This is a genomic window from Streptomyces sp. NPDC005266 (assembly GCF_040607655.1).
GTDB lineage: Bacteria > Actinomycetota > Actinomycetes > Streptomycetales > Streptomycetaceae > Streptomyces.
In genome coordinates, this window is sequence record NZ_JBEXHC010000014.1 from 57,672 (window position 1) to 101,173 (window position 43,502).

Annotated in this window: 41 protein-coding genes (1 of these 41 only partly in view); 18 read left to right on the forward strand and 23 right to left on the reverse strand. The window is 72.4% G+C overall.

Annotated features, from left to right (window positions below; genetic code table 11):
* Both ABZU99_RS23320 and ABZU99_RS23325 read left to right on the forward strand, forming a co-directional pair.
* Positions 1 to 819 carry the 3' end of a restriction endonuclease gene (locus ABZU99_RS23320; protein ID WP_356045918.1) on the forward strand. Its footprint begins 1,326 nt before the window's first position, so 819 of the gene's 2,145 nt are visible here — the last part of the coding sequence; the start codon falls outside the window, past its left edge; its stop codon occupies positions 817 to 819.
* A 113-nt stretch (positions 820 to 932) separates the two neighbouring features.
* Positions 933 to 1,535, forward strand: a complete 603-nt coding sequence (locus tag ABZU99_RS23325; protein ID WP_356045920.1) for a hypothetical protein — start codon at positions 933 to 935, stop codon at positions 1,533 to 1,535.
* An 18-nt stretch (positions 1,536 to 1,553) separates the two neighbouring features.
* Here the strand turns inward: ABZU99_RS23325 and ABZU99_RS23330 are convergent, their stop codons facing one another.
* Positions 1,554 to 2,519, reverse strand: a complete 966-nt coding sequence (locus tag ABZU99_RS23330; protein ID WP_356045922.1) for a pentapeptide repeat-containing protein — start codon at positions 2,517 to 2,519, stop codon at positions 1,554 to 1,556.
* A gap of 33 nt (positions 2,520 to 2,552) precedes the next feature.
* Complete coding sequence (locus tag ABZU99_RS23335; protein ID WP_356045924.1) at positions 2,553 to 3,989, reverse strand: PepSY domain-containing protein; 1,437 nt, start codon at positions 3,987 to 3,989, stop codon at positions 2,553 to 2,555.
* Between the two features lie 235 nt (positions 3,990 to 4,224).
* On the opposite strand from ABZU99_RS23335, the gene ABZU99_RS23340 reads away from it, so the two are divergent.
* The 5 genes from ABZU99_RS23340 (at position 4,225) to ABZU99_RS23360 (ending at position 7,860) form a co-directional block, all read left to right on the forward strand.
* Entirely contained in the window at positions 4,225 to 4,881 is a 657-nt protein-coding gene (locus ABZU99_RS23340) for a hypothetical protein (protein ID WP_356045926.1), read from the forward strand.
* A 190-nt stretch (positions 4,882 to 5,071) separates the two neighbouring features.
* The gene (locus tag ABZU99_RS23345; RefSeq protein WP_356045928.1) at positions 5,072 to 5,758 is read left to right on the forward strand and encodes a sigma-70 family RNA polymerase sigma factor; all 687 of its coding nucleotides are present in this window, start codon (positions 5,072 to 5,074) and stop codon (positions 5,756 to 5,758) included.
* A gap of 97 nt (positions 5,759 to 5,855) precedes the next feature.
* Positions 5,856 to 6,107: a hypothetical protein gene (locus ABZU99_RS23350; RefSeq protein WP_355942477.1), complete on the forward strand. Its 252-nt coding sequence runs from the start codon at positions 5,856 to 5,858 to the stop codon at positions 6,105 to 6,107.
* An 11-nt stretch (positions 6,108 to 6,118) separates the two neighbouring features.
* The gene (locus tag ABZU99_RS23355; RefSeq protein ID WP_355942480.1) at positions 6,119 to 7,264 is read left to right on the forward strand and encodes an SPFH domain-containing protein; all 1,146 of its coding nucleotides are present in this window, start codon (positions 6,119 to 6,121) and stop codon (positions 7,262 to 7,264) included.
* A gap of 164 nt (positions 7,265 to 7,428) precedes the next feature.
* Complete coding sequence (locus ABZU99_RS23360) at positions 7,429 to 7,860, forward strand: NUDIX hydrolase (RefSeq protein ID WP_355942483.1); 432 nt, start codon at positions 7,429 to 7,431, stop codon at positions 7,858 to 7,860.
* Positions 7,861 to 7,906: 46 nt separating this feature from the next.
* Here ABZU99_RS23360 and ABZU99_RS23365 read toward each other — a convergent pair whose 3' ends face one another.
* Positions 7,907 to 8,812, reverse strand: coding sequence for a LysR family transcriptional regulator (locus tag ABZU99_RS23365; protein WP_356045931.1), 906 nt, complete (start codon positions 8,810 to 8,812; stop codon positions 7,907 to 7,909).
* Between the two features lie 93 nt (positions 8,813 to 8,905).
* Here ABZU99_RS23365 and ABZU99_RS23370 point away from each other — a divergent pair, with 93 nt between their 5' ends.
* Together ABZU99_RS23370 and ABZU99_RS23375 are read left to right on the forward strand one after the other, a co-directional pair.
* Entirely contained in the window at positions 8,906 to 9,799 is an 894-nt protein-coding gene (locus tag ABZU99_RS23370) for a PhzF family phenazine biosynthesis isomerase (protein ID WP_356045933.1), read from the forward strand.
* Positions 9,796 to 10,062: a zinc-binding dehydrogenase gene (locus tag ABZU99_RS23375; protein WP_356045935.1), complete on the forward strand. Its 267-nt coding sequence runs from the start codon at positions 9,796 to 9,798 to the stop codon at positions 10,060 to 10,062. The genes ABZU99_RS23370 and ABZU99_RS23375 overlap by 4 nt, the downstream gene beginning before the upstream one ends.
* 4 nt (positions 10,063 to 10,066) lie before the next feature.
* Here the strand turns inward: ABZU99_RS23375 and ABZU99_RS23380 are convergent, their stop codons facing one another.
* From ABZU99_RS23380 to ABZU99_RS23415, 8 genes are all read right to left on the reverse strand, one after another.
* Positions 10,067 to 10,636, reverse strand: coding sequence for a hypothetical protein (locus ABZU99_RS23380; RefSeq protein WP_356045936.1), 570 nt, complete (start codon positions 10,634 to 10,636; stop codon positions 10,067 to 10,069).
* A 179-nt stretch (positions 10,637 to 10,815) separates the two neighbouring features.
* Entirely contained in the window at positions 10,816 to 11,559 is a 744-nt protein-coding gene (locus tag ABZU99_RS23385) for a hypothetical protein (protein WP_356045938.1), read from the reverse strand.
* A gap of 30 nt (positions 11,560 to 11,589) precedes the next feature.
* On the reverse strand, positions 11,590 to 12,672 hold the full coding sequence (locus ABZU99_RS23390; RefSeq protein ID WP_355942498.1) for an ABC transporter ATP-binding protein: 1,083 nt from the start codon (positions 12,670 to 12,672) through the stop codon (positions 11,590 to 11,592).
* Positions 12,673 to 12,716: 44 nt separating this feature from the next.
* Positions 12,717 to 13,556, reverse strand: a complete 840-nt coding sequence (gene modB / locus ABZU99_RS23395; RefSeq protein ID WP_355943161.1) for a molybdate ABC transporter permease subunit — start codon at positions 13,554 to 13,556, stop codon at positions 12,717 to 12,719.
* A 161-nt stretch (positions 13,557 to 13,717) separates the two neighbouring features.
* Positions 13,718 to 14,545 carry a molybdate ABC transporter substrate-binding protein gene (gene modA / locus ABZU99_RS23400; protein ID WP_356045940.1) on the reverse strand — a complete coding sequence of 276 codons (828 nt, stop codon included), beginning with the start codon at positions 14,543 to 14,545 and terminating at the stop codon, positions 13,718 to 13,720.
* Between the two features lie 14 nt (positions 14,546 to 14,559).
* Positions 14,560 to 14,949, reverse strand: a complete 390-nt coding sequence (locus ABZU99_RS23405; RefSeq protein ID WP_355942503.1) for a helix-turn-helix transcriptional regulator — start codon at positions 14,947 to 14,949, stop codon at positions 14,560 to 14,562.
* 94 nt (positions 14,950 to 15,043) lie between these two features.
* Positions 15,044 to 19,393, reverse strand: coding sequence for a bifunctional nitrate reductase/sulfite reductase flavoprotein subunit alpha (locus ABZU99_RS23410; RefSeq protein ID WP_356045942.1), 4,350 nt, complete (start codon positions 19,391 to 19,393; stop codon positions 15,044 to 15,046).
* Between the two features lie 198 nt (positions 19,394 to 19,591).
* Entirely contained in the window at positions 19,592 to 21,625 is a 2,034-nt protein-coding gene (locus tag ABZU99_RS23415) for a TerD family protein (protein WP_356046035.1), read from the reverse strand.
* Between the two features lie 607 nt (positions 21,626 to 22,232).
* Here ABZU99_RS23415 and ABZU99_RS23420 point away from each other — a divergent pair.
* From ABZU99_RS23420 to ABZU99_RS23430, 3 genes are all read left to right on the forward strand, one after another.
* On the forward strand, positions 22,233 to 22,358 hold the full coding sequence (locus tag ABZU99_RS23420; protein WP_356045944.1) for a hypothetical protein: 126 nt from the start codon (positions 22,233 to 22,235) through the stop codon (positions 22,356 to 22,358).
* A gap of 399 nt (positions 22,359 to 22,757) precedes the next feature.
* Positions 22,758 to 24,461 (forward strand): cellulose-binding domain-containing protein, encoded by a 1,704-nt coding sequence (locus tag ABZU99_RS23425; RefSeq protein WP_356045946.1) that lies wholly within the window; start codon positions 22,758 to 22,760, stop codon positions 24,459 to 24,461.
* A gap of 110 nt (positions 24,462 to 24,571) precedes the next feature.
* Complete coding sequence (locus ABZU99_RS23430) at positions 24,572 to 24,916, forward strand: hypothetical protein (protein WP_355942514.1); 345 nt, start codon at positions 24,572 to 24,574, stop codon at positions 24,914 to 24,916.
* Positions 24,917 to 25,015: 99 nt separating this feature from the next.
* Here ABZU99_RS23430 and ABZU99_RS23435 read toward each other — a convergent pair whose 3' ends face one another.
* From ABZU99_RS23435 to ABZU99_RS23450, 4 genes are all read right to left on the reverse strand, one after another.
* Positions 25,016 to 25,234, reverse strand: a complete 219-nt coding sequence (locus ABZU99_RS23435) for a hypothetical protein (RefSeq protein WP_356045948.1) — start codon at positions 25,232 to 25,234, stop codon at positions 25,016 to 25,018.
* The gene (locus tag ABZU99_RS23440; protein ID WP_355942520.1) at positions 25,231 to 25,662 is read right to left on the reverse strand and encodes a hypothetical protein; all 432 of its coding nucleotides are present in this window, start codon (positions 25,660 to 25,662) and stop codon (positions 25,231 to 25,233) included. The genes ABZU99_RS23435 and ABZU99_RS23440 overlap by 4 nt, the downstream gene beginning before the upstream one ends.
* 67 nt (positions 25,663 to 25,729) lie before the next feature.
* Complete coding sequence (locus ABZU99_RS23445) at positions 25,730 to 27,304, reverse strand: HAMP domain-containing sensor histidine kinase (RefSeq protein WP_356045951.1); 1,575 nt, start codon at positions 27,302 to 27,304, stop codon at positions 25,730 to 25,732.
* Positions 27,301 to 28,050, reverse strand: a complete 750-nt coding sequence (locus ABZU99_RS23450) for a response regulator transcription factor (RefSeq protein ID WP_355942526.1) — start codon at positions 28,048 to 28,050, stop codon at positions 27,301 to 27,303. The genes ABZU99_RS23445 and ABZU99_RS23450 overlap by 4 nt, the downstream gene beginning before the upstream one ends.
* A gap of 146 nt (positions 28,051 to 28,196) precedes the next feature.
* On the opposite strand from ABZU99_RS23450, the gene ABZU99_RS23455 reads away from it, so the two are divergent.
* The 3 genes from ABZU99_RS23455 (at position 28,197) to ABZU99_RS23465 (ending at position 30,286) form a co-directional block, all read left to right on the forward strand.
* Complete coding sequence (locus ABZU99_RS23455) at positions 28,197 to 28,736, forward strand: hypothetical protein (RefSeq protein WP_356227970.1); 540 nt, start codon at positions 28,197 to 28,199, stop codon at positions 28,734 to 28,736.
* Between the two features lie 177 nt (positions 28,737 to 28,913).
* Positions 28,914 to 29,582: a DUF3105 domain-containing protein gene (locus tag ABZU99_RS23460; RefSeq protein WP_356045955.1), complete on the forward strand. Its 669-nt coding sequence runs from the start codon at positions 28,914 to 28,916 to the stop codon at positions 29,580 to 29,582.
* A complete protein-coding gene (locus ABZU99_RS23465; protein ID WP_355942534.1) occupies positions 29,579 to 30,286 on the forward strand; it encodes a DUF305 domain-containing protein in 708 nt (235 codons plus the stop codon). Before ABZU99_RS23460 ends, ABZU99_RS23465 begins: the two co-directional genes overlap by 4 nt.
* Before the next feature lie 53 nt (positions 30,287 to 30,339).
* Here ABZU99_RS23465 and ABZU99_RS23470 read toward each other — a convergent pair whose 3' ends face one another.
* The 6 genes from ABZU99_RS23470 to ABZU99_RS23495 form a co-directional block, all read right to left on the reverse strand.
* Positions 30,340 to 30,975, reverse strand: a complete 636-nt coding sequence (locus tag ABZU99_RS23470; protein ID WP_355942537.1) for a TetR-like C-terminal domain-containing protein — start codon at positions 30,973 to 30,975, stop codon at positions 30,340 to 30,342.
* 305 nt (positions 30,976 to 31,280) lie between these two features.
* Positions 31,281 to 32,762 (reverse strand): cytochrome P450, encoded by a 1,482-nt coding sequence (locus ABZU99_RS23475; protein WP_356045957.1) that lies wholly within the window; start codon positions 32,760 to 32,762, stop codon positions 31,281 to 31,283.
* Positions 32,759 to 33,376: an ATP/GTP-binding protein gene (locus ABZU99_RS23480; protein ID WP_355942543.1), complete on the reverse strand. Its 618-nt coding sequence runs from the start codon at positions 33,374 to 33,376 to the stop codon at positions 32,759 to 32,761. The genes ABZU99_RS23475 and ABZU99_RS23480 overlap by 4 nt, the downstream gene beginning before the upstream one ends.
* Positions 33,357 to 33,716: a DUF742 domain-containing protein gene (locus ABZU99_RS23485; protein ID WP_355942546.1), complete on the reverse strand. Its 360-nt coding sequence runs from the start codon at positions 33,714 to 33,716 to the stop codon at positions 33,357 to 33,359. Before ABZU99_RS23485 ends, ABZU99_RS23480 begins: the two co-directional genes overlap by 20 nt.
* Positions 33,713 to 34,141 (reverse strand): roadblock/LC7 domain-containing protein, encoded by a 429-nt coding sequence (locus ABZU99_RS23490; protein ID WP_355942549.1) that lies wholly within the window; start codon positions 34,139 to 34,141, stop codon positions 33,713 to 33,715. The genes ABZU99_RS23485 and ABZU99_RS23490 overlap by 4 nt, the downstream gene beginning before the upstream one ends.
* A gap of 14 nt (positions 34,142 to 34,155) precedes the next feature.
* On the reverse strand, positions 34,156 to 35,724 hold the full coding sequence (locus ABZU99_RS23495; RefSeq protein WP_356045960.1) for an ATP-binding protein: 1,569 nt from the start codon (positions 35,722 to 35,724) through the stop codon (positions 34,156 to 34,158).
* A 220-nt stretch (positions 35,725 to 35,944) separates the two neighbouring features.
* Between ABZU99_RS23495 and ABZU99_RS23500 the strand changes: the two genes are divergently transcribed.
* Entirely contained in the window at positions 35,945 to 36,556 is a 612-nt protein-coding gene (locus ABZU99_RS23500) for a TetR/AcrR family transcriptional regulator (RefSeq protein ID WP_355942555.1), read from the forward strand.
* A 97-nt stretch (positions 36,557 to 36,653) separates the two neighbouring features.
* Here ABZU99_RS23500 and ABZU99_RS23505 read toward each other — a convergent pair whose 3' ends face one another.
* Positions 36,654 to 39,314, reverse strand: coding sequence for a SpoIIE family protein phosphatase (locus ABZU99_RS23505; protein ID WP_356046037.1), 2,661 nt, complete (start codon positions 39,312 to 39,314; stop codon positions 36,654 to 36,656).
* A gap of 229 nt (positions 39,315 to 39,543) precedes the next feature.
* Between ABZU99_RS23505 and ABZU99_RS23510 the strand changes: the two genes are divergently transcribed.
* Positions 39,544 to 39,987 carry a hypothetical protein gene (locus ABZU99_RS23510; protein ID WP_355942558.1) on the forward strand — a complete coding sequence of 148 codons (444 nt, stop codon included), beginning with the start codon at positions 39,544 to 39,546 and terminating at the stop codon, positions 39,985 to 39,987.
* A 171-nt stretch (positions 39,988 to 40,158) separates the two neighbouring features.
* Here the strand turns inward: ABZU99_RS23510 and ABZU99_RS23515 are convergent, their stop codons facing one another.
* Complete coding sequence (locus ABZU99_RS23515; protein WP_356046039.1) at positions 40,159 to 41,370, reverse strand: SpoIIE family protein phosphatase; 1,212 nt, start codon at positions 41,368 to 41,370, stop codon at positions 40,159 to 40,161.
* A gap of 155 nt (positions 41,371 to 41,525) precedes the next feature.
* Between ABZU99_RS23515 and ABZU99_RS23520 the strand changes: the two genes are divergently transcribed.
* Positions 41,526 to 43,067, forward strand: a complete 1,542-nt coding sequence (locus ABZU99_RS23520) for an ATP-dependent DNA ligase (RefSeq protein WP_355942561.1) — start codon at positions 41,526 to 41,528, stop codon at positions 43,065 to 43,067.
* Positions 43,068 to 43,502 lie beyond the last annotated feature (435 nt).

Consider the following 43,502-nt stretch of genomic DNA (forward strand, 5'->3'; position numbering starts at 1 on the left):
GGCGGCAAGATCGTGGTGCAGGTGAAGCGCTACCGCAATACCGTGCCGCCGGCGGCGGTCCGCGATCTGTACGGCACGGTTCAGGCCACCGGGGCCAACAAGGGGGTGCTGGTGACCACGTCGCGGTTCGGGCCGGGGTCGCATACGTTCGCGGACGGCAAGCCGTTGGAGCTGGTATCCGGCGCCGAACTCGTGGATCTGCTGCACCGGCACGGGCTGCGCGGCCGGCTCGGCGAGGGTGGTGGCAGGGGCGGGAGTGCCGGGGGGCGTGGGGGGCCGGCACGGCGACCGGCGCCTCCCGCGGCGGACGCGCAGGGTGCCGCCGATGCGGCGGGTGACCACAACGTGCTGGGCCTGTCCTGGTCCGGCCAGGTCGCCTTGGACGTCTGCGCCCTCGTCTGCCACGGGAAGCGCGTGCTGAGCGAGGACCACTTCGTCTTCTTCAACAACCCCCGGACCCCCGACGGGACCGTCCGCGCGGTGGCCGCCTCCGCACCGGACAGGGCGGCGATCCGGGTGGCGTTCGACGCGCTGCCGGAGCGGGCCGACCGGCTCGTCCTCGTCGCCGCCGCCGACCGCGCCGTCGATCCCCGGGCGGATCTGTCCCGGTTCATCGACGCCCGGATCCGGCTGCTGGACGCGGCGGGTGCCGAGCAGGGCCAACTCGAGGTCTCCGACGGCCGCTCCGGCGAAACCGCGCTGGTGCTCGGCTCCTTCCGGCGCCGCGCGGGCGGCGACTGGGACTTCGTCGTCGGAGGCAAGGGGTATACCGGCGGCCTGGAGGCGCTGGTCGCCGAGTACGGCATCGACGTCACGTAGCCCGCCGAATCGGCCCGTGCGCCCGATTGGGCCTGGGGCTGGCTGTCGCCGCCACAGGTTTATCCGCAATACTTCCCGCCGTGGAGCAGAGCACAGGACCGATCATCCCGCCCATGCACACAGCCGGGACGGATCCGGGGTACATACCCGGTCTGACGTCCCCGCGCCCTGCCGACGCGGAGGAGGAAGCCCCGGAAGAGACGGCGGAGCATCCGCCCGAGGATATCGACGCCGACGACGACGTCGAGACCGAAGAGGCCGAGGACGAGGCCGAGGACCAGGACGGCCAGGGGAAGGAGGGGGAGGCCCCCGACGCCTCTGACGCCCCCGAGGACGCCGAAGACGCCGAGGACGCCGAAGATGCCGAGGACCCCGAGGGCCCCGAGGACCCCGAAGAGGAAGACGGCGGTGTGGCCTTCGATGCCTCCGACCGGCGCGGGGTGATCACCGCCGGGCGCCGGGGCATCACCTTCCGGCTCGACGGCGAGCAGGCCGACTTCGGCTGGCACGAGATCGGCGCGGTCGAGATCGGCACTCCGCGGTTCGGCAAGCGGTTCTCCGTCACCGTCTATACGACCGACCGGCGCTGGTACGAGGCCGATGTGGAGGCGCCGGCCAAGAGCGTCCTCAAGGAGTGGACGGCGCAGCTGGACGCGGTGCTGGACGCCTATTTCGAGGAGAACGCGGCGGAGAACACGGAGGACGACGCGTCGTAGGCGGGCCCCGTCCGCCGATCAGCCGGACGTCCGGGGCCGGGGCAGCAGCAGACCGGCCGGTGGGGTGTCCCAGGGGTCGAACTCGGGCGGGACCGCGTAGTTCTCGGGCTCGACGGACGACAGATCGAGTTCGGCCCCGGTGAAACGCGCGCCCCGGAAGGAGACCGCGGCGCCCGTGAACACCGCCCCGTCGAAGGTCACCCGGCCCTCGCTGAAGCACGCGTCGGCGAAGCTGACCTGCCCGCCGAGGAAAGCGGTGCCGCCGAAGCGCACGCGGCTGCCGCTGAAGCGGGCGCCGTCGAACGAGATCCGTCCCCCGTCGAAGCGCACCAGGCTGAACGAGACCTCCCCGCCCGAGAAGCACGCCCCGCTGAAGTCCGCGGCCTGGAAGCGGGCCCGGGTGAAGTCGAAGTCACAGCCCTGCCAGCTGACCGGCGCGTCCTCCCGTAGGTGTTCGGTGATGAGCCGGGTGAGCGACAGCCGGATCTCGCCCTCCTCGTCGAGATACCAGGGCGAGGTGCTGACCGGTTCATAGGGCATACGGAGATAGGCGCTCAAGACGTTGACGCAGGACTGCCGCCCCTCGGCCCAGTCATCGGCGAGGCCCGCCATGGCGTAGATCCCGGCGAGCCGTACGGTCGGCAGCTCATGGCCGAGTTGCGAACTCGCCGTGATGAAGCGCTCGTTGAAGAGCCTGATGTCCTCGCGCCGCTCCGCGGCCTCCGAGAGGCGCTGCCGCCGGTACGCGACCACCAGCGCCAGTACGCCGCCCACCCCCGCCACCACCGACAGCGCGAGCTTCACCAGGTCGAACTTGGTCCCGGCCGCGAGGGCGTGCGGACCGGTGAGGGCCGGGAAGCCCAGAGCCGCCCACAGCAGCGTGGCGGTGAGGGCGAACACGCCTGCCCCGAGGACGAGAACGAGGGTGATGTGCCAGGGCAGGGAGCGCATCCGCGCCGGCCGGCGGTTGTGGGAAGGCCGCATGGCGCTCAGCTTGGCATGCCCTGGCGGGCGTCGTTACGTCCGGCGGGTGGCGATCCGGCCCCGGACGATGTCGACGGCCAGGAACGCGGCGAGCGGGATGCCCAGCAGCGGCAGGTAGTAGCCGAGCACGGCGATCGCGGCAACCAACGGGACCAGGACATACGGCGATACCTGGCGCCAGGCGCCCCGCGGGATCGGGCGGCCGAAGGCGGAGCCCCGGCCGCGCTGCCCCCACATGCGGTAGCCCCACACGATCAGGAAGATCAGGGCCAGCGCGAGAACGGCCAGGGCGATCTGGTTGACGAGGCCGAAGAGGTTTCCGGTGTGCAGATCGATGCCCCAGCGGGTGAGTTTGGCGAGCACCGGGTAGTCCGCGAACCGCTGGACGTCGGTCACCTCGCCGGTCGCCGGATCGATGGCCGCCGCGTCCTGCTTCTCCGGCCAGCTGCGCTGGATCTGGCTGACGACGTACGCGCTGCCGTGGTCCGCGGGCGGGACGATCTCCACCGGGTTGTCCAGGCCCTCGGCGCGGGCGGCCTTGAGTACGGCGTCGAGACCCACGTCGGCGGTGTGCCCGCCCTTGCCGTCCGTACCGCCCATGTCCATGCCCGGCATCGAGCCGGAACCCGCGCCGTGACCGGCGTGCTCGCCACCGACCGTGCTGGAGACGGTGGGCGTCGTCTGGCCGAGCGCGGACCGCAGGTCGGCGACGCTCGCACCGGCGTAGGTGGACCAGGTCAGGCCCGTCGCGGACAGAAAGAACAGGCCCAGCGCCGCCCATATGCCCACCGTGCCGTGAAAGGACAGGGTCCGCTTGCGGCCGGTGGCGGTGCGGTCGGGGAGGACGAGGGCGCGCTTGCCGGTGCGGCGGCGGGCGCACCACAGCACCAACCCGCCGCCCGCGATCACCCACAGCCAGCTGGCAGCGAGTTCGCTGTAGAGCCGGCCGGTCTCGCCGAGGTGCAGATCGCGGTGGAGCTCGTCGATCCAGGTACGGAGGGGAAGCGCGCCGGACGATCCGTACTGCTCCAGCGCACCGCGCACCGTGCCGGTGTACGGGTCGACGAACACGGCCAGGGTGTGGCCGGAGTCGATCCCCTTGACGCCGGACAGCAGCACCCGGGTCGTGGCGCCGTCCTCGGGCGACGGCCGTACGGCGCTGATCTCGCCCTCGGGATGGGCCTTGCGGGCGGCGGCCACCTGCCGGGAGATCGACAGCTCGGTGTCCCCGACGGGGACGCGCAGCTCATGGTCGTAGACGATCTTCTCGGCCTGGAAGGAACCCGCGTAGAGCAGCCCCGTCACGGCGGCGATCAGCAGGAACGGCGCGACCAGAACGCCCGCGTAGAAGTGCAGCCGCAGCACCAGCGGGCGCAGGGCGGACCATGACGAACCGCGGGGCGGGGAGGTGGGCCGGGGGGCGTCGGCCGGTGAGTCGTCCGTCGCGGCGGAGAGGGGTTCGGCGGTCATGGACGGCTCCCGGCTCGGTGGATCACTCGGCACGGCACGGCCCCCCTGCATCGGGCGTGCCAGTGGAGTCGTCGGTCGGCCGGACCGTCGAGTTCCGGCCCGATCCCCACGGTGGATGTGACCTGCGGCACATCAGAGGCCCTCGGAATCGGTCACTCCCGCCACGTTTGTCACGCGCGTACGAAGATTGGTCCGGCGATTCCCCCGCCCGGTGGCCGCTGGCACGATGACCGCCATGCCCACAGGGTCGACATTCCGCCTCGCGCGAGCCGCCGTGTTCGCGGCGGTGTGCGTCGTGGTGACGGCCCTCGGACACGCTCTGACGTCCGGCGGCACGCTGCCGCTGTGGGCCATGGGCCACGCGTTCGCCGCGACGGCGGCCGCCGCGTGGTGGCTGACCGGGCGGGAGCGCGGAGCGCTGGCCGTGACCGGCTCGACGGTCGTCGCCCAGCTGGGTCTGCATGTGCTGTTCATGCTCTCGGAGACACTGAGCGCACCGTCCGCCGACGCGGGCATGCACCACGGCATGGCGAGCGGCGCGGCCCACGGCATGGCGCACGACATGGCCCATATGGGCGGCCCGGCGTGGCATGAGTGGCCGGGCTGGCCCTGGCAGGGCGGCACGGCCATGGCCCTCGCGCATCTGCTCGCCACGCTGATCAGCGCGGTGTGGCTGTGGCGCGGTGAGGCCGCCGCGTTCCGGCTCGGCCGGGCGCTCGCGGCCGCGGTGTTCGTACCGCTGCGCATCGCCCTGCGGATGCTGGGCGCCGGGACGGTGCCGCCGCCCGCGTGGCCCTCCGCGCCCACCGCCGCCCGTCGGCTGCGCGGTGTGCTGCTGTGCCACGTCATCCGGCGCAGAGGGCCGCCCGGGCGCGGCCCTCTCCCCTGCTGACCGCCCTTCTCCCGCGCACCCGGGCTCCGGGATGTGCCGGTGGTGACGGGCGGATTACCGACGCCCGTTGCCCGGCGTCGGCCTGATGCCCCGGTACCGCGGACTCCCCCGCCGCTCCCGTGCGCCAACGCGCCCGGCGGAAGCGGCGTACCCGCGCGTGCCGCCCACCGATATCGAAGGACGCCTGCCGATGCCTCCTGCCCCGGTACGAGCCGTGCACCCCGTCACCAACGCCACCGCCACCGCCACCGCCACCGATCAGCGGATCACCGCATGGGCGCTGGCCGCCCGCGACGGCGACCCCGACGCCGTCGAACACTTCATCCGCGCCACCCGCCGTGACGTGCGCCGCTTCGTCATCCACCTCGGCGCCGACCCGCACAGCGCGGAAGACCTCACCCAGGAGACCTATCTGCGCGCCCTCACCGGCCTCCCCGGCTTCGCCGGCCGCTCCTCCGCCCGCACCTGGCTGATGTCCATCGCCCGCCGCGCGGTCGCCGACCGCTACCGCAGGGCGGCCGTCCGCCCCCGTGTGCTCGACACCGACGACTGGCAGGCCGCCGCCGAACGGGCCCAGCCCACCGGCCTCCCCGGCTTCGACGAGGGCGTGGCACTCCTCGACCTGCTCACCGAACTCCCCCCGGCCCGCCGCGAGATGTTCCTGCTCACCCAGGTGCTCGGCCTCCCCTACGCCGACGCCGCCGCCGCGACCGGCTGCCCCATCGGCACCGTCCGCTCCCGCGTGGCCCGCGCCCGCGAGGACATGACGGCCCTCCTGGACGCGGCCGAATCCCCGGGCACCCCCAACCACTCGCCCTGGCGGGCTGACGCCATCGCCCTCGTCCCCGCCGCCCCGCTGGACGAACCCGTTACGTGACCGGGGCCGTACTGCGACATACCCCCGTGTCCCGGGTCGAACAGCGGGGCTACAGTCGGGATTTCAGCAGCACACAGGGGGAGGGGGCGGCCGTCGTATGACGCCGGACGACGCTGTGATCGGTCGCACGGGGGTGCTGGTGATCGGCACGCGTGGCGACGCCGGTCCCGGCGAGGTTCTGGTGCGCGTCAGAGGCGGTTCGGAAACCTTCCTCGCCTGGTCCACCGAGCCCCTGCCGCACGGGGCTTGCGTGCTGGTGATCGACTCCCGTGGCACTCGCCAGGTCGACGTCATCGAGTGGACCGATCCATTGAACGCGTCGTCCGGCGCCGCCGGCGACGCCGGTTGAGGAGACAAAGGATGTTCGGTTACCGCGTGCCCGCCCCCGACCAGGCGATGCTGATCTCGGGGGGAAGGCGTGGTCATGGGGGTGCGCCGTTTCGCGTGGTGACCGGGCACGGCAAGTTCGTGCTTCCGGTCTTCCGCAAGGTCCGCTACCTGACGCTGGCGATGTGCGAGGCGGAGGTCGAGGAGAAGTGCGTCAGCAAGCAGGGCATCACGCTGACGGTGCGGGCGGTCATCGCGTTCAAGGTCGGCAATGACACCGAGAGCGTCGTCAACGCGGGGCAGCGGTTCCTGTCCGACCAGGACCAGATGGCGGTGCTGACCGGACGGATCTTCGCGGGCCATCTGCGGGCCATCATCGGCTCGATGACGGTCGAGGAGATCATCACGGAGCGGCAGAAGCTCGCCACCGAGGTGCTGGACACCTCGAAGACCGAGATGGCCAGGATCGGCCTCATCGTGGACTCGTTGCAGATCCAGTCGATCGACGACGGCGACACCGGCTATATCGACGCGATGTCCGCCCCGCACAAGGCCGCCATCCAGCGCCAGGCCCAGATCGCCCAGGCCCAGGCCACCCAGGCGTCCTCCGAGGCGGAGCAGGAGGCGGCGCGCAACCAGGCCGAATACGCCCGGCAGACGGCGATCGTCCAGGCCCAGTACAGCGCCGAGGTGGACCGTGCCCAGGCCAAGGCCGCCCAGGCCGGACCTCTCGCGCAGGCGCACGCGCAGCAGGAAGTACTCGCCGCGCAGACCGACTTGGCCCAGCGCGCCGCCGATCTGCGACAGCAGCAGTTGGTGGCCGAGATCGTGAAGCCCGCCGAGGCCGAGGCCGAACGGATCCGGGTGCTGGCGCTGGCCGAGGCGGAGCGCATGAAGATCCAGGCCGAGGCCGCGGCCTCGCACGGCAGGGTGGCGCTCGACCGCATGCTGATCGATCAGCTCCCGCAGATCGTCAAGGAAGCCTCCGCCGGACTCTCCGGGGCCAATGTCAACGTCCTCAACGGCGCCGACGGGCTGGGCGAGATCGCGGCGGGGCTGGTGGGCCAGGGCCTGACCATCCTCGACGCGGTCAAGCGGAACCTGGGCACGCCGGAGGGCCATGAGAAGGAGGACGACGATCCGCGCCGACCGGACAACGGCGCCGTCGAGATCCGCTGACAGGACGGCAGCGGGAGCGGTAACGGTAGCGTGACGGGGTCTCGACCCGGCACCGTCGGTGCTCGGCGGCAAGGGGGCGTTCACCAAGGAGGTGGATGCCACGCTGCTGGCGGGCAGCACGTTGCTACCGTGTGGACCCCAGCCAGCCGAGAGGGCCGAGGAACGTGACCACTGACCGCCCGCACAGCGTCAGCGTCGCCGGGGTCGTCGTCGACGAGCGGGGCCGGGCGCTGCTGATCAAGCGGCGGGACGGCAGCACATGGGAACCGCCGGGCGGCGTGCTCGACCCCGGCGGAACCGTTCCCGAGGCCCTGCGGCGCGAAATCCTCGAGGAGACGGGCGTCAAGATCGCGCTTCCGGCCGCCCTCACCGGTGTCTACAAGGACATGACCGGCCTGGTCGTCTCCCTCGTCTTCCGCTGCGAGGCCGCCGACGGCACCCCCGCCACAGGCGCCCGCACCCGTGCCTGGCGCTGGGCCACCCGCGCGGAGGTTCCCGACCTCGCGGACGAGGCCCACGCCGTCCGCATCCTCGACGCCCTCGACACGGCCTCGCCCCCGGCGGTCCGGGCCCACGACGGCGCCAAGCTCGTCTAGCTCGTACGAGGCGCAGGCCCCGCACGGCGTCCGCGAAACGACGCCCTCAGCCGCTCGCCGGCATCAGGCGCGTCAACTCATCGGCCACCGCCCGCGCCGCCGGGCTGGTCCAGCGACGGCGGTGGTGGGTGAGGTGGACGGGGACCGGGGGGATCGGGGGGCCGTGGACCTCGGCGAGGGCGCCTTCCCGGAGGTGGCGTTCGACCGTGGCGCGGGGGAGGAGGGTGAGGCCCAGGCCCGCCGCTACGCAGGAGCGGGCGGCTTCGATGCTGCCGAAGCGGGTGAGGCGGGGTGGGGGGCCGGGGAGGGTGAGGAGCCTGCGGACGAGGTGGTCGCTGTAGGAGCAGCCCTGTTCGTGCACGAAGAAGCTCTGCCCGGCCAACTCGTCCCACTCCACCGCCCGTCCGGCGAGCGGGTGCTCGGGGGCGGCGAGGTAGACGAGGGGTTCGCGGGCGATGGGGCGGGCGATCAGGTCGGCGTCGGTCACCTCCTGCTCCAGGAGCAGCACGAGGTCGAGCCGTCCCGTTCGCAGCCCTTCCACGGCGGCGGCGCTGCCCGCCGGGTGGAGGTGGAGGTCGATGCCGGGGTGGGTGCCGCGCAGGGAGGCGATGACACCGGGGAGGCGGGAGGCGCACAGGGACTCGCCCGCGCCGAGAGCGACATGGCCGCGTACGGCGCCGTCGGCCCCGTCGCCGTTGGTGGCGGCCGCCGTCGCGTGGAGGCGGGCCTCGGCGTCCAGGACGTCCTCGGCTTCCTTGAGCAGGAGGCGGCCGGCGCTGGTCGGGAGGGCGCCGGAGGGGAGCCGGTCGAAGAGGCGGGTGCCCAGTTCCCGTTCGAGCGTGCGGATCTGGACGGTGACGGTGGACTGGGCGAGATGTAGTTCGGCGGCGGTGGCGGTGAAGCTTCCTGTCCTCGCCAGTGCCGCGAAGGTGCGGAGGAGTCGTGTGTCCACGGCCGCCAGGGTAGCCGGGTATCGAATGAGTCGATGGGGTTCAGCGAAAGGAATCGTTGGACGCGATACCTACTCCGGTGGAACGGTTGCCGTATGACCGACACCGACCTTCTCCGCTACTCCGCCTTCACCACCCACCCCTCCGGCGGCAATCCCGCCGGTGTGGTCCTGGACGCCGGCGCCCTGGCGTCCGACGACGCCGCCATGACGGCCCTCGCCGCCCAGGTCGGCTACTCGGAGACCGCGTTCATCACGGAGCGGGACGAGGCCACGCGCCGCTACCGGGTCCGTTACTTCAGCCCGCGCGCCGAGGTCGCCTTCTGCGGGCACGCCACCATCGCCACCGCGGTCGCCCTCGCCGAGCGCGACGGCCCCGGTGAGCTGGTCTTTGACACCGCTTCGGGTGAGATCCGGGTGCAGACCTCGACCGACGGCGACGGTCCGCCGCGCGCCACGCTCACCAGCGTCCCCACCCGCTCCCGCCCGGCGGACGAGGAGGCCGATGTCGAGCCGGTGCTGGCGGCGCTGGGCTGGTCGCGGGGCGACCTCGACCCGTCCCTCCCGCCCCGTATCGCCTTCGCGGGCAACGACCATCTCGTCCTCGCCACCGCCACCCGTGAGCGGCTCGCGCATCTCGACTACGACTTCGGGGCGCTGGAGGAGGTGATGCGGCGGCGCGGCTGGACCACCGTCCATCTGGTGTGGCGCGAGGGCGCCGGCCCGGACCGCTTCGACTTCCACGCCCGCGATCCGTTCCCGGTCGGCGGTGTCGTCGAGGACCCGGCCACGGGTGCCGCGGCCGCCGCCTTCGGGGGGTATCTGCGGGATCTCGGCCTGGTCACCGAGGAGACCCGGGTGCGCATCCGTCAGGGCGAGGACATGGGCCGGCCCAGCGATCTCCTGGTGGACGTACGCCCCGGCGACCCCCGGATCCGGGTCAGCGGCCAGGCCGTCCGGATCCCGCAGGACCGAGGAGGAGTTCGATGAGGACTCGGTACCACCATCTGCCGCGCCTCACTGGCGTGGACGCCCCCCGGCCGGACGAGCGCGAGGGGCCCGCCCCCGGGCCGCGCGAGGTGCTGGTCCGGATGCGGGGCTGGTCGCTCGACTACCTGACGAACCGCGCGACCGAGCCGCACCGGCCGCGCCCGGTCGTCGACCGCGCCTTCCCGTTCGCGGAGGCCGGGGAGGCATACCGGTACTTCGCCTCCCGGGGCCACTTCGGCAAGGTGGTCATCACCGACGAATAGACCGTCACCCCTGCTGGTAGGCGTCGCCTTCCTCGTTGAGGAGAACATGGTCGGGGTCGAGGGCGACAGCGGCGCGGCCCCGCTCCAGCAGCCGGGTCAGGGGCGGAAGCGGGGCGAGGCCGAGGCGTTCGAGGAGTTCGGCGCGCATCCCGGGGAAGTCCTCGAGTTCGAGGTCCTCGATGAACTCCGCGTCGTCGGCGGCGCGGAGGGCCTCAAGCTCCGGCTCGTTCAGCTCCCGCCCCAACTGCCGCTCCCGGTACAGGGCTTCGTCCCAGCACGGCAGCCCGATCATCAGCTGCAGCGCCTCGGTGAGGTTGGTGCCGATCACCCCGGCGGAGCCCTCGGAGTCGGCGAAGAGCACCGGGCGGTCCTCACCGCCGCCATCGCCGCAGAGGAAGTACGTACCGCCACCGGCGTCCCCCGCGATCCCCTCCAGCGGGGCTCCGGACGCCAGCCGCACGGGCTCGACATGGTGGTCCCCGGTGTCGATGTCGAAGTCGAAGGGGTGCGTGGCCAGTTCGGCCGCCCGGGGGTCGTTGCGCAGACGGTCGAGAAGGGTGCGGGAGCGGGTCATGGGCCGGACCCTACAGCGGGGTCCGGACAGCGGGCGCCGAGGGCGAAGGCGGCGAGGGCAGCGACGGCAGCGAAAGCGGCGAAGGCGGCGGCAAGCGGCGGCAAGCGGCACGGAGACGACGAGCGCGAACCAGGCCGGCAGGGATGGGCCCGGTGGTCCGCGGGCAGCGCGATGACGGCCTACGGCAGGCCGTTGAGCTTGGCGAGCAGGCGCCGCAGCAGGGCTACCCGGTCACTGCCTCGCGGCCGGCAGTCCTCCAGGCGGCGGACGACCTCGGACGGCACCTCCTCGGCCCCGACCGCATCCACGACCTTGTCGAGCGCGCGGAGCCCCCAGTACTGGTTGAAGGCCAGTGGGTCCTGGACGACGGCGTCCGCCAGGGCGTGGATCCCGGCCGGGTCCGGCGCCGCGTACAGCCGCGCGTACGCCGCCAGCCGCAGCCCGCCGTCGGGCGAGGTGAGCCAGTCGTCCAGCGCGGGAGCCGCGACCCGCTGGGTCGTCCGCACCAGCCTGCCGAAGATGCCGGCCTGGCGCTGGGTGCGGGCAGGTCCGCTGCGCATCGACCGGCGCACTTCCAGGTATTCGGCGGCCAGCTTGCGCACATCCTCCAGCGCGGTGGCGTCGTCGGTCTCCGGTAGGTCGTCGCCGCTGCCGACGAGCGCGGCGTCGGCGACACGCTCGGCCGCCTCGATGCGCTGCTCGACGGCCTTGAACTCGACCTTGAACCCGCCCGGCAGCTCGATGCTGTTGAGCAAGTCGCGCAGCCAGGGCACGATGGCCACCACCAGCAGCGCCACGGTGACGTTGTCAATCTTCAGGTCCGGCGCGACGACGTGGACCACCGCCACCGCGATGGCCACACAGCTCACCACCCCCGCGACGATGTGCCGACGCCGTGCGGAACCTCGCTCGCCCTCCCCCATGTCCCCCAGCATTCCAGAGCCGGGGCCTCCTCACGCCGGATACGCGTGAGTCTGGGTCGCCTTGAGGGTGGCCCACACGGTGCTGCCCGGGTGGAGTCCGAGGTCGGCCACGGCAAGGGTGGTGAGGTCCGCGAGGAGCGGGAGGTCGCCGGTGAGGGCCACGCGGATCTGGTCGCCGTGCGATTCGAGGCCGGTGACCTCGGCGCGCCACAGGTTGCGGGCGCTGGAGTCGGGGCGGTCGCGGTGGAGGGTGACCGCCGTGGGCGGGAAGGCGACGAAGACCGGGCCGGTGAGGTGCTCGGTGGTGGTGATGGTGGCGCCGCCGTCCAGCCGTACGGTGTGGCCATCGGCGCGGCCCTGGTAGAGGTTGAGACCGACGAGGCTGGCGATGTAGTCGGTGCGGGGGCGGCGGGAGATGTCCGCCGGGGTGCCCTCCTGGACGATACGGCCCTCCTCGACCACGACGAGCCGGTCCGCGAGCACCATCGCGTCCAGCGGGTCATGGGTGACCAGCACGGCCACCGCCGCGAAGTCGGCGAGATGACGGCGGAGCGAGGCGCGGACGTCGAGGCGGGTACGGGCGTCCAGCGCGGCCAGCGGCTCATCCAGCAACAGCAGTCGGGGGCGGGTCGCCAGGGCACGGGCGAGGGCGACGCGCTGGGCCTGGCCGCCGGACAGCCGGCGGGGCTTGGCGCCCGAGTGCTCGGCCAGGCCCATCCGGGCCAGCCAGTCGGCCGCCCGGGCACGGGCCTCCGCCTTGGGTACGCCCTGACAGCGGAGGCCGAAGGCCACGTTGTCGAGGGCGGTGAGGTGAGGGAAGAGCAGATAGTCCTGGAAGACGACGCCGACCGGGCGATCCTCGGGCGGAGTCCTCAACCGCCGCCGTGGATCCTCCAGGGCCTGGCCGTCGAGCGTGAGCGCCCCGGCGGTGAGCGGGGTGAGCCCGGCGAGGGCGCGCAGCGCGGTCGTCTTGCCCGCGCCGTTGGGTCCGAGCAGGGCGAGGACCTCACCGGGCGCGGCGGTGAGGTGCAGATCCAGCCGGAAGCGGTCGCGGTGGACGACGAGTCGGGCGTCGAGGCCGGTGTGGGGACCGGCCTCGGACCCGGCCGTCAAGGCCGTTGTCCCGGCGGCCGGGGGGTTGTGCGGCGGGCGGGTGGTCATGAGGTGGCCAGCCAGCGCTCGCGCAGTCCGGCCAGGACCGCGATGGACACGGCGAGCAGCACCAGGCTCAGGGCGATGGCGGCGGCCGGGTCGCTCTGCAGCGCCAGATAGACCGACAGCGGCATCGTCTGCGTACGGCCCGGGAAGTTGCCCGCGAAGGTGATCGTCGCCCCGAACTCGCCCAGCGCCCGGGCCCAGGCCAGCACCGCGCCCGCCGCCACGCCCGGGGCGATCATGGGGAGGGTGACGCGCCGGAAGGCGGTGAAGCGTGAGGCCCCGAGGGTCGTGGCGGCCTCCTCGTAGCGCGGATCGGCGGCCCGCAGCGTCCCCTCGACACTGATCACCAGAAACGGCATCGCCACGAACGCCTCCGCCACCACCACTCCCGCCGTCGTGAACGGCAGCGTGACGCCGAAGGCGGAGTCCAGCCAGCGGCCGACGATCCCGTTACGGCCCAGCGCGAGCAGCAGCGCCACCCCGCCCACCACGGGCGGCAGCACCAGCGGCAGGGTCACCAGGGCGCGCAGCAGCCCGCGGCCGGGGAAGCGGGCGCGGGCCAGCAGCCAGGCCAGCGGCACGCCCAGCACCAGGGCCACGGCGGTGGCGGCGGTCGCGCTGATGAGCGAGAGCCGTAGCGCCTGCCACACGGCGACGCCGGTCAGCTGGTCCGGCAGGCTTCGCCACGGCGCCCGGACCAGCAGCGCCACCAGCGGCAGCACCAGGAAGACGATCCCGCCGAGGGCGGGCACCAGCAGCGGCAGCGGGACCCCGGCGCGGGTCCGGCGGGCGGCACGCCGGGGGCGCGGCCCGTCCTCCGGGGCCGTCGTGCTCCCCAGGGCCGCCCCGTCGTCCTGGTCCGCCCCGTCGTCCGGGGCCGCCCTGCCCTCCTGGGCCACCCCGTCCTCCTGGGCTACCCCGTCGTCCAGGGCCGCCCTGCCCTCCTGGGCCACCCCGTCGTCCGGGGCCGCCCCGTCGTGCGGGGCCGTCGGTGCGTCGGTCACGGCTTTAGGAAGCCCGCCTCGCCGAGCGCCTTCTGGCCCCGCGCGGACTTCACCAGGTCGATGAAGGCCGTGGCCGCCTTGGCCTTCGGCGCGTGCTTCAGCAGGGCGATCGGGTAGTCGTTGATGGCCTTCTTCGACTCGGGGAACTCCACACCGGCCACCTTGCCACCCGCGGCCTTCACATCGGTCTTGTAGACCACGGAGGCGTCGACCTCCTTCATCTGCACCTTCATCAGCGCGGCTTTGACGTCCTGTTCGTAGCTGACCGGGGTGAGTTTCAGATGCTCCGCGTCCAGCGCCTTCCGTGCGGCGGCCCCGCACGGCACCTCCTTGGCGCACAGCGCGACCTTCAGCCCGGACCTGGTGAGGTCCTCAAGCGTCGCGATCTTCTTCGGGTTGCCGGGGAGGGTCGCGATCTCCAGCTGGTTGCGGACGAAGGTGGCCGGGGTGCCCTGGGCGTCCTTGTGGTCGGTGACCGTCTTCATCGTCTTCGGGCTCGCGGCGGCGAAGACATCGGCGGGCGCGCCCGAGGTGATGCCGGCCGCGAGGGCGTCGCTGCCGCCGAAGTTGAACGCCACCTTGGTGCCGGGGTGCTCCTTCTCAAAGGTCTTGCCCAGCGCGGTGAAGCTCTCCTTCAGCGAGGCGGCGGCGAAGACCGTCACCGTGCCGGAGAGCTTCTCCGAGGAGGATCCGGAATCCGAGTCCGCGTCCGTGTTCGGGTCGGAGCCGTTGGAGGAGCAGGCGGTGAGCGCCAGCGCCGCCACGGCGAGAGCGCCCACCGCACGCGGGGTCCGGCGGGATCGGGATTCGGAACGGATGGTCACAGGGCCTCTCCTGTTCACGGCTTTTCCACGACCACGTTGGTCGACTTGATCACGGCAACCGCGGGGACGCCCGGCTCCAGCTTCAGCTCCTCCGCCGACTCCCGGCTGATCATGGACACCACCCGGAACGGCCCCGCCTGGATCTCCACCTGCGCGGACACATCGCCCAGGATCACCTCGGTGACGATGCCCTTGAAGCGGTTACGGGCCGAGGAGCCCGGGCTCTCCCGCTCCGCGCTCCGGCCGACCTCACGGGCGAACGCGGCGAGCGCCGCGCCCGGGATGATCCGGCGCCCCTGGTCGTCGCGGTCCGCGGTCAGCCGCCCGCTGTCCACCCAGCGCCGCAAGGTGTCGGCGCTGACCCCCAGCAGGGCCGCGGCCTCACCGATCCGGTAGGTGTGCATCCGCCCATGATAGGCGTGCGCCTGCGAGGCGAGGAGACCCGTTTGGATTGCATAACGTCAACGATCAGGGGTCGAGGGCTGGCGTCTGCGGCGCTCAGTACACATCGCGCGCGTACCGCTTCTCGGCCGCCAGCCGCTTCACGTACGCGTCGGCCGCGTCCGCGCCCAGTCCGCCGTGGGCGATCGCGATCTCGCGCAGCTCCCGATCGACGTCCTTGGCCATACGGCCCGCGTCGCCGCAGACATAGAAGTGGGCGCCGTCCTCGAGCCAGGACCACAGCCGGGCACCGTGCTCCGCCATCCGGTCCTGGACATAGATCTTGGCACGCTGGTCACGCGAGAAGGCGGTGTCCAGGCGCGTCAGGGTGCCGTCCCGACGCATGGCATCCAGTTCGTCCCGGTAGTAGAAGTCGGTGGCGCTGCGCTGCTCGCCGAAGAAGAGCCAGTTCGGCCCGGTCGCGCCGCGCGCCCGGCGCTCCTCCAGGAAGCCCAGGAAGGGGGCGATGCCCGTGCCGGGACCGACCATCACCATCGGCGCCGCCGGGTCGGCGGGCGGACGGAAATGCGGGGAGCGCTGGACGAAGACGGGGACGGAGTGGTCCGGCGCGGCGTCGGCGAGATGGGCGGAGGCCACGCCCTTGCGCGCGGCCCCGCGCCGGCTCTCGAACCGCACCACGGAGACCGTGAGCCGGACTTCGCCGGGGTGGGCGAGGGGGCTGGACGATATGGAGTACAGGCGGGGCTGGAGCCGTTTGAGGACACCGGCCCACTCCTGCGCGGAGGCGCGGACGGGGTATTCGGCGATGACGTCCACCGCCTGACGGCCCCAGGCCCACTGCGCCAGACCGTCCTTGTTGTCGGGGCGCAGCAGCCGTTTGAGGTCACGGTCATGGGTGCGGTCCGCCACGAAGCGCAGCAGGTCCGGGGTGACCCTCGCGATCTCCAGACGGCGGTGGAGGGCCTCGGCGAGCGGCAGGGGGTCGTCCGAGCCCGGTATCTCCACCTCCTGCGCCGGGTCGAGTCCGGTGACGGCCAGCCATTCGGCGACCAGCTCGGGGCAGTTCTCGGGCCAGACGCCGAGGGCGTCCCCGGCCTCGTACGCCAGGGCGCCGTCCGCCGTGCCGAAGGCGAACTGCCGCACCTCCTTCGTGGCCCCGGCCCTGCTCAGCAGCCGGTTTCCGGTCAGCCGGGTGGTCAAGGGCGTGGCCTTGGTGGGCCGGGCGGGGCCGGGCGCGGCGTGGACCGACGGCTCGGCGGCGGGAGTTCCGGGGGCGACGGGGTCGGCCCCGGCGACGGGGTCGGCCCCGGCGACGGGGTCGGCAGGCTCCGGCTGTGCCGTCCCCCCCAACACGGCGAGGACCCCGTCGAGCCACTGCCGGGCGGGCTCGTCGTAGTCCGGTTCGCAGTCCGTACGGGGCGCCAGCCGCACCGCGCCCAGCTCGCCGAGGCGTTCGTCCAGCCGTCGGCCGTGGCCGCAGAAGTCGTCGTACGCGGAGTCGCCGAGGGCCAGGACGGCATAGCGGGTGCCGTCCAGCCGCGGCGCGCCGGGGGCGGCCAGGGACTCCCAGAAGCCCGAGCCGTTGTCGGGGGCGTCGCCGTCCCCGAAGGTGCTGGTGATGACGAGCAGATCGGCGGGGCGGGGGAGGGCGGCGAGGGCGGCCGGGGTGCAGTCGCTCATGTCCAGCAGCCGGGCGCTGCGGCCGGTCTCGGTCAGCCGCCGGGCGGCGGCACCGGCGAGGTCCTCGGCGTTGCCGGTCTGCGAGGCCCACAGCACGACCACCTCGCGGCCATGGTCCCCCGCCTCGGGAGAGGCCACCTCCAGGGCGGTTTGGGGGGCGGTGGCGCGCGAGTACGTACCCGCCAGCACGCCGTTGATCCACAGCACGTGTTCCGGGGTGAAGGGCGCGTGCCGGGGCAGCACCGGTACGGCCGTGGCCGCGTCGGTGCCCGGCGCCGCGCCCGAACCGTCGAGTCCGGCCAGAAAGCCCCGCAGATACCGGCGTTCGTGCTCGGCGAGCACGGGCGGCCTGATGTCGGCCACCCCGAACACCTCCGCGAGCGCCGCCGGGCCGGCCGAAGCCGGGTGCTCGCCGGCGGACGGGTGCTCGCCGGCGGACGGATGCTCCCCCGCGGGCGGATGCTCCCCCGCGGGCGGATGCTCCCCCACGGGCGGATGCTCCCCCACGGGCGGATGCTCCCCCACGGGCGGATGCTCCCCCGCGGGCGGGTGGGCCGCCGCGGGCGGGTGGGCCGCCGCCGCGACCCTGGCCAGCGACACCGCGCACACCTTGAACTCCGGCTGGAAGGACACCGGGTCGACCGCGTCGTTCGTGACCGCGTTGACGCTGAGGTACTCCCCGAACAGATCGTTCCAGTGGAACGGGGCGAAGCAGTTCCCCGGCCGCACCCGGTCCGTCACCACCGCCGGAAGCACCGCCCGGCCGCGCCTCGAGGCCACCTCCACCGCGTCGCCCTCGCCGATCCCCAGCGCCTCCGCGTCCTGGGGATGAAGCTCCACGAACGGACCCGGGTTGAGCTTGTTGAGCCCGGCGACCTTGCCGGTCTTGGTGAGGGTGTGCCACTGGTGCTGCAGCCGACCGGTGTTCAGGACGTACGGGAAGTCGTCGTCCGGCAGCTCGGCCGGCGGCAGATGCGGGCGTGCGTGGAACACCGCCCGGCCGCTGGCCGTGGGGAACGCCAGCCGGGGCCGGGTGCCGTCCGGTCCGGCCAACGCCGCCTGGCTCACACCGTCGTTGAGATAGCGGACCGGATTGCGGCTCGGGCCGTCGGCCGACGCGGCGGGCCACTGCACGGGCGTCGAACGGAGCCGCTCGTAGGTCACGCCCCGCAGGTCGTATCCGGTCCTCGGGTTCCAGGCGCGCTTGATCTCCTCGAAGATCTCCTCCGCGCTCTCATAGCCGAACGCGTCCTCGAACCCCATCTCGCAGGCGATCCGCGCGATGATCCGCCAGTCCGGCAGCGCCTCCCCGGGCGGGTCCACCACCTGCGGGGAGAGGGTGAGATTCCGCTCGGAGTTGATCATCACGCCGTCCGCCTCGGCCCACATCGCGGCGGGCAGCACCACATCCGCGTAGGCGTTGGTCTCGGTCTCGGCGAAGGCGTCCTGGGCGACGACGAACTCGGCCGCCTCCAGCCCCTCGATCACCGTCCGGCGGCCCGCGACCGAGGCGACGGGGTTGGTGCAGACGATCCAGCACGCCTTGATGTCGCCGTCCGCCATCCGCCGGAACATCTCGACCGTGCCCGCCCCGCCCCCGTCGGGGCGCAGCGACCCGGGCTTCACACCCCACAGCTCCTCGGTGAACGCGCGGTCCTCCGCGTCCAGCGCCGACCGCTGCCCGGGCAGCCCCGGCCCCATGTAGCCCATCTCCCGCCCGCCCATCGCGTTGGGCTGGCCGGTCAGCGAGAAGGGGCCGCTGCCGGGGCGGCAGATCGCGCCGGTCGCCAGATGCAGATTGATCAGGGCGTTGGTGTTCCAGGTGCCGTGCGTGGACTGGTTGAGCCCCATCGTCCAGCAGCTCATCCACTCCCCGGCCGCCCCGATCCACCGCGCCGCCTCCCGGATGTCCGCCTCCGGAATGCCGGTGATCTCCGCGACCCGCGCGGGCGGATACCCGGCGAGGAAGCCGGGCATGTCCGCCCAGCCCTCGGTGTGCTCGTCGATGAACTCCCGGTCGATATGGCCGCCCTCGACCAGCAGATACAGCAGCCCGTTGAGCAGCGCCAGATCCGTCCCCGGCCGGATCTGCAGAAACAGCCCGGCCTTGTCGGCGGTCGCGGTACGCCGCGGATCGACCACGATCAGCTTCGCGCCCGCCTTCACCCGGTCCATCATCCGCAGAAACAGGATCGGATGGCAGTCGGCCATATTGGAGCCGATGACGAGGAAAAGATCGGCGCGGTCGAAGTCGTCGTACGAACCGGGCGGACCGTCCGCGCCCAGCGACAGCTTGTAGCCGCTGCCCGCGCTCGCCATGCACAGCCGTGAGTTGGACTCGATCCACGGGGTGCCGATGAACCCCTTGGCCAGCTTGTTCGCCAGATACTGCGCCTCCAGCGTCATCTGCCCCGACACATAGAAGGCCAGCGCGCCCGGCCCGTGCTCGTCCAGGATCGCCCGCAGCCGCCGCGCGGTCGCCGTGATCGCCGCGTCCACCCCGGCACCCTCGGGCTCGGCCCCCCGATCCGTCCGCACCAGCGCCCCGCCCAGCCGCCCGGGCGCCGCAAGCATCTCGGCGCTGGTCGCCCCCTTGGTACACAGCCGCCCCGCGTTGGCCGGATGCGCCTTGTCCCCGGACGCCTTGATCACCGTGCGGCGCCCGGTCGCGCCTTCCTGCCCGATATCGAGCACGATCCCGCACCCGACCCCGCAGTACGAGCACACCGTACGTATCGACCGTGCCGCCCGTGCCGATGCCGTCACCAACGTTCCTTTCGCGATCACAGTGGGCGCATCCCACCCCGGCACCCTAGAAAGCGCCGGTTGCGAGCACGTCACAGCCGCGGATCACGAGGGGTTACGTCCGCCACACAGCCGCCCCACGGTCCGTGTGAGGACCAAAAGCCCGGTCAGCGGCGCCGCCGAACGACGCCGCGTCCCGGGTCGGCCGCACTCCGCGGACTAGGCCCGACGGGCCGGGCGGCGCTCCAGGTGGGCGACGACACCGGCGTGGAAGCGGTCCACCGCGTCATCGACACTGCGGATGAAACCGGACTCGGCATTGCCGCGGGTGCTGCCCATGCCCTTGAACAAGGACAGCCGGAAGCCGGTGACTTGCGCGCCGTCCTTGGGGAGGAGGTCGCCCGGCTCGGGACGCAGCCGCTCCAGCGTGCCGCGCGGTCCGCCGCTCTCCCCCTCGACAAGGGTTTCGACATGGAGGTCGGCCGGGGCCTCGGCGAGCTGCCGGACCAGGCGCTTGGCCCAGGTGAGGGGGTAGCCCTGATCGGGGGCGGGAATCTCGACGGAGGTGCGCAGCTTGCCGGTGCGCAGGTCGGCGACGATCGCGAGGATCCCGGTGCTGCCTTCGACGCGCAGCTCGGCGTAGAGGCGTCCATCCTGGCAGAGCCGGTCGGCGAGGGCCGCATGGCGGGAGCTCTGGTCGATGCCGCGCCGGGCGCGCTGGACGGGCAGGACCTTCTGCCCGAGTTCGCCGCCCAGCCGCAGACAGACCTGTCGGATGAGCCGCTCCCAGCTCTCGACCACCTCGATGGCGCGCTGGTCGCCCTTGCACAGGGTCTCGTCGTCGATGCCGTTGCGCACCGGAACCCAGGCCGGGCCCATGTTCTGGAAGCCATGGCAGCCGGAGTTCTCGTGCTGGAGATACTGCAGCAGCTCCTGGAGGAGCCAGGCGTGGGCGGTGTTGCCGACGCCTTCGTGGCGGATCAGCATCTGGGCGTGGTGGGTCACCTCGGCCCACGACAGATGCCACAGCGCGACCTTGTGCTTGCGCCGTCCGTCGATCTTGACGTCGACCAGCGGGCTGCCCTCCAGCGCCACATCGTTGGAGAGCGTGATCACGGCCTCGTAGCCGCGCCGGGCGGCGATGTCCATGTAGTCCTGGACCTGCTCGGCCTTGAGCGGATTGCCGTTGGTCTTCGTCTCCACGAGGGCGGTCCACAGCTTTCCGGCCCGCTCCACCCGGATGACGCCGTCGGGACGCTTGGGTGCGTTTCCTCCGTGCGGCAGCGAGACCTCGGTGAAGGTCTCCATGCGGCCGGCGGGTGCGCCGAAGGCGGCGGTGAGCCGGCGCCCGAACTCCGGCACCTGGGCGATCACCGACAGCAGTACGGAGGTGGCCCGCATCTCGCGTTCCCGGTCGCTCTTGAGCGAGGAGACGGGGAAGAGCCGGGCCAACCGCCAGGAGTCGTTCTCGGCCAGCGACTTCCTGGCGACCTTGGGCAGCGTGACCTTCTTCTTCGCCGTCCGGGGACGCCTGGACGGGGCCGGTGCCGCCTCCGCGTCCGGTGCCGACCGCGCTTCCGGTGCCGACCGCGCTTCCGGCACGGGCGCCTTGAGCACCGTCCGCGCGGGGACGCCGGCCGGCTCCTCGGGCGCCGGCGCCTGTTCCACCGCCGTCTCGGCCTCCGGTGCCGGCTCCTCCTCGGACGCGTCGTCCGCGTCATCATCGATGTCGATGCCGAAGTCCGTGGCCAGACCGGCCAGTCCAGACTCGTACCCCTGGCCGACGGCCCGGAATTTCCACTCCTCGCCGCGCCGGTAGAGCTCGCCGAAGACGAACGCGCGCTCCACGCTCGCGTCGTCGACGGAGAAGCCCAGCAGCACCTCTCCGGCCCGGTCGGCAAGCGTCATCCGCAGATCGCTGAGGTCGCCGAAGCGGGCGCCGCCGTACCGGCTGGCCGCCACGACGACGCGCTCCACCTCCCGCGGGGTCGCGGTCAGATCGAGGCTGATGCGGTCCTCGTCCCCGTCGGCGGCCGGAGTCTTGCCCAGCAGTTGCACGCTTCCGTCGGCGGCGGCCGGGTTGTTGTAGAAGTAGAAGTCGGCGTCGCTGCACACCTTGCCGTCGGCGTTCAGCAGCAGCACGGAGACGTCCGCGTCCCCGTCTCCGGTCGCGGTACTCCAGCTCAGGCTGAGGATCACGGACCCGGCGTCCTCGCTCAGGGCCGCCAGGCCGACGTTGCCGCCCTTGACCATCTCCCGCATATTGGTCCCCCCAATACCGGCCGCCCCGAGCCCCGCCCGGACAGCCGTCCGCATGGTGATACTTGATGGATACACATTTCAAGTGTGAAGTGAACCTTAGCGCCCGAACCTGGCGCTTCGCGGCGCGATGCGGCGATTGACACCCAGCGACCCGCCACCCGGGACATCCGCCCCCGAAAGAGCCACCCCACGCCCCGGCGCGCACCAATCCCCCGGCGCCCGGAAAATGATCATTGCCTAAGGCTACTGGTGGCTTATGCAACCGCCTGGGCCGACCGTTGGGAACCGAGGCATTGCGCCGTGGGACGACGGCGGAAGTGCACCCGCGATGGGCCATACACGAAGGCCCGGCGCGCCGGGGCCAGCCGACCGGAGGAGCCGGATCGCCTATGTACGGCATCACCGGATGGATCTCTTACGACCAGGACCTGACCGCCGAGCGCGAGGTGCTCGACGCGATGAACCGGACCATGAGCTGTCCTGGGCCGGACGCGGAGGGGCTGTGGCTGGACACGCACGCCGTGCTGGGACACCGGCGGATCCTGCTGGACCGCAAGGACCGCAAGGACCGCAAGGACCGCAAGGACCGCACGAGCATGTGCTGGAGACGGGGTGGCCGAGCGGGCGGCGCGGGGCGAGGGCCAGGGAATCCCGGCAGAGCGTGGAGATGGCGCTGGGAATCGACGCATGGTTGCGGCAGTACGGCACCGAGCTCGAGATGTGAGGTGAAAAGTAAATCTCCAGGAACTCATGGGAGTTCCCACCGTCCGACGGCGAGGCCCCCGGGCCTTTGCGGCCCGAGCCTTCGTATCGCCGAGTTACCGGGTTACCGGGTTACCGCGAGTCCAACGTTTGTTCACTCGAATTCACGCGCCCGAATAGTCCGCGAGATGGGTCGGAATTCCGTCCGGTCTCCTCTATCGTCTCTTGTCAGCCTGGTCACCGGCGTGAAAGGCTCGCCGCGTCCCGAAAGGGCAATCCCCAACTCCGAGGCGTGGCTGTGCTTTTGGCTGCCCATCCGGCGGCCCATGTGAGAGAGTTGCCCCCCGGCGGGGGCGCCGCTGTTCGTGAGTGAGGAATTGCCTCCATGCCCGACCACTCATCCCCCCGCGACGGCTCCCACGTGTCATCTGGTCACGCCGACGCGTCCGATGCGGGAGCCGACGCCACCGTCTCCGCGACGGCCCTGCTGAATGCCTACTGGGACGCGGTCGCCGACTACGCGGAGCTGTGCACCGCCACCCCCGAGGACGGAATGCGGCTCGCCACCGAGGCGTTCCGCCGGAGCATCCGGGAGACCCGCAACCGACGGACGCGGGGCTGGGGCCAGCGCCTGCCGTGGCTTCCCCTGTTCCTGACCTCCGTACGGACGACCGCGGCCGACTGGCAGGCCCACCGCCACGGCGACCGGCTCGACCCGGAGTTCCGCGTCTGGCTGTCCTCGGACCGCCCCGCCCGCTACGCCGCCCCGCCCCGTGAGCAGCCGCTCGCCCTGCGCGGGCTGCGGGATCTGCCGGAGGCGGACGGGGAACTGCTGTGGTCCGTCGAGGTGGAGTCGCGGTCCGCGGAGGCGGTGGCCCGGCAACTCGGGTGCGACACCGCGTACGCCACCGAGGAGATCGCCCGGGTCCGGGCGGCCTTCCGGCAGCGCTGCCAGCGCAACCATGTCGACACCCTCACCGACGAGGAGTGCCGCAGCTACGCCAAGCTGCTGGACGCCGCGACCCGCACCCCGGACGCCCCCTCACCCGCCGACCTGTGGCAGCACCTGGCCCGCTGCACGAACTGCCGGGAGGCCGCCGCCTGTCTCTATCTGCACGGCGGGGGACTGCCCGGCGCGCTCGCGGGCGGCGTCCTCGGCTGGGGCGGACATCTGTATCTGGAGCGGCGCCGCCAGGCCGCCACCCGGTCCCCCGGCGCCGGCAGCCGCGCCGCCGCGCCCGTGCGGGCCGTCCGCGCCCCGTTATGGGAACGGCTGCGTGACCGGGTCCTGGACCGCGCCGGGGCGCCCTGGCTCAGCCGCGCCGCCCGCGCGACCAGAGCCGCCGACAGTACGAGAGGTACGGCGCGGGGCACCCGTGGCGCCGGTGGGCCGGGCGCCCCGGGGCGGGCCACCGGCCACGGCCGGGGCGGCCGCCGCAGGTCACACAGGGCCCGGACGACCGTGATCCTGGCGGTCATAGCCGTCGTGGCGCTGGCCGCTCTGGTCGCCCTGACCAGGACCGCCGCGGTCTCCGACAACAGAAGCGACGATTCCGCCGGGCACCCGGGCACGGCCACCACGCCGGGAAGCGCGGCCCCCGCCACGCCGTCGCCGGACAGCCCGGCACCGTCCCGGAGCACAGGCGGCGCGGACCACAAAAAGCCCGGCCCCTCCCGCTCCGGCTCGCCCTCCGCCTCGAAGGGCTCGAAGGGCTCACCGGGCTCGAAGGGCGGCTCCGACACCGGGTCCACCTCCGGCCACGGCTCCAAGGAGCCCGGGCCGCCCTCCGCCTCCGCCTCCGCCTCCGCCTCCGCCGACTGCACGGTCCGCTTCACGCTGGTCGACGAGTGGTCCGACGGCTTCCAGGCCGAGGTGCACCTCACCTCGCGCACGGCGCTGGACGACTGGCGGGTCACCTGGACCTTCCCGGACTCCCAGCGGGTGACGCAGATGTGGGACGGCGACGTCAGCCAGAGCGGTTCGCGGGTGACGGCCACGGCGCGCGACTACAACAAGAAGGTCGAGGCGGGCGCCACCTTCGCCATGGGCTTCGTCGGCTCCTGGCACGACCGCAACTCCGCGCCCCGCGACTTCGCCCTGAACGGCCGCTCCTGCTCCACCTGACCACCCGGATGGCGGTATCAGACCTCCGGCCCGGGGGGAACCTGTGGCGGAATGCGGAATAAGGCCTCTCCTGGCCTCGAGGTGAGGTGAGTGATGAGGGACGGCCCGGCATGAGCACCGTTCTGAGCGGCATCGTGTCCCTGCCCCCCAACGCGCCCACGAAGCAGGCGGCGCGGGTGGTGGTGGAGGTGCGCAATGTGTCCCGCCCGGATACGCCTTCGTCGGTGGTGGGGGCGCAGGTGCTCACCGATGTGCCGCTGAGCCCGGGGGGCCATGTCCCGTTCAGCGTGACGGTCCCCGGTGAGCTCGTCCCCACCGACGCTTACGGGCTGCGGGTCCATGTGGATGTGAGCGGGTCCGGCTTCCTGGAGAGCGGCGATCTGGTCAGCGCCCACACCGACCCCGTACCGACCGGATCCACCGCCGGGCTGATCGCCCCGGTCAACACCGTGTGAGACGGCGGTACGACCGGGGCGAGTCCCTCCCTTCCCCCTGTCCCCCCTGTCCCCCCTGTCCCGCCTGTCCCGCCTGTCCCGCCTGTCCCGCCTGTCCCGCTACCTGTCGCTCGCGGCGTCCGACTCCGCCGCCCTTGCCGCCGACTCGGCGTCGTCCACCACCTTGCCCACCTTGCTGAGCTCGGAGGACGACGGTGCCGAGGGCTTGCCGGAGCCGCCCGCGGTGCCCGCGTCGTCCGTGCCGCCCTTGCCGCCGCAGCCGGTGGCCAGGGCGGCGCAGAGCACGGCCGCGGCGGCGAGCGCGATACGGCGCCTCATGCGTCGGATCCCTCACCGCGCGCGGCGCACCACTTCTGGACCTTCCCCAGATCCTTCTGCCGCTTCTCCAGTGTGGGGATGAGGGACTTACGGAAGGTCAGCTTGTCGTTGAGGAAGGTGGCGACCTCGGTGTGGCCCGCCTTCTTCGCCCTCTCGACCCGCTTGGTGAGCCGCGCGACGGACCCCCGGGCGCCCGCCCGGCCCTTGAGTCGCTTCAGCGCCCGGTCGATCCGCTTGTCGATCTTGTGGGCCCGCTTGCACAGCCCCTTGGCGCCGTCCCCCGCCCCCTTGCCGGTTCCCTTGCCGACGCTGGGGGCGGCGGCCGGTGTGGAGGCCGGAGCGCTGCCGTCCGCCGCGGCGACGCCCACCGGTCCGAGCAGGGCAGTGGTGGCCGCGAGCGCCACGACGACGGTCTTTCCACGGTGCATGGTGAGTCTTCCTTCCGTCAGGGCCGGGCGGACCCGGAGGGCCGGGCCGTGCCTGTCGGGAAGGACGCTAGGAGCGCTCTTTGTGGAAATCCTGTGGGACGGGCGGGACGGGATCCGAAGGGGCCCCGGCCCCAGTCCCGGCCCCGGCCCCGGCCCCGGCCCCGGACAGCCAGCCCCGCCGCAGCAGCGGCAGCGTGGCCTCCCCGCCGTCGCCGACCGGCCCGTCCATGGTCGGCAGGCGGATCTCGATCCGCGCGCCCTGCAGCCCGTCCGGCCGGTCCAGCACCGTGACGGTCCCGCGGTGCAGCGCGATCTGCTGTGCGATCAGCGTCAGCCCGAGGCCCGACCCTGGGCTGTCCGGCCGCCGCCGGAACCGCTGGAAGACTTCCCCACGCAACTCGGGCGCGATGCCGGGGCCCCTGTCGGCCACGGTGAGCACCGCCCCCGGGCCCCCGTCGGGCGACCGCCCCGGGCTCAGGGTCACCTCGATACGGACCGGTGCGCCCGCCCGCGTGCCGTGCACCCGGGCGTTGGTCAGCAAGTTGTCCACCACCGAGCGCAGCCCCTGCTCCCAGCCGTGCGTCCGCAGCCCCGGGACGCCGCTCACCCGCACCTCCGCGTCCGGATGGCGCCGTCGCAGAGCGGCCGCCGCCGCGTCCACCACCTCCGCGAGGTCGACCGGCCCGAAGGCGTCCGCCTCCACCAGGTCGCCGCGCGCCAGCGCCCGGAGCATCTCCAGCAGCCTCAGCAGCCGCTCGTGCTCATGGCCGAGGTCCGCGAGCACCTCCGTGCGGTCGGCGGGGTCCAGATCGGGATGGCCGGCGAGGATGTCCAGGTTCGTCCGCATGCTCATGAGCGGGGTGCGCAGCTCGTGGGAGGCCGCCGCCGCGAAGGAGCGGGCGGTCTCCAGAGCCTCCGCGGTGCGTGCCGCCTGCTGGTCGTAGCGGTCCAGGACGGTCCGCAGGGTGCCCGCCAGATCGTCGACCTCGGCGATGCCGGTCGGGGTGTGGTCCAGGCGCACCGCGCTCGTGCGGGGGTCGAGCCCGCTCGTACGGCGCTGGAGGCGGCGCAGCGGCCGTGCCGTACCCGACGCCGCGGCCCAGGCCACGGCCCCGCCGAGCGGGGCGGCGAGCAGCGCGACGGTCACCACCCGGCGGCGGACGAGCGTGAGCTGGTCCTGGCTGGTGGTGTCCGGCGAGAACAGCCAGAGCCTGCCGCCGGCCGCGGGATGCCGTTGAGTCGCCGGGATCGACACCCGCACCGACAGCGCACGGTAGCTCGTGCCGTCCGCGTGCACGGTGACCGGCCGCCCGGTGGCGCCCCTGGGCAGCGGCACGGACGCGTCCGGCTGGGGCCCGGCGGAGACGGCGCCCCGGGGACCGGTCAGCCGGATGCCCACGTCCAGCGCCGCGCTGAACAGCCGCCGCTCGCGGGCCTGTTGCTGGGCCGGACGGTCCGCCGAGGTGGCCCTCAGCAGCGCCCGCGCGTCCGGGGCCACGGCCGTCAGGCTGCGGCGCAGCCGCGCGTCCTGCTCCTGCTGCAGATCGGCCGAGACCAGCCGCAGCAGCACCCAGCCCGAGGCGAGAACCAGGACGGGGACGGCGGCGCCGACGGCCAGCGCGATCCGGGTGGCCAGCCTCATCGCGCACCACCGCCCGGCCCTGCCGGGGCTGCCTGCGCGGACTGCGCGGACTGCTCCTCAGGAGCCCGCAGCACGAAACCCACCCCGCGCACGGTGTGCAGCATCCGCGGCCGTCCGCCCGCCTCCATCTTGCGCCGCAGATAGCTGACGAAGGTGTCGACGGCGTCCGTCCGTACGTCGAAGTCATATCCCCAGACGCGGTCCAGCAGCTGGTCCCGGGTGAGCACGATCCCGGCGTTGCGGGCCAGCACCTCCAGCAGCTCGAACTCGCGCCGGGTGAGCCGCAGCGGCGTGCCGTCCAGCCGCGCCTCACGGGCCTGCGGGGCGATCTCCAGCCCGCCGACCCGCACCCGGTCGCCGGCCTCGGGCGGGCGGCGGCGCAACAGGGCGTGCAGCCGCAGCACCAGTTCCTGCAGGGCGAAGGGTTTGACGAGGTAGTCGTCGCCCCCGGCCTGCAGCCCGGCGACCCGGTCGGACACCTCGTCGAGGGCGGAAAGCATCAGCACGGGCACGTCGTTGCCGTCCGCGCGCAGTGCGCGGCACACCTCGATCCCGCTCAGGTCGGGCATGGAGATGTCCAGGACCAACACATCGGGCGTGTGCTCGCGCACCGCGGCGAGGGCGGCGCGGCCGCCGTCCGCGAGGGTCACGGCGAAGCCGCTCAGCCGCAGCCCGCGCTCCAGCGAGCGGCGGATGGCCGCGTCGTCGTCGGTCACCAGCACCCGCCCGCCGCCTGTGCTCTCCACGCCGGCACCACCTCCGGCCGGGCATGGTACGGGTCGTGGGCGGAGGCGGTGCCCTTCGGCCCATTCAGTCGCGACCGGCGCACTGGTTACGATCTGGCGCGATGGGACGTCGGCGGGACGGGGACAGCCACATACGGAGGGCCACGGTGCGCGGCACCGCACACTCCGGCCTGTGGCGTGCCGTGCTCCTGCTGGTGGCGGCTCTGTGGATGGCGCCCTTGTGCGTCCATGCAGTCGCGGACCATGCGTCCGCCGCCTCGATGCGGTGTCCGCAACGCCTGGCCGGGACCGAGCCGGACGCGGTGCCCGGCGCGCATCCGCCCTACGCCTCCCCGCCCTACGCCTCTCCGGCCTACGCCTCCCCGCCCTACGCCTCTCCGGCCTACGCCTCCCCGCCCTACGCCTCTCCGGCCTACGCCTCCCCGCCCTACGGCTCTCCGGCCTACGCCTCTCCGGCCCGGACGGACGAGCACGACTCGGACGGCACGGGGGGCACCGGCGGCGGTGACTGCGCCACGGGCCCCGGTGGCGGGGACCAGGCCCTGGTGCCCACCCCCGTACCCCCTCCCGCCCTCGCCGACGTGGCGCCGCCGGACGGCACGCGCGCCCCGGACTCCGTCCGGGCGCCGCCCGTTCCTGCTGTCCGCGCTCTCGGCCTCCATGAGCTCCAAGTACTTCGCACCTAAGCGGTTACGGCGAAGTCAAGTGCTGATCCTTCTCGGCGTCCAAGCCCTCCCCCAGGCCGAACGGCGAGGGATCAGCGGCGAACTTCACCGCATCCGCTTAGGCCGGCCGCCGGCAACCGGGATCAGCCCTTCCGTCACATCAGTGCGCGGACCGCGAAGTCGAGGACAAGGACAGCCATGGGCTCCAAGGGATCGAATACGAAGGGCGCGGCGGCCGACCGCCGCGCGAAGATGGAGGAGTTGCGCCGCGCGGAGAAGGCGCGCGAGCGCCGGTACCGCGTCATCACCATCACCTCCTGCACGGTGATCGTCGCCGGTCTGGCCGTCGGCGGCTACTTCCTGATGGACTCGGGCAACAAGGACCAGAAGAAGAAGACGGAGGTCAAGGAGCGGACCGTCACCACCGGTCCGTTCAAGGGCATGAAGACCTGGACCGGTCTGAGCCGGACCCATGTCAAGGGCACGGTGAAGTACAAGATGTCCCCGCCGGTGGGCGGGGACCACGACCAGGTCTGGCAGAACTGCAACGGCGACGTCTCCACCAAGCCGCTGAAGAACGAGAACGCGGTGCACTCGCTGGAGCACGGCGCCGTGTGGGTGACGTACTCGGACAAGGCGTCGAAGCAGGACATCGCGACGCTCAAGGCCCGGGTCGAGAAGACCCCGTACTCGCTGATGAGCCCCTACCCGGACCAGAGTTCGCCGATCGTTCTCAACGCATGGAGCAACCAGCTGGCGATCGAGAAGGCGTCGGACCCACGGGTGGCCGCGTTCTTCAGGGAGTTCGTCCAGGGCAAACAGACCCCCGAGCGGAACGCCTACTGCACCGGCGGTAAGTCTTCATGACCGACGGGACCGCCGTCGGGCGCGCCTCACGTCAGCCGCTGGTGGCGGGCATCGCCGCCGCCCTCGCGGTGGTGACGCTGGTGGCGGTGGGGGTGCTGTGGCTGATGACCGACCGGCCGGAGGGGTCCACCCATATGGGCACGCCGGGAGACACCTCCGCCGAGGCCGGTTTCGCCCGCGACATGTCCGTCCACCATCAGCAGGCCGTCGAGATGTCCTTCATCGTGCGCGACCGCACGGACGACAAGGAGGTGCGGCTGCTCGCCTACGACATCCTCACCACGCAGGCCACCGAGCGCGGGGTGATGCAGGGCTGGCTGGATGTATGGGGCCTGGACAGGACGTCCGGGGATCCGCCGATGGCATGGATGAAGAACGCGTCGGCGGACGGCATGGGCCACGGCTCGATGAAGGGCATGGGCGGCGGCTCCGCCCACCAGCCGCACGACGGTTCGCTCATGCCGGGGATGGCCACCAACCGCGAGCTGGACAGCTTGCGCAAGGCCAAGGGCAAGGCGGCCGAGGTGCTCTATCTGAAGCTGATGACCGCTCATCACAAGGGCGGCATCGCGATGGCCCGGGGCGCGGTCGAGCTGGCCGAGGACCCGACGGTCACGCGCCTGGCGCGGACCATGGTCCAGGGTCAGCAGGCGGACATCACGCTGATGGCCGACATGCTGAAGGAGCGCGGGGCGAGCGCCTGACGTCTCCCGGTGGCGCCCCTGGGCGGCGGGGCGCCACCCCCACCCGCCACCGATCACCCGTCGTCGGAACCGGTGCGGAACACCCCCGCCCTGGCGGCGTGATACACCGCTTCCGCGCTGAGGTGCGCCAGGTGCGCGTCAACGGGGGCACGCAGGATGAGCAGCCGGTAGTAGAACGGGGCGCCCAGCGCGGCGATGACCTCTCTGCCGTCGGTGTCCGGGGGGAGTTCGCCCCGGACGATCGCGTTCCGGACGATCACGGTCACCTGCTCGGTCCGGGCGACGAAGGCGGCACGCACGATCTCCTCGACCCGGGGGTCTTGGGCGGCCGCCGCTAAGAGCCCCTGGATGACATTGCGGTTGCGCAGCGCTCCGCTGAAGTCGGCTATGGCACGGGCGAGTTCATGCAGATCCCGCCGGAAGTCGCCCGAGTCGGGGGTGGGGAGCGTCTCGCTGTGCTGGGCCAGCAGATCGACGACGACCCCTTCGACCGTGCGCCAGCGCCGCCGGATGGTCGACACATGCACACCGGACCGCTGGGCGAGCCTGTCCAGGGTGAGGGCGCTGAACGCCTCGGCGCCCAGCTCCTCGAACGCGGCGGCCAGCACGGCCGCCCGCGTACGGGCCGTACGTCCGCCGGGGCGGGCCGAGCCGTGAGGTGGTCGCTGGGTCATATCCGCCTGTGCCACGCGATGGGTTGATGACGGGCCGACTTTACGGCCCGTCACATCCCGTGCGCACGAGATCTTCACTTTCCCCGGTGGTGTAACGCCCGGTTACACATTGCAGCGAGTGCTCACGTATCGCTAACGTTACGCCCCGTACTTAATGCGCGACCAAGCGCATTAGGCCCGAGACCCCGAGCCGTGCCGGACCTTCCTCACGTGGGGAAGGAAGGTCCAGCACGGCTCGAGCCATGCCAGGGACCGGCATCAGGGGTCACATGATGGGGGTCCGGCACGGCTCGAGCCATACCAGAGACCGGCATCAGGGGTCACATGATGGGCGCCGGGGCAAAGGTGACCGGCAGGGTGGACACGCCGCGCATCATCAACGTGGACCGCCAGACGAGCTCTTCGGGGGCGACGGCCAGCGTCACATCCGGGAGGCGGTCGATCAGGACCTCGATCGCCGTCGTCGCGATGACCTCGGCCAGCTCACGGCCGGCCGGGGGGCAGCCGTGGGTGCCGTGGCTGAAGGCCATGTGGGCCTGGTTGCCGGCCGCCCCGGCCTGGAAGTCCGGCCGTACGTCGGGGTCGGCGTTGGCCGCGGCGAGGCTCAGCATCAGGCAGTCGCCCTTCCTGATGTGGCGTCCGCCGAGCATGGTGTCCTCGGCGGCCCAGCGGCCGATCCAGTTCGGGGCCGGGGTGGCCTCCCACAGCACCTCGTTGACCGCCTGGCCGACGCTGCGCCGCCCACCGGACATGGTGAGCGCGAACCGCTCGTCGGTGAGCATGAGCCGGAGCGCGTTGCCGATCAGGTCGGTGGTGGGCTGGTGGGCCGCGTAGACGCAGCCGATGAGATCGTTGATGATCTCCTCGTCGCTGAGACCCGCCGGATGGGACGCCAGATGCGAGGCGATGTTCGACGCCTCGGGGTTCGCCCGGACGTGCTCCAGCAGCGCCGCCATCCGAGCCAGCATGTTCCGGTGGGCGGCCTGGGTCCCGTTCCCGGAGACCAGGTCGATGGCGTCCTTCTGGAGGGCGGCGGATTCGGCCGCGTCCAGGCCGTAGAGGTGGTTCACCACCCGCAGCGGGATCTGGCCGGCGTACTCGGCCATCAGATCGGCACGGCCGCTGCCCGCGAAGGTGTCGATCAGCTCGTCCGCGACGCGCTCGCACTGCGCGCGCAGGTCGAACGGGTCCACGGACGCCAGACTGCCGCAGACCGCCTCGGCCCGGCGCTCGTGATCGGCGCCCTCGAGGAACAGCAGGGCCGGCCGGTAGCGGACGAATGTCATCAGCTCCCAGTCGGGCGGGACCCGGTCCCAGGAGTGCCATCGGCGTGAGTCACGGGCGAACAGGTTGGGGTCGGAGGTGACCCGGACCACCTCCCGGTAGCCGAGCACCATCCAGACGGGGACTCCGCCCTCCAGCAGGACCGGCGGGACCGGGCCGTGGTCGCGGCGGAGCTGCCGGTAGAGCTCGTCCGGGTCCTTCCGGAGCCGCTGGGTGTCCAGCGGTACGGCGTCCGGCTGCTCCGGCCAGGCGACGGGCGGCTCGGCAGGCGGCTCGGCAGGGGGTTCGGCAGGCGGCTCGGCAGGGGGTTCGGCAGACGGCTCCGCAGAGGGTTCGGCAGACGGCTCGGCAGACGGCCCCGCAGAGGGCTCGGCAGACGGCCCCGCAGAGGGCTCGGCAGACGGCCCCGCAGAGGGCTCGGCAGACGGCTCCGCAGAGGGTTCGGCAGACGGCTCGGCGGGCTGTTCGGCGGAGGGAAGCGGGTCCTCGGGTGGAGGCGTGGGCTCGGGTGTCGTCACGCGATGGTCTCCCGGGCGGCGTCGGCGGAGGACAGGGAGTAGAGATAGCGGGCGAGCGTGACCAGCACGGCCTTGCTGGAGTCGCGCTTGCGGGCGTCGCAGTCGATCATCGGGACCTCGGGCGGCAGATCGAGGGCCTCCCGCACCTCCTCCAGGGTGTGCTGCGGCTCGCTGAAGTTGTTGCGGGCCACGATGAACGGCGTCCCGTGGTGTTCGAGCCGGTCGAGCGCGTACCAGCAGTCGGCGAGCCGGTTGGTGTCCACAAGGACGACCGCGCCGAGGGTGCCGGAGAAGAGCCGGTCCCACAGGAACCAGAACCGTTCCTGTCCCGGGGCGCCGAACAGATACAGCACCATCTGCTCGTCCAGGCTGATGCGGCCGAAGTCGAAGGCGACCGTGGTGGTGGTCTTGTGCTGGACGAACGAGGCGTCATCGATGCCGACCCCCGCCTGGGTCATCGTCTCCTCGGTGCTGAGCGGGCGGATCTCGCTGACGGACCTGACCATCGTCGTCTTGCCGACGCCGAACCCGCCGACGATCACGATCTTGAGGCCGTCGCTCGCGCTCTCCCGCAGCGGGGCGCGGATGTCGCCGTCAGAGGTTCTGGAGTGCAACGAGCACCTTCTTCAGGGTTTCGGGGCCTGGCAGCCGCCCGTCGGGACGGACGGCATGCGGATGGCGCGCGGTGATCCGGCCGGTGTCGAGCAGATCGCACAGCAGGATCTTGACCACGCTGACGGGTAGTCCCAGGTACGAGGAGATCTCCACGACCGACAGGGGACGGCGGCACATCCGCAGGATCTTGGCGTGTTCGGACTGCATGCCCGGGGAGGGGTCGCACTCGCTGACGATCAGCGTGACCATGTCGAAGACGCTCTCGTCCGCGCGGCTGCGGCCACCCGTGACGGTGTACAGCCGATCCGGCTCCTCGTTGTCGAGCGGCCCACGGATCATGCCGTCGTCCCGCCGCCGCGGCCGTCCGCCGTCTCCCGCGGGGCGGCCCGCAGATGGTCACCGATCTGCTCGACGAGTTCGTTCATGTTGTGGCCGATGATGCCGACATCGGCGTCGTCGTGGGCCACGACGGCCAGATGGGCGCCCTCCCCGGCCTCGACGATGAACAGGATTCCGCCGTGGAACTCCGTCATCGACTGCCGTACGCCGCCGCTGCCGTCGCCGAACTCGATGGACGCGCCGTGGGAGAGGCTCTGGATGCCCGAGGCGATGGCCGCCAGCTGATCGGCCTGATCGACGGACAACCCGGAGGACAGGCACAGCTTGAGGCCGTCCCTCGACAGCACCAGGGCGTGGCGCGACCCCGGGGTCTTCTCCAGCAGGTTCTCCAACAGCCAGTCCAAGCTGCGGTCGGTGGTGTTCATCGGCGTTCCTTTGGTCACGGCTTGTCGTTCTGGGCAGGCTCGGCGGGCTCGGTGTGATCTGCGGGCTCCGGGGCCTCGGCGTTACGGGAAGCGCCGGTGGCGGAACCGCCGCGGGCCGCCTGGCGGAAGGCGCCGAAGCGGGCGCCGGCCTCCTCGGGGCTCGGACGGTCCGGCTTCGCCGTGGCCTGCGGCGCGGCGGCGGGGGTGGCCCGGGTAGCCGCGGCCAGCGTCTCGCCGCGGCGTCGCTTGGGCAGCCCGTTGACGGCGCGGGGAGGCGGTGGGGCGGCGGACCGGGGGGGCGCGGACTGCGGGACGGCGGACTGCGGGACGGCGGACTGGGGCGAGGCGGGCTCCGGGGCGGTGGTGCGGGCGGGCCCCGCGACGGCGGCCCGTGCCGCGGCGGGCGCGGGGGCGGCCGGCTGCCGGGACGCCTCGGCACGGGCGGGAGCGGGCGGTTCGGGGACGGAGTCCTGGTTGATGTGCGTGATCAACTGCTGCGGTATCAGCACCACGACGCCGGTACCTCCTCGAGAGGACGGCCGGAAGGAGACGGTGAGTTCGTGCTTACGGGCCAGACAGCCGACGACGGCGAGACCCAGCCGGGTCCCGGAGAGGGTCATCAGGTCCAGCGCTTCGGAGGAGACGGCCTTTTGGGCGCGGGCCAGGGCAGTGGGTCCCATGACCAGACCGCCGTCCTCGATGGTGACGACGACGCCGGCGTGCGTCTCCTCGACGTACACATGCACCTCCTCGGTGGGAGGCGAGAAGCTGGTGGCGTTGTCCATCAGCTCGGCGAGGGCGTGCATGACGCCCTCGGCGGCGTATCCGGCCACCGCGGCGTTGCTGGTCGAGTGGACCCGGACCCGCTGGTAGGCGCTGATCCGGCCGACCGCGCCGCGCAGGACGGACTCCATCACGATGGGCTTGGTCCAGCGGCGTCCGGAGCGCGCACCGGTCAGCACCGCGATGCTGTCCGCGATCCGGCCCGCCTGGGCGGTGGTGTGATCCAGCTTCAGCAGATCGCCCAGCACGCTCTCGTCGTGCCTGTTCTCCATCTCCCGCAGATCGGCGAGCATGCTGGTGGCCAGCGCCTGGACCCGGCCCGCGGCGTTGGCGCACGCCGCCATCGCGGAGGCGCGCATCCGCTCACCGGCGCCGATCTCCCGCAGCAGGGTGCGCAGCACCTGCTGGTGGCCGGGGCTGGAGGGCCGCTCCATCCGGTTCACCGCGGTGTCCACCGAACCACCGGCGCGCAGGCGCTTCACCGCGGCGGGAATCGTTTCAGCAGCGAGCCGGGCGGCCTCGATCTCATGCGCCGCCGCCGCCGACTCCAGCTCCGTGACCCGCTCCTTGAGCCGGCGGACGGCGCGCGAACGGTAGGTGGCGACCGCCAGGGCGATGCCCAGGAGGACGGCGGCCACCGCGCAGAAGACGGCGACGAGGGTGCGGTCGGCGGCGGGCACCCCTGCGGTCACCCACAGCCCCGCCCCACCGGCGGCGAGGGCGGCCAGCAAGGGGACGGCCCAGGCCTGCCGCGTCACCGAGGGCCCTTTGTGGCTATGGCTGGATATATGTGCTGACATCTATCAGGTCCTCATGGGCGCGTTCGTGGGGTTGAGGCTGGACCACGCGGACATCGAGCCGTGGGCGGCACATGCTAGTACTGCTGACGGGATTGTGACGTACATCGCTCGCCGGACGGAATTTGACGTTCCGTCAGCGTGGCCGGACTCCGCGCAGGTGGCGGCCGGGCTCGGGAATTACCGCCCGTCAGACGGGCTAGCGTTGCTAGAATTCCTCCCCATGCCCTCCACCGAACGCCGCGAACGTGAACGCGCCCAGCGCCACCAGCTGATCATTACGGCCGCGCGCGAGCTGGCCGAGGCCGAGGGCTGGGACGCGGTGACGACCCGTCGGCTGGCCGAACGCGTCGAATACAGCCAGCCCGTGCTCTACAGCCACTTCACCGGCATGGACGCCATCGTGCGGGCGGTGGCCATCGAGGGCTTCGACGATCTGGCCGCCCGGCTGCGCCGGGCCCGCCTGGCCCAGGCCGCGCCCGGGGAGGCGCTGCGCGCGGTGGGCCGCGCCTATCTGGAGTTCGCGGTGGAGCGCCCGGCGCTCTACGAGGCCATGTTCGTCATGCCCGTCGACATCCCGTTCGCGAGCGGGGACACACCCCCCGCGCTGCGCGCCGCCTTTGCCGAGCTGGTCACCGTCATCGGCCCGAGGGACGGCCGGGACGAGGTGTACGCGGAGGTCATCTGGAGCGCCCTGCACGGACTCGCCGTCCTGGCCCACGGCCGGCGCATGCCGGTGGAACGTCAGCGGGAGCGGCTGGAGATCCTGGTCGAGCGCTTCGCCCCGGACCTGGCGGACGTTCCGCGGAAAGTGCCGGGCGCCAGGGAACGCTGAGCGGATGCGGTGAAGTTCGCCGCTGATCCCTCGCCGTTCGGCATGGCCGAGGGCTTGGACGCCGAGAAGGATCAGCACTTGACTTCGCCGTAACCGCTTAGGGAAGGGACGGCAGGGGTACGGCCAGCTCGGCCCAGATGACCTTGCCCCGGGTGGTGTACCGGGTCCCCCAGCGTTCGGCGAACTGCGCCACCAGGAACAGTCCGCGGCCACCCTCGTCCGTCGTCGCCGCGTACCGCAGATGCGGGGAGGTGCTGCTGGTGTCGGAGACCTCGCAGATCAAGGTGCGGTCGCGGATCAGCTGGACCCGGATCGGGCCGGTGGCATGGCGGATGGCGTTGGTGATCAACTCGCTGAGGACCAGCTCGGTGGTGAACGCGGCCTCCTCCAGCCCCCACTCCGCCAGCTGCCTCATGACCTCGGCGCGCACCCCGGCCACGGCGGCGGGGTCGGAGGGGACGTCCATGGCGACGACCCGGTCGGGGCCCAGGGCCCGGGTGCGGGCGACGATCAGCGCGATGTCGTCGCTCGGGTTCGTGGGCAGCATCGCGTCCAGCACCTCGGCGCAGACCTTGTCGGGTGTCCGGTGGGGGTGGGCCAGGGCGTCGCGCAGCATCTCCAGACCGACATCGATCTCCCGGCGGCGGTCCTCGATGAGCCCGTCCGTATAGAGGACGAGATGGCTGTCCTCGGCCAGGTCCAGCTCGGCCGTCTCGAACGGCAGCCCGCCCAGACCCAGCGGCGGCCCGGCCGGCAGATCCGGGAACGTGACGCTCCCGTCGGGGCCCACCACCGCGGGCGGCGGATGACCGGCCCGGGCCATGGTGCAGCGCCGGGTCACCGGATCGTAGATCGCGTACAGACAGGTGGCCCCGATGGGCCCGATGATCGTCTCGCCTGGCGCCTCGCCGGGCTCGGCGCCCTCCGGGCTCACGGGGCTCTCGTCCTGGTCGATCCGGGCGATCAGATCGTCGAGGTGGAAGAGGATCTCGTCGGGCGGCAGATCGAGCGTGGAGAAGTTGTGCACCGCCGTCCGCAGCCGCCCCATCGTCGCCGCCGCGTGCAACCCGTGCCCCACCACGTCGCCCACCACCAGCGCCACCCGCGCACCCGGCAGCGGAATCACATCGAACCAGTCGCCCCCCACGCCCGACTCGGCGGGCAGATAGCGGAAGGCGACATCGAGGGCGTCCTGCTCGGGCACGGCGCTGGGCAGCAGGCTGTGCTGCAGGGTGACGGCCATGCCGTGCTCGCGGGTATAGCGCCGCGCGTTGTCGATGCACACCGCCGCGTGGGAGGCCAGCTCCTCGGCGAGCGAGATCTCCTCCTCCTCGAAGGGCTCACGCTGCTTCAGCCGCCAGAAGTTGACCATGCCGAGGAGGACGCCCCGGGCCCGCAGCGGGACCGTGACCAGGGAACGGACGCCGTAGTCGAGGACCCTGCGGGTACGGTCCGGGTCCTGCGCCTGCCAGCCGGCCGCCTCGCTCAGCTCCCGCTCCACGACGGGCCGTCCGCTGCCGAAACCCCATGCCTGGGGCGAGGAGGCGACGAACGAGAACCGGTGGCCGACCGGGTAGAAGGGGTGGTCGCGGCGCACGCCGTGCACCGCCGACCGGCACATCTCCAGGCCGCTGACCACGAGCGGCTCCTCACCGCGCAGCACGGGATCCGCCAGGTCGACCGTGACGAAGTCGGCGAAGCGGGCAACGGCCACCCGCGCCAGCTCCTCCGCGGTGCGGCCCACGTCCAGCGCGGTGCCGACCCCGACGCTGGCGTCGTACAGCAGCTTGAGCCGCTTCTGCGCCACATCGGCGCGGCCGGTCAGGGCACGCAGCTCGGTGGAGTCGCGCAGCGTCGCGACGCTGCCGGGCGGACCGCCGTCGCGGTCGGTGGGACGGTTGTTCACGGCCAGCAGCCGGTCGCCGGCGACCAGCACCTCATCGGTGATGACGCGCCCGGAGGCCAGCACATCGGCGACATGCGGCTCCAGCCCGAGCTCGTCGACCAGCCGCCCCTCCGATGCCGGCGGCAGATCGAGCAGCCGGGACGCCTCGTCGTTGGCGAGCACCAGCCGACCCTCGCCGTTGAGGATCAGCACCCCCTCGCGGACGGAGTGCAGCACCGCGTCGTGGTGCTCGTACATCCGCGTGATCTCGGCGGGGTCCAGGCTCCGGGTCTGTCGCAGCAATCGCCTGCTGACCAGCGCCGTGCCGCCGGCGGCGAGCAGGAACGAGGCGGAGACGGCGCCGATGAGCAGCGGCAGCTGGCGGTTGGCGAGCCCGCTCACCTTCTTGATGGTGATCCCGGCGCCGACCAGCCCGACGACCTTGTGGTGGCTGTCGTATACGGGGACGACCGCCTGCATCGCCCGGCCGAGCGTCCCCGGGCCGGTCTCGGTGATCGGACGCCCGGCCAGCGGCGGCCCGATGGTGCCGATGAAGTGTGTGCCGATCCGGTCCGGCTCGGGGTGGGTGAGCCGGATGCCCTTGGTGGTCATGACGACGACGAAGTCGAGCCCGGACTTCTTCCGGGCGGCCTCGGCCCGCGGCTGGAGCACGGCCGTCGGATGGCGGGAGTGCAGCGCCTCCACGATGCCCGGCGAGCCGGCGAAGCTCTCGGCGACGGCCAAGGACCGGCCGCGCGCCTCCCCGATGGCGTCACGCCGTACCTGGAGCACCAGCGCGACGGTCGCGGCGGCGCCGAGCAGCAGCACGATCACCAGTTGGAGAACGAAGACCTGGCCCGCGACGCTGCGCACGCTCAGCCACGGCCGGGGGCGCCGCCTCGCCGCCTCCGGGCGCTCACGCCGCCGGCTCTCCGGCTCATACGTTCTGTTCACTACCGATGACTTTCGGTGTGCGGCACTCCTTCACCACGCGGGGTGCCGGGCCCTGTGGTCTATGTAACCCTGAAGTCATGGCAATTCACCACACTTGCGGCGAATCGGTGCCACGCGGTTGCCGATCCCGCTGGACGAAGGAGCCGCAATGGCCAGTCACGTCGGTGGAGTTCAGGCAGGAGCCGCGCCGGGCCGCGCTCATGGGGCAGTGGGCGGATGGCTCGTCTTCGCGGCGGTCATGATGATCTTCGGGGGGCTGATGACCCTGTTCCAGGGCCTCACGGCCCTGCGCAGCGGCGACGTGTTCGTGGTCACGCCGAGCTATATCTTCCAGTTCAACCTCACCGGGTGGGGATGGGTGCATCTGTTCCTCGGCATCGCCATCCTGCTCGCCGGGTTCGCGGTGTTCAGCGGCGCCATGTGGGCCCGCGTCACGGGCGTGGTGCTGGCCGGTCTCGGTCTGATCTCCAACTTCCTCTGGCTGCCGTACTACCCGGTGTGGGCCATGGTGCTGCTCATCGTCGACGGCTTCGTCATCTGGGCACTGTGCGCGGGCGGCGGCACGGCGGAGAAGACGGAGAGGGTGGCCTAACACGCACGGACGACGAGGGGCGACCTGAGCGGATGCGGTGCAGTTCGCCGCTGATCCCTCGCCGTTCGGCCTGGCCGAGGGCTTGGACGCCGAGAAGGATCAGCACTTGACTTCGCCGTAACCGCTTAGCACGCACGGATGACGAGGGGCGACCGGACGACGAGGGGCGACCTAGAGGCCGATCACCACCAGCGCGGTGTCGTCGGCGGCCGGGCCACCGGTGATGCCGAGATCGGCGAGCAGCGCGTCTGCCATCGGCTGCGGCTGGAGCCCGCAGTGGTGGCAGAGGCTGGCGGTGAGCCGGTCCAGCCCGACGTCGATGTCCTCCTCACGGCGCTCGATCAGACCGTCGGTGTAGAGGACGAGGGTGGACCCGGTGGCGTAGCCGATGGTGGCCTGCGGCCGCCGCACATATTCGGACCGGACGCCCAGCGGGGGATCGGTGGCCTGGTCGAGCAGCTCCACTGTGCCCTGGACCCGGAGCAGCATGGGCGGCGGATGGCCCGCGCAGCTGTACGCGACGGTGTGCCCGGCCGGGTCGATCACCACCTGCACGACGGTCGCGGCCAACGCCCCCTCGACGAACTGGGCGTACAGCCCGAGCACCTCCAGCGCCTGCGCGGGCCCCTTGGAGGCCCTGGTGGCGGCGGACAGTGCGCTGCGCAGCTGCCCCATCACACACGCGGCCTCCAGCCCCTGACCCACCACATCGCCCACGGCGACGGCGATCCGCCCGTCGGCCAGATCGGTCAGCTCGTACCAGTCGCCGCACACGTTCAGCGAGCCCACGGCGGGGCGGTAGCGCACGGCCGCGTACGGATGCTCCTCCAGCCGGCTCGCGGGCAGCATCGCCCGCTGGAGGGCCAGCGCGGTCTCGCGCTCCCGGGCATGCGCCTTCCGCAGCCGTTCGTTGAACTCCTGGAGCTCCCGGGCGCGGAGGTAGAAGTCCGAGTCGGGCGCCTGGGCACCGGGGTTGCCGGTCCCGGTTCGGCTGACGAACGCCGTCACGTCCTCGACCCGGTGGACGATCAGCTCGACCGTGCCGGCCCGGCCGCACACGGGCGTGTTGATCTGGCTCCAGTACCGCTCCTCGAACCCGCCCTCGGCGCCCGGCACCGGGATGTCGTACTTCTCCAGCGCCATGGCGTCCCGCTCCCCCGTGCGCAGCACACGGAGCAGCGAGGTCTCCAGATTGCGGGTGCTGGTGGTCTCCGGATGGGCCGGGTTGTCGGGGAAGGCGTCGAAGACGTACCGGCCGAGCAGATCCTCGCGGGTACGCCGGGTGACACCCAGATATGCCTCGTTGACCGCGACGATCACCAGGTCGGGGCCCAGCACGAGAATCGGGCTCGGGGTGGCCTCGAAGAGAGCTTGATAGTCGATGTGCTGTCCCGTGGCGCGCTCCTGTGTGCGTACGCCTGCTGCGTCGGCCTCGCACGTCCGTCCCCCCTGTAACGGTCCCTCCAATGTAGCCCGCGGCGCTGCCACAGCCCATTGGAGCGCGTGTGGCGGCGGAGGGCACGGGGCACCCGGGAGCCATGCTGCTGGCTGATGTCGCCCGGACCTCGCGGGAGGTCGCGGCCACCGCCGCCCGCTCGGAGAAGATCGCCGCCCTGGCCCGGCTGTTCCGCCGCACGGAGCCGGCCGAGGCGCCCGTGGTGATCACGTACCTGGCGGGCAAGCTGCCGCAGCGCCGGACCGGGGTGGGCTGGTCCACCCTGCGGCAGCGGAGCGAGCCCGCCACCGCACCCCGGCTCGCGGTCCTCGATGTGCACCGGGCCCTGGACGAGGTGGCGGCCGTCTCCGGCACCGGCGCGACGGCGGAACGCAAGCGGCTGGTGGGCGAGCTGATGTCCGCCGCGACCGAGGAGGAGCAGCGCTTTCTGCTCGGTCTGATCGGCGGCGAGCTGCGGCAGGGCGCGCTGGCGGCGCTGGCCGCGGAGGGGCTCGCCCAGGCGGTGGGCGTCCCGGCCGACGCGGTGCGGCGGGCGGTGATGCTCGGCGGCTCGCTGGGCGCGGTCGCCGAGGCGCTGCTCGCGCGCGGCCCCGGCGCGCTGGACGACTTCCGGCTGGAGGTCGGGCGGCCGGTGCTGCCGATGCTCGCGCAGAGCGCCAGGGATGTGGACGAGGCCATGGACCGGCTCGGCGGCCCCTGTGCGGTCGAGGAGAAGCTCGACGGCATCCGGGTGCAGGTGCATCGGGACGGGGAGTACATACGGATCTACACCCGCACCCTCGACGAGATCACCGAGCGGCTGCCGGAGGTCGTCACGGCGGCCCGGGAGCTGGAGGTGGACCGCGCGGTCCTCGACGGCGAGGTCATCGCGCTGGACGACGAGGGGCGGCCGCGGCCGTTCCAGGAGATCTCCGGCCGGGTCGGCTCCCGGCTGGATGTGGCCGGGGCGTCGGCGGCGCTGCCGCTGTATCCCGTCTTCTTCGACGTGCTCGCGGTGGACGGCCGCGATCTGCTGGACCTCCCGGCCCGGGAGCGCCACGCCGAACTGGCCCGGATCGCACCCGGGCCCCGGCGGGTACGGCGGATGGTGGTGGAGGATCCGGGGGACCCGGAGACCCGGCGGGCGGCACGGGAGTTCGCCGCGGACGTCCTGGCCCGGGGTCACGAAGGGGTGCTGGCCAAGGCGCTGGAAGCGCCGTACGGCGCGGGTCGCCGCGGGGCGTCCTGGCTCAAGGTGAAACCGGTGCACACGCTGGATCTGGTGGTGCTGGCCGCAGAGTGGGGGCATGGCCGCCGGACCGGAAAGCTGTCCAACCTCCATCTGGGCGCGCGCCGGCCGGACGGCACGTTCGTGATGCTGGGCAAGACCTTCAAGGGGCTCACCGACGCGCTGCTGGAGTGGCAGACGGAGGCGCTGCTGGAGCGCGCGGTCAGCGACGAGGGCGGGGTGGTGCGGGTGCGGCCCGAGCTGGTGGTGGAGGTGGCCTTCGACGGTCTGCAGCGCTCGTCCCGCTATCCGGCGGGGGTCACCCTGCGCTTCGCGCGGGTGTTGCGTTACCGCGACGACAAACCGGCGGATCAGGCGGACACGGTCGAAACGGTGCTGGCCCTGCACACGGGCTGATCCCGGGCCGTCGAGCGGTCCGGGATCAGGCTGGATCGGGCCCGGTCAGGCGAGTTGTCCGCGTGGGTCGGGATCTCCCGGCCCAGGAAGAGGCCGGCCGAGGCCGGGACGGTGATGATGCCGGCGAGCAGCGCGGCCGGCGCTGCGGCGCGGGCGGGAAACAGGGGTTTGGGCCTCATGGGGGCGGCTCTCCTGTCGGTGGGGGTGGCTCATGCCGTCGCGAATTTCTCATCCGTGAACCACAGATCTCGCCCTGGACTCCTGTGGGCCTCAGGGAAGTCAGCCGGCCCCATCGAGGCGTCAAGGTCCACACCTTCGCCCGCTCAGACGCGGGAGAGAAGCGTCAAGGTCCACACCTTCGCCCGCTCAGACGCGGGAGAGAAGCGTCAAGGTCCACACCTTCGCCCGCTCAGGCGCGGGAGAGAAGCGTCAAGG

Excerpts from the sequence above, each read along its gene's own strand:
- ABZU99_RS23325 (WP_356045920.1), top strand. The coding sequence starts at position 933 with ATGCACACAGCCGGGACGGATCCGGGGTACATACCCGGTCTGACGTCC.
- ABZU99_RS23330 (WP_356045922.1), bottom strand. The coding sequence starts at position 2,519 with ATGCGGCCTTCCCACAACCGCCGGCCGGCGCGGATGCGCTCCCTGCCC.
- ABZU99_RS23335 (WP_356045924.1), bottom strand. The coding sequence starts at position 3,989 with ATGACCGCCGAACCCCTCTCCGCCGCGACGGACGACTCACCGGCCGAC.
- ABZU99_RS23340 (WP_356045926.1), top strand. The coding sequence starts at position 4,225 with ATGCCCACAGGGTCGACATTCCGCCTCGCGCGAGCCGCCGTGTTCGCG.
- ABZU99_RS23345 (WP_356045928.1), top strand. The coding sequence starts at position 5,072 with ATGCCTCCTGCCCCGGTACGAGCCGTGCACCCCGTCACCAACGCCACC.
- ABZU99_RS23350 (WP_355942477.1), top strand. The coding sequence starts at position 5,856 with ATGACGCCGGACGACGCTGTGATCGGTCGCACGGGGGTGCTGGTGATC.
- ABZU99_RS23355 (WP_355942480.1), top strand. The coding sequence starts at position 6,119 with ATGTTCGGTTACCGCGTGCCCGCCCCCGACCAGGCGATGCTGATCTCG.
- ABZU99_RS23370 (WP_356045933.1), top strand. The coding sequence starts at position 8,906 with ATGACCGACACCGACCTTCTCCGCTACTCCGCCTTCACCACCCACCCC.
- ABZU99_RS23375 (WP_356045935.1), top strand. The coding sequence starts at position 9,796 with ATGAGGACTCGGTACCACCATCTGCCGCGCCTCACTGGCGTGGACGCC.
- ABZU99_RS23380 (WP_356045936.1), bottom strand. The coding sequence starts at position 10,636 with ATGACCCGCTCCCGCACCCTTCTCGACCGTCTGCGCAACGACCCCCGG.
- ABZU99_RS23385 (WP_356045938.1), bottom strand. The coding sequence starts at position 11,559 with ATGGGGGAGGGCGAGCGAGGTTCCGCACGGCGTCGGCACATCGTCGCG.
- ABZU99_RS23405 (WP_355942503.1), bottom strand. The coding sequence starts at position 14,949 with ATGCACACCTACCGGATCGGTGAGGCCGCGGCCCTGCTGGGGGTCAGC.
- ABZU99_RS23415 (WP_356046035.1), bottom strand. The coding sequence starts at position 21,625 with ATGGTCAAGGGCGGCAACGTCGGCCTGGCGGCCCTGAGCGAGGACGCC.
- ABZU99_RS23430 (WP_355942514.1), top strand. The coding sequence starts at position 24,572 with ATGAGCACCGTTCTGAGCGGCATCGTGTCCCTGCCCCCCAACGCGCCC.
- ABZU99_RS23435 (WP_356045948.1), bottom strand. The coding sequence starts at position 25,234 with ATGAGGCGCCGTATCGCGCTCGCCGCCGCGGCCGTGCTCTGCGCCGCC.
- ABZU99_RS23440 (WP_355942520.1), bottom strand. The coding sequence starts at position 25,662 with ATGCACCGTGGAAAGACCGTCGTCGTGGCGCTCGCGGCCACCACTGCC.
- ABZU99_RS23445 (WP_356045951.1), bottom strand. The coding sequence starts at position 27,304 with ATGAGGCTGGCCACCCGGATCGCGCTGGCCGTCGGCGCCGCCGTCCCC.
- ABZU99_RS23460 (WP_356045955.1), top strand. The coding sequence starts at position 28,914 with ATGGGCTCCAAGGGATCGAATACGAAGGGCGCGGCGGCCGACCGCCGC.
- ABZU99_RS23465 (WP_355942534.1), top strand. The coding sequence starts at position 29,579 with ATGACCGACGGGACCGCCGTCGGGCGCGCCTCACGTCAGCCGCTGGTG.
- ABZU99_RS23485 (WP_355942546.1), bottom strand. The coding sequence starts at position 33,716 with ATGATCCGTGGGCCGCTCGACAACGAGGAGCCGGATCGGCTGTACACC.
- ABZU99_RS23490 (WP_355942549.1), bottom strand. The coding sequence starts at position 34,141 with ATGAACACCACCGACCGCAGCTTGGACTGGCTGTTGGAGAACCTGCTG.
- ABZU99_RS23495 (WP_356045960.1), bottom strand. The coding sequence starts at position 35,724 with ATGTCAGCACATATATCCAGCCATAGCCACAAAGGGCCCTCGGTGACG.
- ABZU99_RS23500 (WP_355942555.1), top strand. The coding sequence starts at position 35,945 with ATGCCCTCCACCGAACGCCGCGAACGTGAACGCGCCCAGCGCCACCAG.
- ABZU99_RS23510 (WP_355942558.1), top strand. The coding sequence starts at position 39,544 with ATGGCCAGTCACGTCGGTGGAGTTCAGGCAGGAGCCGCGCCGGGCCGC.
- ABZU99_RS23520 (WP_355942561.1), top strand. The coding sequence starts at position 41,526 with ATGCTGCTGGCTGATGTCGCCCGGACCTCGCGGGAGGTCGCGGCCACC.